This window comes from Nostoc sp. DedQUE09, from assembly GCF_034530915.1.
In the GTDB taxonomy this organism is placed as follows: domain Bacteria; phylum Cyanobacteriota; class Cyanobacteriia; order Cyanobacteriales; family Nostocaceae; genus Nostoc.
In genome coordinates, this window is the sequence record NZ_JAVRCE010000058.1 from 1 (window position 1) to 50,802 (window position 50,802).

Genomic DNA, 50,802 nt, shown 5'->3' on the forward strand with positions numbered 1-50,802 from the left:
ATGACTTTATTCTTGAAGCTCTTTTCTATGCAGCTTCAATGTAAATTGATATTAATCTAAATAAATTCTGGCACAAATGAGCGAAATACTTCTTGTAGTAGACATGCAAAACGGTTTTATGTCTGAGAAATGCAGACATATTATTCCTACTGTTATTAAACTAATTGAGCGATTTCTAGCAGATGGAAAACTCGTTAAGTTCACAAGATTTATCAATACGGCTGATAGTAATTATGTCAAACTAATTCATTGGTCAAGATTGATGCAAGAATCAGAAACAAGCATTATTGATGAACTTCAGCCATATATAAATAATGTTTTTGATAAACATTATTACTCTGCATTTACGGAAAGTTTTTCGAGTTTTATTTTTCTCAATCAAATCAGTAAAATATATCTTTGTGGGATTGCAACTGATAGCTGTATTTTGAAAACAGCAATTGATTCTTTTGAGCGTGGTATTGAACCAGTGATTATCGAGGATGCTTGCTCTAGTCACGGTGGTCAGCAAGCACATAATGCAGGTATTTTTTTGCTGAAGCGTAATATAGGAAAAAACCAAATTAAGATGACTGATGAGATTCTTCAGGAGATGTCATAAGCCTTGTCTTGCATGATCGCTAATATCCTGAAGCTGTTGCGATGCCTACGGTGTCACTGAGCGCAGCCGAAGTGCGGGCTGTGCCTACACAAGGGTTAGTCTTATAAACGTAGTCCGATGTTTGAAAGCTTAGTCATGAAGAGATTAATAAAATTGGAGCTTTTGTACAATTTAATCGAAAGTTATGCGAAGAACAAGGCTCTGGCTTAGGACTGGCTATTGTTTAGCATATAGTTAAATTATATGGTGGTGAATTGACAATTGCTAGCATTCCTGAAAAAGGAACTACTGTAAGTGTTAGTTTGCTTTGCTAGAGGATGCTGACAAATATCACTACAGTAAAATACAAATTTACAAAATAGTAATTCAAGCAGTAAAGGGAATCTATCTTAATCTATTAGGGGATTAGTTATATTCCGTAGTTTGAAGTACGCTTTTTCAACACCAGGTTTGGACAACATGACCCTGCAACTGTTGTCCAAACCAAGGTGTATTTTGCGAAAGTGTATAAAGATTTTTCCGTTCGACTTTCCAGGGTTGCTGGGGATCAAATAAAGTAAGTTCTGCTGGTTGATGAGGTACGATCGCACTTACTTTTTGCCCTAAACACTCCGCTGGATTGGTACTCAATGCCCGCCATAATTCTAAAGCTGTAAATTCCTCAGTTTCAACAAGATATTGCCACAGTAAAGGTAATGCTAGCTCTAAACCAATTGCCCCAGCGGGTGCTTCGGCAAAGGCTTGAACTTTTTCTTCGTAGCTGTAGGGTGTGTGATCGATAGCGATCGCATCAATTACACCCGCACGTACCCCTGCACGCAACGCCGCCATATCACTGGGAGTACCTAAAGGCGGGTCTAAATGCAAGCTGGTATGATAACTCTTAACTGCTTTGGTATCAAGTAAAAGGTGCATCCAGGTGGTGCTGGCGGTGATCGGTAAAGCAGCCGCCTTAGCTGAAGCAATTAATTCCACGCTGCGAGCTGTAGAGACACGCATGATATGGACTGGTGTGCCGATAGTTGCCACCAATTCAAGCATAGCAGCGATCGCAGTTGTTTCAGCGCTGGCGGGGATTGGGGGTAAACCAAAACGGAGAGCATCTTTTCCTTCTCTCATTACACCATTCGCTGCTAACTGGCGATCGCTAGGCCAAAATGCGACTGGTTTGCCCAAAGGCTGGAGATACTCTAACACTCGCCGCACCAGCGCCAAATTTTCTAAGGGCTTACCATCAGTAAAACCAATAACTCCAGCCGACGCTAAATCTGCCAATTCCGTCATCTGCTTCCCAGCAATATCTACAGTGATCGCACCCCAGATATGAAGCAGGGGAGCAGGGGAGCGGGGGAGCAGGGGAGACAAACTCTCCTCTGCTCCTCTGCCCCTCTGCCCATCTGCCTCTCGGTCACTGAGCGTAGCCGTTGGCGCAGCCTCTCGTAGAGAAGTGCTGCCCCTCTGCCTCTCTGCCCTCTTCTGCTGCAACTGTGCCACAAGCGCAGGGTTATCAATAACTGGAAATGTATCGGGTAAAATGCTAACTCTAGTAAAGCCGCCAGCAGCAGCAGCTTGTAAGAAAGACAAGAGGGTTTCTCGTTCTTCAAAGCCAGGTTCACCAGAGTGGCTGTACAAATCCACTAATCCAGGGCCGAGAACTAATCCTTGACAATCTCTGATTTGAGTATCGGAACTGATGTCAGAAATGTGCGAAGCCACTTCTCGGATATAACCATCAGCAATCAGCACATCAAAGAGTTCGTCGATTTCAGAAACAGGGTCAATCACTCGTACTTTTTGCAGCAGTTCAGTCATAAAAGTTTTTAGTTATGAGTTAGGAGTTAAGTAGGTAGGCATAATTAAACATCAAGTAAAATCCTAGTTCATAGCGAGCGATTCATCGCTCAAAGCAAGGATTCTTAGGACTAAAGTCCTGACTACAAACTTTAATTTATTTACGTCTAGCTACTTAATGAGTTATTTGTTCTTCAGTCATTGCTTCTAACTTTATTCCTCACTCCTAACTCCTAACTCCTTCTAACTCCTCACTCAGCACTCCTCACTCAGCACTCAGCACTCATTACTCAGCACTCAGCACTCACAACGCTCCCGCTGCTGTTTTATCTAGTACGCCTCCACCAAAGTGATAGGTGATATTCATCGCTTGCAGTACTGGTAAACCTTCGATGCCAGCAGGGTAGTCGATAACACTGACTGCACCATTACCCTGACGAAAACTCCAGAAGTTTTCCAGCGATAAACCCAGAACGTGACAAAGCAAGGTTTTGTTAGTAGCGTCATGAGCTACTACTAATACAGTTTTGGATTGATTATTTGATGCTGCTTGCAGAATTGACTGCCAAGCTGCAACGCTGCGTTCCCACACCTGTTGCAAGTTCTCGCCTTCAGGCATTTGCACTTGCGTTGGTATCAGCCGCCATCGCTGCAATTCTCCCGGAAACTCTTGTTCTATCTCTGTTTCTAATTTTCCTTCCCAGAGACCATGACTGATTTCTCTTAAACCATCTTGCAATTCTAACTTTACATTAGGATGTTGTTTTAAGATAATCTCTGCTGTTTCTTTCGGGCGCAGCATGGTGCTACTTACAGCAAAATCAATGTCTACGTTTTGAAGAAATTTAGCTGCTTTTTGCGACTGTTGTCTACCGTTGTCGTTGAGAGGGACATCAATTTGTCCTTGAAACCTGGTTTGGCGATTCCAGTCGGTTTCACCGTGACGCACTAGTAACAATCTTACTCCTTGATGATCCGGTCGCAATGAGGGTAAAGTTTCTCCGGTGTGTTGCGTCTGATTTAAGGATTCTAGCTGGACTGGTTCGCCCAATCCTCCAGCAAAGTTTAATACGGTGATACCACAGTTAGATTGCTGTATTGAATGGTAGCGACTGGGAGGAATTCCTAACGCTGTGCTAATTAGGGCGCGATTAATTCCGTTATGTCCCACAATCAGAATAGTTTCGCCTTGATGTTGAGACAAAATTTCTTGCCAAAACTGCCGTGCTTGTTCGTATAAAGCAAGAACGGGAAAATGTTCTCTTGTCCCTTGTGCATCATTAAGCAGCATCCGCAGTTCGTCGGGGTGTTGATGCCAAGTGCGGTAATCTTCGGCAAATTTTTCTTTTACTTGGGCAGTTAACAGCCCTTCCCATAAAGGCAGGTCGATTTCTAGCAGCAAATCAGAAACTTGGAGTACAGCAGATTGTTCAGTATGAGTAGCTAACTCACTATGGATAATATCTGCTGTATGTTTTGCCCGTTGTAAAGGGCTGCTGTAAATCGCATTAAATAAGATATTGCTGAGGGCTTTGCCTACAAGACTTGCATCATTACGACCTTTTTCGGTTAATGTTGACGCATCAGTGCGTCCTTGGATACGCCGCTCGGTGTTATAACCGCTTTGACCGTGGCGCACAATGATGACACGAGTCATCTCAAAGCCCTCCTCTTATCTTGACGATTAATTTTACTGCAAAACGATTGCATAATTATCGACTCAGGAGGGCGGATTGAGTCTAGTGCAAAATTTTATTCTGGTAGAGGAGGCAATAAAATCGGCTAAAACTGCGATTGTCTGAACGATATTTTCTAATAAAGCTGTTTTGATTTAAGTAAAAAAACAAGACTGAAAATGATGTGGAAATAATTTCGGAATTGTGCCTAGTACAATATCTAACCTAGTAATGAAAAGTTTGTAGTAAGCACTTTAGTGCTTAAAAAATTCAAGACTAAAGTCCTTACTACGAACTTGTTGACCTTACTAATTGAAACTTTACAGGTTATTAGCAAAGATTTTGGGCAACGCATAATTAATTAAAACTACAACGTCAGCCTTTATACTTGCTTATTCTCTCCCTATATCTAACTGTACTTGCAATCCATCATTATCATTGCCTGACTGAGCCGGCGCTAAGAAAACTGAAGTGTCTGGCTGTGATAATGATTCGTTAAAGCGGATTTGGGCTGGAGCTTTATTTTCTGTTCTATTATTGTTGGAAAGACTTGCTGGATTAGTTTGCTCAAAAAAAGTTCTAAAGTCATCTTGGGCTGTTTTGCGATCAATTCCAACTAGAGAATCACCAGTTAATCTGTATTGTCCGGGATTTGGGTTTGATGCTGGTGATTGGGCGTAGACTTGGCTGCCTAAGCTTGCAAAGGCTGCCGTAATCCCCAAGAAAGCAATAACTTTGGCGTTCATTTGTCTTACCCCAATTATTTTTAATATTGCTTGTCTATTATTCTCTGGGAAAATTATTTTGATTAACTCTATTGTTAGGTTCAACTATAATAATTTTATTGCGTATATACTTAGCGTGTCAATGATTTTTGCTGTTTTAGGGATTAACAAGTTATAACTTTGGCATCTCTTTGAAAGTCGGATTATCTGGTTCAGTTTTTTAGCGATCGCACCTAAGTTCGTTGAGCTAATACGTCAATATTAAATTAAGGATATTTAACAGTGGGACAAAAGCGATCGCTTGAGTGAAGCTGTTGAATAACCATCACGACAATTTTTGTTACAATCTGACAAATTTGTTACTAAAATAACAAGTTTAGTTACCATCACTACGATTTTTGTTATAAACATCATAATTTTCGTTACAATATTACAAATTTACTTACCATCACTACGATTTTTGTTACAAACATCATAGTTTTAGTTGATATTGCTGAGATTATTGTTACAAGCGACACCAATTTCTGTGGATTTTACGCAACCAAAATTACGCTTTGGTAAGGCAAGCTAGCTCTAGAACACCATAAAAAGAACATAATTATGCCTCGTCAGAAGCGTACATATCGCGTTCTAGAAAAAGCTGAATTGAGAATCGCCGGACTCAAAGCAATCGATCCCAGTATGGATTTTGGGGATGCTCGCAACTTGCAAAATGTCGCACAAGTCATTCAGCAATACCGCAGTAAAATAGATGCTTATAATACAACTTTGGCTGTGATTGACTCTTACAAAAACGAGATGAAAGAGTTGGAAAAAACTTTGAGCGATCTGAATGAAAAAATGCTCCTGGGAGTTGCCTTTAAGTACGGTAAAGACAGCCATGAGTATCAGATGGCGGGTGGTGTTCGCAAAAGCGATCGCATCCGTAAAAGCAGAGCAACCCGCTTGAAATCAACTTCAGAAGAAACAGCTATTAAGGATGTTAAAACTGCATAAAAAGCATCCTCAAATTAAAGCTTGTTGTTAGCAAGATTTTAGGCATGAGCAGGAGTGCAGCAAAGTAGAACAAGAACTGCTAATCGCTGTCATGCTTGAATTTTGCATCATTTTTTTTGTCTAGAACAGCAAAGAAAGCAAAACTTCAGTGATTGTTCTGGTGTGTATTTTACTTTAGTCATCAGAAGCTTTACGTAAATATATTGATGAACCTATAAGTAAATTCAGTAAAATCCGTGAGGTTTAACAGATAATGACTAATTAAAATTACCTTTAAATACAGTCAATATCTGTTCTAATAAACAACTTTGTAATAATACATAAATTGTTTATAAGTAATTATTGTTCAATACAATTTTATCCCCTGATGAGCGACTTAAATAACCAAAAACTAAACCTTAAATTCTATCAGTTGCGTTTACTTCCATATCTAGCAATTGGTTCTTTAATTTTTTATTTAAATTCTTATCTAGATTTAAACTACATAGTTAAAGGATATTTAGTCTTAATGGAATGTCAACTATGTATAATCGTTATTTACTTTTTGACAGCAAAAATCACTAGCAAAACAGATAAATAATCAAAAAAGGTCAAAAAGTTTGGTTGTATTGTATGCCAATAGATATTTATTAGAGTTAATTAAGGAATAAAATACTATGAAGACTAAATCTACAGCAATTATACTTTGCTTTTTTGGTGGCTGGCTAGGAATCCACAAATTTTATTTAGGACAAAATGTAGCAGGTATTTTGTACTTATTGTTTTTTTGGACTTGTATTCCATCTTTAATAGCCTTTGTTGAGTTCTTCATCCTAGTTTTAATGCCAGATCCCGAATTCAATACAAAGTATAATCAAGGCATAGCAAGCGCAGGTGGAGCCGTATCTGCAAAAGATGCAACTAGTGCGCTAGCTGATTTAAAAAATCTTTTTGATTCTGGAATAATTACCGCAGAAGAGTATGAAGAAAAGCGGCAAAAGCTTCTGAAATCTTTGTAAATTAAAATCATCAGTTGATTTACCGTGTCACAATCTAAATCTTGGTTTCAGCAAACTCCTGCTTGGGTATGGTTATCATTAATCCCGACATTGGGAGGATTTGCCATTGCCTATGCGGGTTATAAATCTAAGACTAAAACTTGGGTTGTCATCGGGATTAGCACCTCTGTTTTAGCTTTAGCTTTATCGGCAAATAGTTTAGCAGTTGCGATCTGGATGGCTCAAATTGGCGTTGCATTCTATCTCAAGAAGTCTTATTTAGTCAAAACCTATCCCAAGAATTTACCAATTCCGGAAGAACAAGAGCTAGCAAATTTAGTTGCAAAGACTCGTGATAAAATAGATATTAATGAATGCTCTAAACACGAATTAGTTACTTATTTAGGGCTACCGATAGTTTATGCAAATAATATTGAATCGTTACTGAATGAAGGATATGTTTTTACTCATGTAGAAGAGTTAATAGAAATAGCCGGAATTCCTGAAAAGCAGGTAACTCGAATTACACCGCTAATTACTTTTAGCTACAACTATAAAAAAGAAGCTGATTTTTCTTGGAAACGATTAAACACATATTCAACTGATGAATTAATTACCTGTGGATTAGATGGAGCGATCGCACAACAAATTGTTGCCGAAAGGCAGCAACGAGGTGAGTATAAATCATTGATTGATGTGAAGCAGCGCACTGGATTACCATTTAATACTTATCGTCATATCGCTTAGAGGCTGTTTGCAAAGTCATGATTAGACTTCTTGCAAAAGTCGGGGTAAAGGGGAAGGGAAAAAGGGTAAGTAAACTCAAAATCCTTACCCTTTATTTTTTTAGCTCTCTTGCAAAAATATATTTTTGCAAGAGGTATATTGATGTATCAAATATTTTTTACCCCACCCTAACCCTCCCCTTATAAAGGGGAGGGAACCGGATTTTCTTGTTTCCCCCCAATACATCGGGGGGATTAAGGGGGGTAATAATTCGATTAAAATTGCAATATACCATTAGACTTTTTTTACCCCACCCTAACCCTCCCCTTATAAAGGGGAGGGAACCGGATTTTCTTGTTTCCCCCCAATACATCGAGGGGATTAAGGGGGGTAATAATTCCATTAAAATCACAACATATCACTTTTCAAACAACCTCTTAGACTTTCCATTCCTCCGCCTTTTTCCAAGGAAGTTTGACAGTAAATCGACTACCTTTACCTAACTGACTTTCGGCGTGGACAGTTCCACCGTGCAACTCGACAATTTTTTGCACCATCACCAATCCTAAACCACTGCCTGGAGAACGATGGTTAGAGGCAGTTTCAACTTGCACAAATGGTTGAAATAATTTAAAAAGGTCATCAGAAAGCATCCCAATACCAGTATCTACCACACTGATAAAAATATATTCATTGGTAGAATTTGGCTGGACTTCAATCCAAACTTCGCCTCCTTCTTTAGTAAACTTGATCGCATTACTCAACAAGTTGATAAATACTTGGCGAATGCGGCGTTCATCGACTTGGATGGGTTCGAGTTCTTCAGGTATTTCTGCCCTCAAACGGATATTTTTCTGCAAGGCTAAATCTTTGACAGAACTCAAGCAGAAGTCACATATTCCCTGAATCGAAGTAGCAGCTAATTGCAGTTCTATCTTGCTGGATTCGGTGTCGGTAACGTCAAGGATTCGGTTAATTAATTCTAGTAGATCCTTACCGCTAGATTCGAGCATATCTAGCGATTGGCGCTGTTCTTCACTTACAGGGCCGTACACTTGATCTTTGAGTGCCTCTGTGATTCCCAAAATTGAGTTTAAAGGATTTCTCAGATCGTGGTTGATGTTTACTAAAAAGGTTCTTCTAGCACGATTTGCGACTTCGGCAATTTCTTTAGCCTCACGTAGCGCGGATTCTGCGCGTTTGCGATCGCCTACTTCTAAAGTTAGAGCGACAATTTCTGCGATTGCTCTAATAAAGTTTTGCTCGCTCTGTTCCCATTTCCGAGGAATATCAACCTGTTCAGACAATATTGTTCCCACCATTTTCCCCCCAACCCAAAGACTGGTATCAATTAAGGAGACAATATTATTTGGTTCGAGCAATTTATCCCATAATTCTTGTACCCGTGGATCGGTGCGAGTGTCGGAGGCGGCAATAGTACCAGAAGCTAATAGGGCTTTAAAGTAGATGAAATAATCTGTAAGGTTGCGTTCTAAACCTGCCGAATGTTTCTGATTGCTACGTTCATAGAGGCTTATGCATTGTAGCTTGGTGCGTTGGCGCAGCCCACCGTCGTCATCGCTATTGAATAACCATACACTCACTCGTTCTACTTCTAAGGCATTGGCTGCTTTTTCTGTGATAACTTTGAATGCTGTTTCCAGATTTCCTTCAAAAATCGCTTTGTGATTTGCCAGTTCTGTTAGTACTTGATGATGCTGGGCTAGTTTTTGCTCACTGTTAATGCGTTCTTCAACCTTGTGCTGTAATTCTTGAGTTCGCTGCTTAACTTGCAGTTCTAAATCTTCATTTTTGCTAATCAGTGTAGTAAAGGTTTTGCGTAAACTTTGCGCCATTTCATTAAAAGATCCACCCAGCACCTCTAATTCTTTAATGCCTTGTACTTTCACCACTGAGTCTTCGCTGTTGGTAAAATCAGTTAAATCTTTTGTCGCCCTGCTGAAGTGCAAAATTGGCACAGTAATCCACCGGGCGGTGACAATCCCCAATATAATCGCTAGTCCCAATGTTCCCAAACAGAGAAAAATTGTAGTTTGAATGTTGCGATTAATTTGCTCCATAAAGTCTGCTTCTGGGACAGCCACGATAATCAACCAGTTGACATTTTGTTCGCCCTCGAAGGGTCTAACTTCTAAAAATTGTCGTTTGCCGTCAAAGGAAAAATCTAGTTGCTGTAAAGTTTGAATTTGGTCAAAGTTATTAAATTTAGTTTTTAAGTATTTAGCGATTGCTTGAGTCAAAGAATTCCCGCTCTGGGAAGCTTTCAACCTAATAGGTTTACCATTTTGGAAGCGGAATGGTTCTTCAGTTGTAGAACTTGCAACTAATAGCCCCGATCGCTCGATAATAAAAATTTGCCCAGACTTGCCAACTTTGATGTTTTGTAGCAAATCCCCAATTTGGGATAGGTGAGTGAGAGTGCTGTTGACTCCGAGTAGTTCACCTTGGGAGTTATAGATGGGAAGAGAAGCACTAATTAAAAGTGTTGGTTCAGTGCGGGGTGTAAAAATCTGACTAAAGCTGAATTTTTTAGCGGTAACTGCTGTGAGATAATCAGGAAGCGATCGCGCATCATAGTTTTTGATTACCTCTGGTAGTTGAGTACGTTCACCTTGAGAGTCAATTCTGTAAGTGTAGAGATCGTATCCAGTTGACTTTCCGGCTTTTCTGAGTAAAGATTGGCGATCGTTGAGCTTCTCCACCGCTAGATACTCTTGCTGTTCATTGCTTGCAGCTATTGCCAAAGCATCTGGAAAAATCTTTAACTGCTCTATTAAGTATGACTCCCAGGTTGCCAGATTTTCTATGTTCAGCAACCCCATATTAATGAGATTTTGATTACTGCGTAATACCTGACGCGGCGTTGCCAAATAAGTTTGTAAATTCTGCTCGACTCGATTGGCAACTTCATGACGCAATTCGCTAGCTACCTCATTGACTGCCTTTTGCCCATTGTGGATTGATAAGTATGCAGTCAATCCTACAGCTAGCAGAATTTGCAGTACAAACAACGCTACCAAAATGCGATTTAGAGCTACGCCTTTAAACAGGGAAAAAACATTATCTTGCCCAGTATTTTTATTCATCTGCCCACTTCCCCTTCCTGTCCTGTAGTACTGAGTACAACACCTCTAGTTTGCTGTCCTGTGGGCCTATGTATGGTTTGTACTCGGTCGGATCAAGTGCCAATATACCATTTCTGGTAAAAGAACAAAACGTTACATAACTGCACCTGTAAATTTTACCAGCCAAAAATATGACTAACGTCTATCACAAAGACAAAGACGCGATAAATCGCGTCTGGCATTTTTGAATAAATCTAACTGTAGACAGATGAAATTTGAAACGCTACTGTTATCAATAGCGTGTTTTTTGGCGTTCAGGCTATCTTCTAGTTTAGGCGCTAAAGAAAAGGAGTTAATCATTTAAATATTGCTCCTAATTTTACTGCATCCTGCCCACAACCAGCCCAAGACATAGGTTTTATCACTCATGCTGAACGTATCCACTCACAATTCTCAACAAAATCAGCAATTAATTGACAATACTGACTGGAACGTTATTGAAACGGAGTTTAATCCGACGCAGTTACATCACAAAGAAACTGTTTTCACTCTTGGTAATGGGTTATTAGGAGTGCGGGGTACATTTGAGGAAGGATATCCCCAAGATTTTCCAGGCGTACTCATCCACGGTGTTTATGATGATGTGATAATTACTCATACCGAACTGGTAAACTGTCCCAACTGGCTGCCATTGGTGGTGAAAGTAGCAGGCGAACGCTTTAGTATGGACAGTGGTGAAATTCTCAACTACGAACGTCGGCTTGATTTACGCTTAGGTTTAGTTAGCCGTGATGTGCGGTGGCGTAGTCCTAATGGTCATACTCTAGATTTTCACTTCGAGCGTTTCGCCAGTTTAGCAGACCAACACGTTTTGGCGATTCGCGCTCAAATTACATCGGTAGACTTTGAGGGTGAAATTACCGTTGAAGCTGGATTTGACAGCAAACCACATACCCAAGGCGTCAAACATTGGCGAACTTTAAATCAAGGTGGCATAAATCAGATTATCTGGTTAAACAGTACAACTCTTCACTCAAATATTCAACTTGGGATGGCAGCTAAGTTAGTGGTAGATGGTGATGAGACTGCACCCGTGAGCGTCGAAAATACTTCTACTTCTCCCACTTTGACAACCACTTTAGAGTTATATCCCGGAAAAACGGTAACTGTAGAGAAAATTGTCACCCTGTTTACTTCACGAGAGACAGAAATCCCCATTGCTGCCGCCTTAGAAAGACTTGCTGAAGAACCGAGATATACTACGCTATTGGCAGCTCACATTACTGCATGGGAGCAAGTGTGGCAAGACAGTGACATTATTATAGAAGGCGATCGCTTGGCTCAATTGAGCGTCCGTTACAATCTCTTTCAATTACTAGCTGTAACGCCGCGTCACGACAGTCGGGTAAGCATTCCTGCCAAAGCTCTCTCTGGTTTTGCTTATAGCGGACATATCTTTTGGGATACAGAGATATTCATCCTACCTTTCCTCACCTTAACTCAACCAGCTCTAGCACGTAACTTGCTCACCTACCGCTACCACACCCTACCAGGAGCCAGACGCAAAGCTCAAGAAGCCGATTATCAAGGAGCGATGTATGCTTGGGAAAGTGCTACTACTGGCGATGAAGTAACTCCGCGTTGGGTTCCAGCTCCCAATGGTGAATTAATCCGCATCTGGTGCGGTGACATTGAAGTGCATATCACCGCAGATATCGCTTATGCAATTTTGCACTACTGGCAGACTACCAACGATGATGACTGGATGCGCGATTATGGCGCAGAAATTATTCTTGATACGGCTGTTTTCTGGGAAAGTCGGGTGCAGTGGAACCAAGAGCGCCACAGCTATGACATCCTAGATGTAATTGGCCCCGATGAATATCACGATCGCGTCGATAATAATGCCTTCACTAATCTCATGGTACAGTGGCATTTGCAGTCAGCTTTGGCGCTGTGGGATTGGCTCAAACAAGCTTACCCTGAAACCTCAGCACAATTGGTGCAAAAACTCAACTTAACCACAGAGCGTCTGCACCACTGGGCAGAAATTCAAGAGCGTCTATTTGTCAATGAAGATGCTCAAACTGGTTTAATTGAGCAATTTGAAGGCTTTTTCCAGCTAGAAGACGTTAACCTAGCTGATTACGAACCGCGCAGCAAATCTCTGCAAGGTTTGTTGGGAATTGAAGCTACCAGCCAAAAGCAGATTCTCAAACAGCCAGATGTATTGATGCTCTTGTATTTACTGCGCGAACGTTATGACCATCAAACTCTCGCCACCAACTGGGACTATTACACCCAACGCACCGACCACAGTTATGGTTCTTCATTAGGCCCAGCCATTAACGCTATCTTAGCTTGCGACCTCAATCAACCAACTGAAGCTTATACACACTTTCTGCGATCGGCCTTGGTAGACTTAGAAGATGTGAGACTGAACGCTGCCGAAGGAATTCACGCCGCCAGTGCTGGAGGAGTATGGCAAGCAGTAGTTTTTGGGTTTGGCGGCATTCGCATGACTCAATTTGGCCCCATTGCCTGCCCCAATCTACCACCCAACTGGACGCGTTTGAAGTTTCGCCTGCAATGGCGTAACGAGTGGTATGACTTTGACTTAGGAGCTGAGACAGAAGTTAAAGTTCCCACCTTGGCAGATACAGGCTCGAAAATTGTCTAATATCATGTCCGTATAATTAGTTATGATTTACCACAGTCATTGCACCCCACCCCCAGCCCCTCCCCGCAGGCGGGGAGGGGAGACAAAGCATAGCTTTGGCGGGGTGGGGTTATTCAGGTTTAATAAGTAATCAAGCGGACATGATATGACTGGGCTATATCGAAATAGTAGTCCACGCAGGTGGACTTTGGTTTGTCTAGCTGGCGACTTCCAGTCGCCCAATACTTTTAAAACTCCACTTCTAAAGGAAAAATTGCGGTGAAAGTAGAGCCAACACCTACTTGCGAGGCTAGGTTAATTTGACCTTGCAATAGTTTTACCAACCGTGAAACGATCGCTAATCCCAATCCCGTACTATCAGGAAGATAGGGGCGATCGCTAGAACTGACGCGAAAGTAAGGTTCAAATATCTGGGCTTGGTTTTCGGGAGCAATGCCAACTCCAGTATCAGAAACTGCGATCGCCCATCTTTGATTCTCCAACACCTGACACATGATAATAATAGTCCCCAACTCTGTATAACGAATCGCATTACTAAGAAGATTTGTAATAATCTGTTGTAATTGAAAAGAGTCTGTAATTAGCTTTTCGGGAGCGCGATCGCAATCGACAACGATTTGTAAATTTTTTCCCGCAGCTAAAGGTTCCAACATTTGACAGACATTATCGATTAATTCCCGCACATTGGTAGGCGCTAATTGGATTTTTATCTGTCCTGCTTCATAGCGGGAAAGTTCTAGTACATCATTGATTAAATGGAGTAACTGTCTACCATTGCGTAGTACCCGCTCAATATGTTCTAAATTAGAATAGTTCTCTTTTATATCAGCCTTTCGTCGTTGTTGGCGTAAAAACAGATCGGAATAACCAATAATAGAAGTTAAAGGATGTTTTAATTCGTGGGCTAATTGGGAAAGATACTCTTGATTGGCGCTAATTAATCGCGTAAGTTCCTCATTATGGAGCGTTAGTGATGCTTGCAACTGCTGTAATTCCCGCAAGCGTTCCTCAACATAACTCTTAAAACATCGAGCGATCGCTTCGTCTATAATAGCGTCAATCAAACGCATGGAACGAATTATCTCTGACGGGATTCCCTCTAATAAATCTGGTTGTAGAGCATCAAATATTACTGTTCGTAGCAGATGATATTCTCTGGCAATTTCTGCTGGATCAAAGCCCTGTTCGGCTCGAATAGCTCCATGTTGAAAACTGGCAGTAACTATTGACTGAATATCATTATCCTGATGTTTTGAAAGCACTGTCACCATTGCTTTCAAAACATCAGGGATGTGATCCTTTACCGCTGTGTAAGATAGGTCATCAGCACTTTCAATCCGTCTATCCTTACGAACTGCTAGAATCCATTTATCGAGGATGGTATCCGTTTTTTCAGCCAGTACTTGACTAAAATCCATTATGTTAAATATCAGCTAGGAGATAGATGAGTAAACTTCCATATCCAATTAGTTTAGCGAGTGCAGTGGGCTTTTACCAAATTTAACAATTTAGTTCACCTACCAAAAGGAATAAATTATACATATTATTTTTTTACTAATTAAATAGTTGTGCATAAAATTTTACCAGTATATTCGTTTTCTATTAAAAAATATTAATTAAGCACGTAACATTTTTAATACTTGGCTTCACTATCTTGTTTAGCTGTCTGTTCGAGGAGTTAACTCACACCACAACTAAACACGTAGATTATATTTGTTACTAGTGACCAGTTAAAAATGCTTAATTAAAGTATTAAAATAAACAATACTTCTCAGATGATAGATGGCTTTTACTGAGCATCGATGTTATATTGTGCATAATTTAGTATCCATTAGAGTAAGTCAGCCTAATTCAGCGTGTCACAGTGCATAACGCTGGAGCGGAGGAACCAAATTGTGGGGCGTATCTCATAGAAAGTGAGGAGTTAAAAGTGAGAAGTGAAGAGTTAACTCAGCACTCAGCACTCGGTACTCAGCACTCTAAAAAGAAGGGCATCTCTCAGCCCTAGCCCGTCAGCTAACTTCGTAGGCATTGAGAAAAGACTGAAGAGACGGCATTTTTTTATAATGTTCCGATCTCATCGGTGTCCAAGGCTGGTACTGCTCGGATTCTTTGTACCTGCACTTAAATCTGTTGAGGTTGTAAATGATATTCCAATTAAATTTAGCAGCGATCGCTGCGATCGCTGGACAAGCTGCTTGGAAAAAGACAAAACCTGTCGTCGTTAGAGATGTCTTCTTTCTACCTGTATTGGGGTTCTTGGGAATAATTGTGCTGTGGTGGATTGTTGCACTTGCCAACCATGAATTGATGCCCACCCCACCAGAAGCGTTAATTGCTAATTTAGACTACATCTTAAATCCCTTCTACCAGCGAGGCCCAGGGAACTTGGGAATTGGTTGGTTGTTAATAGCAAGTCTGCGACGGGTATTAGTAGGCTTTTTGTTGGGTGCGGTAGTAGCGATTCCTCTGGGGTTTCTAATTGGGATGTCCAGACCGGCAATGCTAGCGCTCAATCCGATCATTCAAATTTTTAAACCTGTATCGCCCCTAGCTTGGCTACCCATCGCCTTAGCAATTTTCAATTTAGCAGATCCTTCAGCCATTTTTGTCATCTTTATTACTTCCCTATGGCCAACAATTATTAATACCGCTTTAGGAGTTTCTAGCGTTCCCAAAGATTATTTAGATGTGGCACGAGTGTTGGAAATGCCACGTTGGCGGCGGATTACAAAAATCATTTGGCCTGCAAGTTTGCCGTATATTTTTACAGGTTTACGAATTAGTTTAGGCATAGCTTGGCTGGTAATCGTCGCCGTGGAAATGCTCACAGGTGGTATTGGTATCGGCTTCTTTGTCTGGGATGAATGGAGTCGCTTAAACTTGAGTTCAGTCTTTTTAGCTGTGTTGGTAATTGGTGTAACTGGGTTAATCTTAGATTTTGCCGTGGACAAAATCCAAGAATTAGTAACCCATCGCCCTAAAACTTCCAACTAACAAAATTCGGCTGCTATCAAAACAGCAAGATGAACCAGACTCTGTGCCTGGAACGTGATAATTCATCACCAATGGAGCTACAAGAATGGGTGATATTAATTGGACTCGACGAGATATTATTAAAGGAATAGGAGCAACAACGGCGGGAATGGCGCTGTCCTCCTGTGGGATTTCAGGAGATAGATCAGCTAAAGGATTGACAGAAGAAGCCTTAGCTGTGCAACCAGTAGTTAAAAGCGGCGACTTAGAAAAAGCCGATCTGACAGTTGGTTACGTTCCCGTTAATGATTGTGCGCCATTTGCGATCGCCTGGAAAAAAGGCTTCTTCCGCAAGTATGGTTTGAACGTTACACTCAACCGCGAAGCCAGTTGGGCCACCTCCCGCGATGGTGTAATTTTTGGTCGCCTGGATGCTTCACCCGTAGTATCTGGTGCAGTTACTAATGCCAGAATTGGTGCTGAAGGCGCACGCCATGCCCCCTTGTGTGCAGCCATGACCATCCACCGCCACGGTAACGCCATGACCATGAACAAAGCCATGTGGGATTTTGGGCTACGTCCGTGGTACGAGTATCAAGAAAAATATGGCGATGGTGCTTTAGAAGCCTTTGGGCGCGATTTCCGAGGTTACTTTGACAAGCAACCGGCAGAAAACAGAGTTTGGGCAGTAGTATTAAGTTCCTCCATTTACGAATACTTTATCCGTTACTTATCCGCTGCCGCAGGTGTTGATCCCCTTAAAGAGTTTCGCGTCATCATCGTTCCACCCCCCCAAATGGTGACAAATGTGCGGATTGGTGCAATGCAAGCTTACATGGTTGCAGAACCTTGGAATACGCGAGCAATAACAGGTAACGAAAATATCGGCTTTACCTTCGCACAAGGTAAAGAAGTCTGGTTAGGACACCCAGATCGGCTTTTAGGCGTGATGGAATCTTTTATCGACAAATATCCCAAAACCTATCGTTCCCTAGTCAAGGCGATGATTGAAGCCTGTCAGTATTGCAGCAAAGCAGAAAACCGCCAAGAAGTAGCCGAACTGATAACAGACCGTTCCTTTACAGGTGCTAGACCTAAAAAGAAAGATGCCCCAATTGCGAAATTTACAGGTCCGGCAATTCTCGGCGATTACAACTATGGCGGCTTTGACGGTAAAGACCGCACCATCAAAGCTGCTGACACCACAATTTTCTTCGATATTCCTGACAACATTCCCAAACAGCCAGGAGAACACTCCACATTCTTATGGAGATCCAGAAGTATGTGGTTGATGACACAAGCAGCGCGGTGGGGACAAATAAAGGAATTCCCCAAAAATGCCGATAAACTAGCAGAACTTGGCTGGAGAGCAGATTTATATCGGGAGATAGCATCTGAAATGGGCATTCAGTGTCCCAAGGATGATTACAAGGTCGAACCACCAGAAGTATTTATAGATAAGAAAAGCTTCGACCCCAGCGATCCGGTGGGCTATCTGAATAGTTTTGCCATCAGGGCTAATGCTCCCACTCAGTTTTTCATGTCTTAAATTCCAAGTTCAAATATTGACTGATGACTAAATTATTTCTGGAGCATTTTGATGATGGAATATACCTCATTACCTATTAATACTCAGACCAAAGTTATGCCCCGCCGCGGATTTTTAGAAATTGAAAATTTAGTCAAGTCTTATCCGACACCTGATAAAGATAACTTTGTCGTTTTAGATGGCGTTAATCTAACGATTGATGAAGATGAATATATTTCTGTAATTGGTCACTCTGGTTGTGGGAAATCAACTCTACTAAAGATAGTAGCGGGTTTAGAGAAAGCGACTTCCGGCTCAGTGCGGCTAGATGGAAAAGAAATCCGTGAGCCAGGAGCCGAACGGATGATGGTATTTCAGAATTATTCGCTGTTACCTTGGTTAACAGTGCGAGAAAATATCCGTTTAGCTGTCGATGAAGTGTTAAAAAATGCTAATCGATCTGAGAAAATTAGCATTGTAAATGAACACTTGGCAATGGTAAACTTGACGGCGGCGGCTGACAAATATCCCGATGAAATTTCTGGAGGTATGAAACAACGAGTAGGTATTGCCAGAGCTTTAGCAATTCGTCCCAAAATGTTGCTAATGGATGAACCTTTTGGGGCACTAGATGCACTAACTCGTGGTAAATTGCAGCGGCAGGTATTGGATATTTGGGAAAATAATCGTCAGGCAGTGATGATGATTACCCACGATGTAGATGAAGCAATTTATATGTCCGATCGCATCGTCTTAATGACCAATGGCCCAGCTGCTAGTATAGGAGAGATATTAGAAGTTCCTTTTGAGCATCCACGCGATCGCGCCGCCATGCGAAACTCAAAAGAGTATTTTGAACTCCGCAACCACGCCCTAAATTTCCTCGATCGATATTTTGCCCAAGACGAGTAAATTAGATTATCATTTTTTTAGTGGGTAGCCTAATTCAAATTCATGAAAGCTGAATTTGGAACGGAGGAACCAATGTTTGGGGCTAATCTTGCAGAGAGCGGCAATTTAAGAGTAAAAAGTTTTAACTCAGCACTCACCACTCAGCACTCAGCACTCTTAAGAGAGAGACACCTTCCAGTCTTAGCCCGTCAGCTAACTCCGTAGGCAATGGAAGGAACCCCCAAGACTTTGGCTGTAATACAGTTATTATTGGGGTTTCCTTGACTGATTTAAGATTTGAAATTTTGGTTCTCGTCACTCAATCTAAAATCCAAAATCCTTCGACTGAGTGTAGCCGAAGCCCAAAATCTAAAATTGGTCGCCCTGCTTCTCATTACTAATTCATTTCATTGGGAGAAGTAAAGCTGTGCAAATTAAGCCAATGTTAGCGCGTCTGCAAAGTGCCACAGGTCGAGATGACTTAATTGAACAAATGGTACTGTTGCCAGAACCAAAAAAACCTTTTTCTCAAAAACCTCAAAGCTCAAAAGCAATTAACTTAATTGTTGCTTATGACGCATCTCCTAAAAGTCATACAGCATTAGATATTGCTTTTTGGATTGCCCATCAAACGCGTTTAGCCACTAATGCAGAAGTTACGGTTCAAGCCGTTTATGTAATAGAAGATAATCAAAGTAGTCAGTATCCAAATATCTTGACTTTTCCACAACAACAGCCTTCATTGGAATGTGAAGTTAGTCTGGTATCAAAGTCTGTCACACAGGTATTAACTCAACCCAAGTTACAGACAGCTATCACTCCCCTACAACAAGCGGATATAATTCTCTGGCAAGCACGGAGTTTGGCTGAAGAATGGCAAGGTTCCTTTAAATCTCACCTGCGGTTTGGCTCTATTGCTATAGAACTTAACAAAGTTGTTGAATCAGAAGCTGCTGATATTCTATTTCTAGGTTGCAACTCTGTTAATCATCCCATGATTGAGGCTTTAGGTTCTAATTTCCCCTGTGCTGTTCTGGGTATTCCCAGTTGTATTGAGGAATAATTGCTGTTTGAAATTTAAGTAATTTTTATTATAGATAAGCCACCTAAAACTAGGTGGCTTTTTCACTACTATGCAATAGACCTCTTGCAAAAATCTTTGAATCACCCCTCCCCAACCCTCCCCTTGTGAAGGCTACGGTGTACACAAAAATCGAATTACCCCCCTTAATCCCCCCTTATAAATGGGGGAAATCAGATATTTTGTTCCCTCCCTTTTATAAGGCTACGGTGTACACACAAGTCTAAAATAGTTTACTCACTTGGTTTTTCATGTCAGTTTTACCCCACCCTAACCCTCCCCTTAGAAAGGCTACGGTACAAGTCGAATTACCCCCCTTAGTCCCCCCGATGTATTGGGGGGAAACAAGAAAAATCCGGTTCCCTCCCCAATACATACGGGGAGGGTTAGGGTGGGGTAATTCGAGAACTGGTAGTAATTCGATAACTTGTGTGTACACGGTAGCCCTTTTATAAGGGGAAGGTTAGGGTGGGGTAAAACCTTGGTTAATCAACTATTTCAGACTTATGTATATACAAGGGGGGTCGATTCGACTTATGCAAGAGGTCTAATTAATTAAACTCAGGAAGGTAAGTGTAGAAGACTAACACTCTTATATTCTGTTGTAACATCTGGTAAATCAGTACAAGAGCAAGTTGCTCCATATTTTGGTAAGTTCGTAATCAGAACTTAAGTCCTGACTACGAACTTAATTAACATGTCATAATCCGTGTGGCATACTAGTAGCCAATCAGATGTAAAACGTCGCGCAGGACGCTATAACCAGCTAAATCCCAAAGTAAATAAGCAAGGAATCCAATTGCCGCCAAGCGACCATTCCAAATTTCCGCTTGAGGAGTCCAACCAAACAAAAATGCATTGCGGTCTATACCGTTGTATTCAGGTGCTACAACTGGTAAATCGGTAGAAGGACGAGTTTCTTGAGTTGCCATTTTTTTCTCCAAATTTTACTAACTTTTTAAGTCTTTAGTTTCTAGTAGCCAATCAGATGTAAAACGTCGCGTAGAACGCTATAACCAGCTAAGTCCCAAAGTAAATAGGCAAGAAAGCCAATGGCTGCCAAGCGACCATTCCAAATTTCAGCTTGGGGAGTAAAACCAAACAGAAATTCATTGCGATCGCGGCCATTGTAAGCTTTAGCAATAGGTGGTAAATCAGTAGATGAACGAGTTTCCATTGTTTGTCCCTTCTAAATCAAGTTGGTTTTCTATTCTTTGAATGCTTTTCTAACTAAGTCAAGCGCAAAATTTCATGCACAACGCTATAGTCAACTAAGTCCGAAAGTAAATACGCAATAAAGCGAATTATTGCCAAACGACGTTTCCCTATCTCGGCTTGAAGAGTTTGGGCAAACAGAAAATCATTGCGATCGCAACCATTGTATTCTGTTCAAATTATTGGCAAATGTCTGGAAAACCAAGTTGCCATTTTTTGACCTCAACGATTCGTTTGTTAACTTTAATGTAGCTATTCAGAACTAGAATTATTTCTGCCTATAGGTAGAAACCACAAGCATTTCTTATGGACGACGAACACAAAGGTATTGTTAAAAATAAATCCACCTAGAGAGGGTGATAAAAAATAGATATTTAAATAAGTTTCAATTATTATCTGGAAGCAAACTAGTATTTCAATAGAATCACTCGCTATAAAGTAAACAGTTAAAATTAAAAATTAGCGTTACATAATAAATAATGGTTGCTAATTTTATTGATTATTAATACTGAGAGAAATTAAAAGTTATATCTTTCGCTGGATACGGTTTTCAGCCCTTGGAGAGATGCTTTAAGGAGCTAAATTCTACGATTCTGATCTAAAGAGTTAGGTATTGCCATAGGTAGAAACATAAATACTAAGAGTTGCTTCTCAAGAAATTCTTAATTCCCCCAAATTTAAACTTAGTAGGTAGAAGGAAATACAATGTTCCAAAGTACGGAAATCATGGTGGGACTCTATAAACCACTATTATGGTTAGCACAGGTTCCAGTAGAACCCTCAAACGTCACGCCAGCACAAGCCTCGGCTCTCATTTCTGGGCCGCGCTTTTTTGTGGCTTTAATCTCCGGTGTGATTCTAGCCTTTGCTTTCCAATTAGTTCTAACTAATCTCTCCCTTGCAGCCGGTATTTCCTACCTGGGGCACTCATCTGATTCGGATTCAGATAATGGGGAAAGTGGAAGTTTGGGCGGCAGCATTCGCAAAATTGGCACGGCAGTAGGTATTTGGACATTAGTTACTGTAACGATCGCCTTATTAATCGCTTCTTATCTAGCAGTAAAATTGAGCCTTGTCATCTCAGACCGAGGATTGGGAGCGACTCTTGGTTTGGTGATTTGGGGTGCTTACTTTTTGCTTTTAGTTTGGGTAAGTTCCACCACAGTCGGCTCCTTAGTTGGCTCGGTCGTAAATACGGCAACATCTGGGTTTCAGGCGATTATGGGGACTGCTACCGCCGCACTAGGCGCTAAAGCTGTGAATAACCAAGTGGTAGCCACAGCCGAAGCCGCCGCCGCCGCTGTTCGTCGAGAACTAGGAAGTGCCATCGACCCCGTGAGTATCCGGGAAAACATTGAAGATTACTTAGAAAAGATCCGTCCTCCAGAACTCGATGTGTCAAAGATTCGGAGTGATTTTGAAAATTTACTCAACGATCCACAATTAAAAGCGATCGCCGGGACTCCAGATATCCGCAACATCGACCGCCAAAAGTTTATCGAGTTAGTCAGCAGCCGCACCGATCTTTCCAAAAAAGATGTTAGCCGCATTGCTGATACCTTGTATAAAGTTTGGCAACAAGTGGTAAGTCAGCAACCACCCACAGAAGATCGGCTGGGTGAGTTAATGGATTATCTGAAATCACTCCCACCAGGACAAACCAAAACAGATGAACTCAACGCCAAACTGGATCGGTTATTAGCAGAAAAAGGTGGTTCCAAAGAAGCTGACCAAAACCAAAAGGCAGCCCCTGGCCCAATGCAAAGTACAATCCAGCAAGGACTATCCGCCTTAACCGCCACTGTGCTGGGACGGACAGATTTGCCTGATTTGGATGTAGAAAAAATCTTGGGTAGTCTCACTAGTGCTAAAGATAAAGTCACTCAACAAGCAGATAAGTTAGGCTTGCCAACCCCATCACAACCCTATAGCCCAATTCGGGCTGATGTCGAAAACTACCTGTACAATACTTATGCTTGGCAACTGAGTCCAGAAAGAATTGCCCAAGAATTTCATGATGTCATCTACGACCCAGCAGCTGATCCTGGAATCGTCCGCCGGGAACTAGAACGACTATCGCGCAATGATTTCGTCAAAATGTTGCAACAACGGGGATTGCTTACTCAAAGTCAAATTCAACGCATTGCAAATCAACTAGAAACTGTCCGCCAAGAAGTGCTAATAACAGTCAGAGCTATTGAAGAAAGAGAAATAGTCCAAGACTTGCAACGCGCAGTAGAAAGTTATCTGCTTGTTACTCCCAAGGCAGATTTGACAGCCGAGGGCATTGAGCGGAATTTTAAACCACTGTTGGAAGACTCAGAGGCAGATTACGAAACCCTGACATTGCGGCTGGCGCACATTGAACGCCAAGAAATTCGGGAGATATTGCTACAGCGTAATGATGTCCAGCTATATGAAGTAGATAGCATTCTCGATGAGTTAGAAAAACAACGCGATCGCGTCTTGGTAGAATCCAAAGGATTAGCAGAACAAGCACAATATCAAGCAGAAACCCTGTGGCTGAATGTAGAATCATATCTGCGTAACACAGGCAAATCAGAACTGAATCCTGATGCTATCCGTGCCGACTTCAAAAAGCTACTGGAAGATCCGCAAGCTGGAATTAGCTCAATTCGGGCGCGCTTGTCTCGCTTTGACCGCGATACCTTAGTACAATTGTTGAGTCAGCGGCAAGATTTGAGTGAAGATCAAGTTAATCAAATCATCAATGCTACTGAAGAGTCATGGCATAATATTCGCCACACACCCCAAGCTGTAGTAGATAAAGCTAAAGAGCAATACGACTCTGTGACAACAACGATCGCAGATTATCTCCGCAATACTGGGAAACAAGAACTGAATCCAGAAGGTATTCAGCGAGATTTGACCAAATTGTTTGAAAATCCCAAAGAGGGAGCTGTCGCACTGCGCCGTCGATTGTCGCGGGTAGACCGAGATACACTGGTGAAATTGCTCAGTCAACGCCAAGACTTGAGTGAAGAACAAGTCAATGAAATCATTGATTCTACCCAAACTTCGATTCGTAACTTTGTACGTGCGCCTCGTCGCCTAGCTAGCCGCACACAACAAAAAGCAGAATCATTCAAAGCTTATCTGGAAGAGTATCTCCGCCAAACTGGCAAAGAAGAACTCAATCCTGAAGGTATCAAACGCGACTTGCAATTATTGTTACACGATCCGCGAGTTGGGGTGGAAAGTTTTGGCGATCGCCTTTCTCAGTTTGACCGTGATACCATCATTGCCCTACTGAAAATTCGGGAAGATATTTCTGATGAAGAAGCAGCGCGGATTGCCGATAATATAGTGTCCGTAAGGGAGCAATTTGTCGAACAAGTACGGAGCATTCAACGGGGCATTCAAGATGCAATTGATGGGGTTTTTGCCCGCATTCGCAACTATCTTAACTCCCTGGATCGCCCAGAACTTAACTATGATAATATTAAGCGCGATATTCGCACAGTTTTTGACGATCCCCAAGCAGGTTTCGATGCCCTGCGCGATCGCTTGTCCTCCTTTGACCGTGATACCCTAGTGGCAATTATGAGTTCTCGTGAGGACATCTCCGAAGAAGATGCCAACCGGATCATCGACCAAATTGAACGGGCACGCAACACAGTATTGCAACGTGCAGAACGCATACAGCATGAAGCCCAACGCCGTCTAGAACAGGTTAAGCATCAAGCACAGCGGCAAGCAGAAGAAACCCGCAAAGCCGCAGCTTCAGCAGCGTGGTGGCTATTTGCCACAGCATTCGTCTCCGCCATTTTCTCTGCATTAGGAGGAGCGATTGGTGTAGTAGCACCGTAGTTTAACAAGTTTTCTCCGCTAACTTTTCAGCCTCCCACAATGGGAGGCTTTTCTATTTTTGTGTTGCAATCATTAATTGAAATGTTAAAAGTATGTCTTTCAATATAGTCATATATGAATATCCTTTACTGCTTTAATCTCAGCAATTAGATAGGTGGAAATAGAATTGTTTTAATGTTTTAATTTTATTAAATAACTTGCAATCAAACCTCCTTCAGCCTATTATCAAAACATCACTCAGGAATTTTTGCAAGTTAATAACTATTACCTAAGTAGCAATCTCAAACAATGGAAAATACCTTAGTTGATAAAACCTTTCGTGATAGCAATGGTAAAATTGTTTTGGCTCAAATGCCAAACCCACCACTGATTCTTTGGATAGTAGCTAGTTTACTAACCCTAGTTTTTACAAGTGGCAAAATCAATACAGCGTTAGACTTTGTGGCATATGGCTCCTTGTTTACTTGGGCATGGATGGAGCTATTTCAAGGCGTTAATTATTTTCGCAGAGCGCTAGGTCTTGCCGTATTAATTGCTATGATTGTATATAAAATCCAGTAAAACTAAATATTTAAGTAATAAATAATACTAATTAAAAAGGAGTTCCTAAACTCCCTTTTTTTGTCCAAAGTTCCAAATGTGAATAAAGTCATAATTTCAGTATGACTTTATTCAACTGTATTTTCTGATTTAGTATCTTAAACTCCGAGCAATACAGCAAATCAATTAAATCGTGCAACAAACAAAGCTTACTGTAATTTTTCTGAAGATAAGGGACTTGCAAAAAATAAATTATCCCAAATTATATCATGTCCGCTTGGTTACTTATTAAACTGCAAGAACCCCACCCCGCCAAAGCTACGCTTTGTCTCCCCTCCCCGCCTGCGGGGAGGGGTTGGGGGTGGGGTGAAATGACAGTGGGAATCATAACTAATTACCCGGACTTGATATTATTTATAAATTTGTAGGGGTGCAAAGCCTTGCGCCCCTACGACGGGATATTTTTTAACTGGAAGTCCCTTTCTTGGAATAATTTATTCTTTGGAAGTCCCTAAACAAATTTAGTGCCAAGCTGGGGCTGAAGGCCAGTGAAAGAATTTGGGACTTTTTTCAGCGTTACAGTTCATGAGTAGTTAATTTTTTAAACACCATTTTCCTTAAACCATGCCAAGAGGCGTTTCCAACCATCCTGAGCTTCTTTCTCACGGTAGGAGGGGCGATAATCGGCAAAAAATGCGTGGGGTGCATTGGGATAGACGAAAATTTCAGATTTGCTGCTGCTGGATTGTAAGCGATCGCGCATCTGCTCTATTGTATCAAGAGGAATACCTGTATCCTTCCCACCATAGAGTCCGAGAATCGGGACTGTCAGTTTTGATGCAACATCGACGGGATACTGGGGCTGAAGTTTGGTAGCATCGCCCACAAGTCGCCCGTACCAAGCTACACCTGCCTTCACCTGGGGATTATGCGCAGCATATAACCAGGTAATACGACCGCCCCAACAGAAACCTGTAATTCCCAACTTCTCGCCATTACCCTTAGCTGACTTCTTTGCCCACTCAACTGTGGAATCAAGATCGGATAACACTTGGGCATCTGGTACTTTGGCAACAATTGGACGAATTTCGTCTATATTGCTTAACTTCGAGACATCGCCTTGACGCACAAATAATTCTGGTGCGATCGCTAAATATCCCAACCGAGCAAAGCGACGAGTGATATCCTGGATATGCTCGTGTACGCCAAAAATTTCCTGGATTACCAGAATAATGGGGAAATTTTCACCAGTAGCTGGTGCTGCTCTATAGGCAGGAATTTCGCCATCTTTGACGGGAATTTTCACTGCACCAGCTACTAACCCCTTGGCATCAGTAGTGATGACTCCGGCAGAAATGGGTTGTACTGCAAGGGCAAAACCTGTCGCCACCGTAGCTGTTGCAATAAATTTGCGGCGCGTTATTTCTTTCATCATCTCTACGTTGAATTACTAAGTTCCCTTATATTTAGGTTACTGTATGGTCAAATGCGCGCAAGGGTAGGTGTACAAATTTCACACCCGAAAAAAAGTGCTTCTATCTCAACACCAGCAAGCGTTTCACCCCACTAATTGTCTAAATTCATCCGCGCAATCTCTGAAATGCTTACAATAATTGAGTTTTAGCCTTCAACCTTTCCCGACACTCTTCCCAAAGAAATTCTCTAATGCTATGATTGCTCTAGAATCGCGCAACTGCACCTTGAAAACTAAATATAGCTTGGCTTTCAGGCTCCCGCTATTGCAATTAATCAAAATCCCTATTAGGGATTGAAACCTTGAAGCATTCTTCTTTATCTTAAATCTGTAATATTGCAATTAATCAAAATCCCTATTAGGGATTGAAACATTCCAAATACTGCATTTTGTGAAAGCGTAGAATCATTGCAATTAATCAAAATCCCTATTAGGGATTGAAACCCGGAAAATTACGATATCTGGGTTAGCAATCCATTGCAATTAATCAAAATCCCTATTAGGGATTGAAACCGGGCAAGATGGCGTACTCTCAGAAACCTTACCAAATTGCAATTAATCAAAATCCCTATTAGGGATTGAAACCTAAATTTTACACTTGGGCATTTACAAAATTACCATTGCAATTAATCAAAATCCCTATTAGGGATTGAAACACGAATTTTACGAGCCTCAACAACAGAAACAGCTTGATTGCAATTAATCAAAATCCCTATTAGGGATTGAAACTTCTAATTTGAGTTAAATCCTTATGAAATTTACTTATTGCAATTAATCAAAATCCCTATTAGGGATTGAAACTTGCTACTTCTTATTTATCACCAACTCAAACAGATTGCAATTAATCAAAATCCCTATTAGGGATTGAAACAAGGCAGTGGTAATGTCGATTTTAGTCCTTATCCTCCTGATTGCAATTAATCAAAATCCCTATTAGGGATTGAAACCAAACTATTATCAAGCATCCTGAGACTTTGCGTGATTGCAATTAATCAAAATCCCTATTAGGGATTGAAACCAACATCCTCTTTAAGTAAGTGTTTAATTGTTTCATAAAATTGCAATTAATCAAAATCCCTATTAGGGATTGAAACACTAAGTTGACTTGGCTCATCCAATCCGAGCAAAATTGCAATTAATCAAAATCCCTATTAGGGATTGAAACCTTAGTAAGTGGAGTAAGAGTAGAGTAGACCAGAATTGATTGCAATTAATCAAAATCCCTATTAGGGATTGAAACATAAATAGAGATGCCAGAACAGTGAATAATTTCATCAATTGCAATTAATCAAAATCCCTATTAGGGATTGAAACATGAACTATCCCAAAACTGGGATAAACCTTGAATAAATCATTGCAATTAATCAAAATCCCTATTAGGGATTGAAACATCGACCAGAGAGAACTATAATCAAAACCCAGGTTAATTGCAATTAATCAAAATCCCTATTAGGGATTGAAACGCAACATTGCTCACTTCTCAGCCATATTTCAAGCTTATTGCAATTAATCAAAATCCCTATTAGGGATTGAAACTGGGCATTGATTCCTAGCCCCACACTGGTAGAGCTATTGCAATTAATCAAAATCCCTATTAGGGATTGAAACAAACAATGAAAGGAAGTTTAGATACTTCTTCCTCTAATTGCAATTAATCAAAATCCCTATTAGGGATTGAAACTGCCACGAAAGCGAGAATACGTTTCATCTCGAAAATTGCAATTAATCAAAATCCCTATTAGGGATTGAAACTTTACGTTGACCGCACCACTACCACGCGCAGGAACATAAATTGCAATTAATCAAAATCCCTATTAGGGATTGAAACTAATGTTCCTTGGGATTGCAGATGTGATTGCAAGATTGCAATTAATCAAAATCCCTATTAGGGATTGAAACCGGGGTGTGGATGCTATCGATTGGGAAGTGCAATTTAATTGCAATTAATCAAAATCCCTATTAGGGATTGAAACTTATGCAGAGGTGGGCGATCCACCTACTCCTAAGCATTGCAATTAATCAAAATCCCTATTAGGGATTGAAACAAACACCGGGGTGGTTGCCGGACAGACTGTAGAATTGCAATTAATCAAAATCCCTATTAGGGATTGAAACTCGTAGAGAGGAAATCGACTCTTGGAGCGATGTCATTGCAATTAATCAAAATCCCTATTAGGGATTGAAACAAAATTTTTGTTGCCTCAACGCTTTTTGAAGGTTATTGCAATTAATCAAAATCCCTATTAGGGATTAACAAATTTTACCGCCTACCCGCTTTCCAATCTTCTCCACCAGATAACTGAGTTAAATTTTCAGCCAAAACTGCCGGTAACTCCTTAGCTGAATAGGAATAGGTTAGTGCCAAAAATTTCAATGCAGTCTGAATAATTTGGTTTCTATCTACTATTTCAGACAGTTGGAATTGATTATATACTCCATTCATTACTTCATCACTAGCATCAGCGATCGCATCTTCAATCACTTCCTCTTCTATCAAGTTCTCCCACTCACCTAAATTAATATAGTAAGATTTTTTATTATCTTTGATATTAAGAATTTTAATTTCTCGGATTGAATTACGAATAGAATTTGCCCAAGAACCAGTTAATCGTTGTTCTACTTGGTTTTTAATCAAATGAATCAGTAGAATCCTTAAATAAGCTTGGATATTCCGCAGAATAGCTTGTTTACTCATGCCTTCTAATTCGTCTACAATTGCTAAGGCATCTGCATAACGTCCTTCCAAAATACTCTTTTTGAGGTCTATTAGTTCTTGCGTCATTTTTTCACAGCCTACTTGCTTAAGTACTATATAAAAACAACCTATACTCTATTAATAGCAGAGTCTCCTCACTGCCATTAATAAAGTAGTATTGTTCATTTATTCGCCTGTATCACTTGCAAACTCCCACCTGCATATAAAGTAGACTTATTCACTTTAAAGCCAGTCTTAGCTAACAACTCAGCTAAATCAGTTTTCAGTAATTCCCAAGCTGTTTCCGTCTCAAACAGCAATAAAAACACCGATATCCCAGGCCAAAATATTGGATTTGTTGGAGCGTGAAAATCTACCAGCGTAAACACTCCTCCTGGCTTCAGCACCCGATAAACTTCATTAATAATTTTTCGTAATTGCTGAGGCTGCATCTCGTGTAGTGCAACGCTGGTATGTACCACATCAAACAAATTATCTGCAAATGGCATCTCTTCAGCAAAAGCTTCTATGTATGAAGCTTCCGGGACATTTAGCCGCGCCCGTTGCAAAGACTTGGGTGAAGCGTCTAATCCTGTTACATTTTGTGAAGTTTTTACTAAAAACTCCGTCGTTTGGCCACTACCGCAACATAAATCTAAAACCTGAGTATCTGAGTGAATTGTTAAGCCTTGCAAAGCAAGTTGCCGAAAACGCGCTTCACCACCTACACTTAAGGCTGCTAAACGAGAGATACCATCATATAACCACTGATAGCGGTAACTCCAATCTCTTAAAATTGTTGCCATTGCATATTTCCTTGCTATTAAGCTTTATATTTAATAAAGATATATTGTTAACATTAGTAAAAAACCTGAAAAGATTGGGGGAAAGTAACTGCTATGGGTCGTGTAGGCGTCTTATTACTCAATCTCGGTGGCCCTGATAAGCTAGAAGATGTCGGGCCGTTTTTGTACAATCTATTTTCCGATCCGGAAATTATTCGCCTACCATTTCGCTGGTTGCAAAAGCCCCTAGCCTGGTTTATTGCCACACGGCGAACCAGAACATCTCAAGAAAATTATAAGCAAATCGGTGGTGGTTCCCCATTGCGGCAGATTACAGAAGCCCAAGGTGAAGCTCTAAAAGAACAGTTAGGTTCTTTGGGGCAAGAAGTTGATATCTACGTGGGAATGCGTTATTGGCATCCCTATACAGAAGAGGCGATCGCACAAATTACCCAAGATAAGGTAGAACACCTGGTAATATTACCACTATATCCCCAGTTTTCTATCAGCACCAGTGGTTCCAGCTTCCGGCTTTTAGATAAACTTTGGCAAGAAGATCCAAAACTTCAACCGATTGATTACACCGTCATTCCTTCTTGGTATAAACAACCAGGCTATCTTCAAGCGATGGCGCAACTCATAGCCCAGGAACTTGAGCAATTCCCTAACCCGGATGACGTTCATATATTCTTCAGCGCTCATGGCGTTCCGAAAAGCTACGTTGAAGAAGCAGGCGACCCTTACCAGATAGAAATTGAAGAATGTACTGCGTTGATTATGCAGACTCTCAATCGACCCAATGCCCACACCCTAGCTTACCAAAGTCGTGTCGGCCCAGTAGAATGGCTTCAACCCTATACTGAAGATGCCCTCAAAGAACTAGGCGCACAAGGCGTGAAAGATTTGGTTGTCGTGCCAATCAGTTTTGTCTCAGAGCATATCGAGACACTACAAGAAATTGATATTGAGTATCGGGAAGTAGCCGAAGAATCAGGAATTCACAACTTCCGCCGCGTACCGGCTCCCAATACCCATCCAGTGTTTATTAATGCACTAGCCGAATTAGTGATTGATGCACTGAAAAACCCCAGCTTCAAGCTTTCGCAAGCTGCCCAAATGAAAAAAATGGTAAAGATGTACCCCCAAGAGCGTTGGGAATGGGGTCTGACAACTAGTGCTGAAGTATGGAATGGTCGGATTGCGATGCTGGGTTTTATTGCCTTAATCGTAGAGCTGATTACCGGTCACGGCTTCTTGCACATGATTGGGCTTTTGCAGTAAATGAAAAAAGTTAGGAGTTAGGAGTTAGAAGTTTTAAATTTTTCTCGCTAACTTTTCACTCTTAATTTCTATCTTTATTGCTAACCCTTCTCTACAAGATGCTCCGCGTAGCTTGCTTCCCCGGAGGGCTACGGCAGGCTCAGAGCATTGCTTCTCACTTTTAACTCCTAACTTTTCTGTCGATACCAGTTATACCACTGCTTCGCACTACGAACTGCGAACCAAAGCAGTATTAAAGCAATTACTCCTCCTTGCCAAGGAGCATCAAAGGCAAATAGTACTAGAGCAATGCACAAGGTATCTTGAAGGAAGACTGCCCACAACGGTAAGCCACGTAAACGATAGAACCAACCAATTTGGACGAGCTGAAGTACCAAAGCTAATAAACCTCCAATTATGGCAATCAGCCAGTTTGGAGTTGCTGTTGCTGTAGCTACTCCTAACCCCATAATTGCGCCTACAAGGGGAGACATGAATAACTGAATCACTTGGAGTAATCTTTGCCCCCAGAGCTTTTTTGAGCCTAATAATTCAATTAATGACCAACTGGTGAGGCAACATAATAATATTGGTGGAGAAATGTGAGATAAAATTGGAACTTGTGACCACAAGTTGCTACCCTGCAATAAGCCAATAATTAGCAAAGGTGTGCCTATTCTCATTCCTGCTGCCGCAGAGGCAGAAAGTGTGGCTAGGATTTCAATCATCAAAGCACTCGTAATATTAATAAATAACTAAGTATTTGTTATGTATACTACCCAGTGCTGGCAATAATTCGAGCATCAAACAGATTGCAATATTAAATGTTGTTGGGATCTTTACACAGCAGAATTTAGAATTCAGGAGCGATGCCCTGAGCCTGCCAAAGGGTCAGAATGGGCTGTGCTAACAGAAGCAAGACAGGCTTTATACCTGACTTTGAGACTTACAGCTATTTTCAGGTAAATAGACCACGCGGTAGGAGCGTAAGGCCTTGCGCCCCTACGATGGGTGTGCTTCAAATATAGCCGTAGTCACACAGATTAGGACAGTGTTGATTGCTCAAAGTCTTGAAAAAACTGGATTTTTACTCAGCACTCAGCACTCAGCACTTAGCACTCAGAACTCAGCACTCAGCACGAAGCACTCAGCACTTAGCTATACATGAAAACTGCTGTAACTTCGATACCTCACTAACTTGAAATTCACTGTATATCTTTTTTGTGATATCTGCGTATTTTTGGGGTAACAGGTTTGTAGTAAGCGCTTAAACGCTTACTACAAGCAAATTAATCCTAAATACCTAATCGTTGGTAAACTTCTTCTAAATGCCGCAGATGTTGCTGGGGGTCGAAACAAACCTCTAGTTCTGCTGAAGACAACTTTTGGGTAACACGTGGGTCTTTGCTAATCAAGTCTTGGAAGTCTCCTTCTGGCTGATTCCAAGCAGCGTGAGCGCTTTCTTGAACGATCGCATAAGCCTCTTCTCGGCTGCTTCCCTTGTCTATCAAAGCCAGTAACACTTTTTGGCTGAACACAACGCCGCCGTAACAGTTGAGATTGCGTTTCATGTTCTCAGGATAAACCAACAGGTTTTTGACCAAATCGGTTATTTCTGACAACATAAAATGCGTCAAAGTACAAGCATCTGGCAAAATTACCCGTTCTACAGAACTGTGGGAAATGTCTCGCTCATGCCATAAAGCAACGTTTTCTAAAGCTGCACCAGCATGACTTCTGACGAGTCGTGCCATTCCCGTCAATCGTTCCGACCGGATGGGATTACGCTTGTGTGGCATGGCTGAGGAGCCTTTTTGACCTTTGGCGAAAAATTCTTCAACTTCTAAAACGTCTGTTTTTTGAAGATTGCGAATTTCTACAGCAAAGCGTTCAATGGTTGCGGCTACCAAAGCTAATTGTTGCACGTAGTCAGCATGGCGATCGCGGGAAATAACTTGGGTTGAGGCTGCATCGGGTTCGAGTCCGAGTTTTTGACAAGCGATCGCTTCTACGCGCGGTTCAATATTGGCATAGGTTCCGACTGCACCGGAAATTTTACCGACGGCGATCGTTTTGCGAAGTATTCTCAGACGTTCTTGGTGTCGCAACACTTCTGCTAACCAACCAGCTAGTTTAAAACCAAAAGTAATCGGTTCAGCATGAATACCGTGCGATCGGCCAGCCATCACTGTATGACGATGTTCCCGTGCTTTTTGGCGAATTACCTGAATCAAATCTTCCAAACGTTGCAATAATATATCCAGGCTAGCAACTAATTGCAGTGCTAAAGCTGTATCCAAAACATCCGAACTAGTCAAACCAAGGTGAATGTAGCGTCCGGCATCACCAACATATTCATTGACGTTTGTCAAAAAAGCAATGACATCGTGCCGGACTACAGCCTCAATTTCTAGCACCCGCTTTGGATCAAAATCTGCCTTGGCCTTAATTTCCTCAACCGCCTCAGATGGAATGTAACCAAGTTCAGCTTGAGCCTCACAAACAGCAATTTCGACTTGCAGCCAAGTTTTTAGTTTATAGGTTTCACTCCACAGATTAGCCATTTCGGGCAAAGTATAACGCTCAATCACAGTTCGGCACAGAATACAACCGTCATATTTTACAGTCTAATTAATGTACATCGCTTTTTAACGGTACTTTTTGCTCAGGGGCGGAACTCGTTTTGGAGTCGAAGGTGATGATACTAATCCTGCCGTCAGCCTCCATGTATGCAAACTTCACATCTGCTAAAAATTCCACACCTTGCTGACGTAACTTGCTCATCAACTCATCGTCTGTAATTAACTCTCGTTGCAGATGGCGTTCAATCATCCGACCGTTTTTTACCAGTAGCAATGGTGGCGGATTCAAGAAACGTTGAAACTGGGGAAGTTTGTAGCCTAACCAGTTTAGCAAGTAACTCCAAAAAATTACTGTTCCGACCAGAATCGCCCCTTCAGTAATTGATGTGTAATTACTTGCCATAGCATTTTGAGCAGCTTCCGCAAATAGCACAACTACAAGTAAATCAGTAATTCCTAGTGTTCCTAATTGCCGACTAGGAAGTAGGCGTAGTACTGAGAATAGCGCTAAGTATACCAGCGATCCGCGGATAATCAATTCAAAGATGCTGATGCTAGGAATAAAAATTGCTTGCCAATTGATAAAAAACCATTTTTCCATTAGCACTAATTTTCTTCCTTTTTCAATACAATTCTGGAAAAATTCAGTATAAAAATAATTCAGAATTGCTGAATTATTTACTCATCAGCTGTGGCAATAAGAACTAATTCACTGGGCTGGATATTAGATATAGCCGTAGTCACATAGATTAGGACAGTGTTGATTGCTCAAAGGCTTGAAACGACTGGGTTTTTACTCAGCACTCAGCACTCAGCACTCAGCACTTTGCTATACTTCAATATCTATTAGATTTACAAATATAAATCTCCAAGAATGAAGGATTAAAATCGCTGATTTTTTCTTCTCTGCTTTAAGCGTTTGGGCTTTCTAAAATACTGAAAAAAGCGATTAATAAAGCGAGAGGATGGCTTTTTATTAGTTGATGCTTGTCTTGTTGGAGCCTTGCCATTATAGTTTGTATTATCAGATACATGCACAGCATTTTTAGTTGGAACTATGCCTCTTCCATGCCTTCGGGAATAAACTTGAGTAAATTCTGCACCGAAGAAAAGAATCTGTGCGGCATAATTAACCCAAGCTAAAATTACCACTAGTGAACCAGCAGCACCATAGGTCGATCCAAAACTGCCATTACCTAAATATTGTCCTAATAAGAATCTGCCAATAGAGAACAAACCTGAAGTAAGAGCAGCTCCAACTAAAACATCACTCCATGCAATTTTGACATCTGGTAGAACTTTAAAAATTAGTCCGAACAGCAGTGTCGTGATTGCAAAAGAAATGATTAAATTAGCAATTTGCCAGATGAAATCGAAACCTGGTAATAAGTTACTAAAGTATGTTACTAAGGTTGCTAGTATCGTACTAATTACTAGAGAAACTAAAAGTAAAAAGCCAATTCCGATCACCATTGCAAAAGACAAAACGCGGAGGCGAATCATATTATTTATGCCACGTCCAGGTTTGGGTTTCACTTCCCAAATCGTGTTCATGGCATCTTGCAACTCAGTAAATAAGCCTGTAGCACCTAATAGGAGAACTACAACACTAATAATCGAAGCGATCGCTCCTGTCTTGGGTTGGTTAGCATTTTGGATGGCTGTTTCGAGAAACTTTGCGCCATCTACCCCGACTAAACCTTGAATTTGTCCGACAATTTGACCTCTTGCCGCTTCCTCTCCAAATACTGCCCCGGCGATCGCAATTACAATAATTAGCAATGGTGCAATGGAAAAAATCGTGTAATAAGCTAGCGCCGCCGCTAACCGTGAGGCTTTATCCTCACTCCATTCTTTGAATGTCTCTTGTAATAACTTCCAAACTTCTTGCAAATTCATCCAATCAGTCTCCTTGTAGGGAATGTCGCTTAGTCCCTGATATATTGGATACTGATCTCCTGAGTTGCGACATCCTCCCAAGGGTATTTGTGAAGCGTTCTTGGGGAGGAATTTAGCAGAGTCGGTAATTTCTATAACGGGAATATCTATAAAGAATTTGCTTTTTGCTAGAAAATAGGTAGTGCGATCGCTTCAGCATATAAAATGCAGTGGCAGCGATCGCATAATCCCTTGATTGATTCTCCTAATACCTTTTCGCTTAAATTCGGGGTTTTTCCATCGATTAGCTATCTAAAGCATCGGACTGAAAATTTATACTTACTTGTATAACGCTTCCGATTCAGTAACCGATTCTCCTGCCTGTTCTAAATTATGTAGGGTGTTTAACGATAGAAAACCAAAGCCGACTTTAGAAGCGATATCTAGTAGCGTATAACCCATTGTTTCCTCACCTTGACCAAAAACGTTAAACCATTCTGGACTAAGAATCCATACAATTGGATAGAGTGTCCACAGCACCAGATGCACAGTTACCAGCTTGCGGAATGCTTGCTTGGATCTGGGGTGTTTGCGTTCTGCCTCGATCCGGTAGGGCTTGACTAATAAGTAGAAAACCGCCGCGTAAGCACCACAACTAACAATATACCAGATGTAGCTAATCGGCTTAGGTGTAATTGTGGCAAGGAAGCCAGTGGCAAGCATATAGGCGTTTGCTCCTAACAAGCTACCTGTAATCAGTAAGCTCGTTCTTCCCAAGAAAGTTAGATCCAACAACAACAGTGGCGTTGAGCAAAACCAAGTGACAAATCGCACCCAATAAGTTGGACGCTCGTTGATGATGCTAACTCCTTGACCGAATGCCATTGCTAAGTACAACCCACTAGCAATCAAGCAGATGAAAAAATTAAGTGTATACAGTATCTTCCAGCGTTCGTTTTTACCATTGTGTGCGCCTACGCCGAAAAAAGCAGAACCCAGCGCCATACTGATGACACCAATCCACAGCCAAGTTTGAACCATAAATATTTTCCAGCTTTTTGGTAAGTACAAGGGCTTAAATCAAAGCTCGTAGTGAGCGGCTTTAGTCCTTGATAACCTTATATGGAGCGATAAATCGCTCACTACGAACAGAAGTTTTATTTTACATTTAATTACGTTTGCTTACTTGACTATTGAAGTTTGAGATTTTGATTTTTCGCTGTGTCTAGAGCGTGACGCTAATTCCTAGTCTCATTCAGCAACGCCAAAAACTTTTATTGCATTCTATCAATTGTGCGATACTGAATTGCTTCCGCGACATGATTGCTTTTTAGCTCATCTTCTCCTGCTAAATCTGCAATAGTCCGTGCTACTTTGAGAATGCGATCGCTTGCTCTTGCCGATAAGCCTAATTTTCTAATTGCTGCTTCTAATAAATTGCGGCTAGCATCATCTAACTTACACCATTTCTGAAGATGACTACTTTGCAAATGGGCATTGCAACGCAGATTTGCTTCTCCTTGGAAACGGGTAATTGCGCGATCGCTTGCTTGTTGGACTCGTTCGCGTACTGATATTGATGTTTCTCCCGTCGGTTGTTGGGTAATTTCTTCTGGTTTCAAGCGATTCACTGCAACTTGTAAATCAATTCGATCCATCAATGGCCCAGAAAGTTTTGCCCAATATTGCTCGCGTTGGCGGGGAGAACAAGTACATTGTTGGATAGTATCGCCATAGTAACCGCAAGGACAGGGATTAGTACTCGCCACCAAAGTAAACTGCGCGGGAAACATTACCGATAATTTGGTGCGAGAAATTGTCACATAGCCATCTTCTAGAGGTTGGCGCAGAAATTCCAACACATCTCGTTTAAATTCTGTCAGTTCATCAAGAAACAGCACACCTCTATGAGATAATGAGATTTCTCCAGGACGAGGGAAGCTACCACCGCCAACTAGAGAAGGCCCAGATGCCGAGTGGTGGGGACTGCGAAAAGGGCGATCGCGTACCAATGAACCACGATTTTTCAATAAACCAGCTACCGAATGAATGCGAGTTACTTCCAAAGATTCGGCAAAACTCAACGGCGGTAAAATTCCTGGTAAGCGCCGTGCTAACATAGTTTTCCCACTACCAGGCGGCCCGACAAAAATCAAATTATGCCCACCAGCCGCAGCAATTTCTAAAGCACGACGCGCATGAGCTTGTCCTTTGACATCATGTAAATCTGCGCCAGGGTACGATACTGTTGTTGCTTGTATTGTACTATCTATCTGTACAGGTTTGTAACGCCCCGGATTATTTAAAAAATCCACCACCTCAGACAAATGCTTGCAGCCGTAAACAGCCAAATCTTCAACCACTGCCGCTTCTTGGGCATTATCAGCAGGGAGAACTAAACCTGCAATTCCCATCTTTTGGGCTGCTGCTGCGATGGGTAATACACCAGCCACGGGACGTAAACTGCCGTCTAGAGAAACTTCGCCCAAAAATAGATAATCCCCCAACAAATCAGCACTAACTTGCTCAGAAGCCGCCAAAATTCCCACACTAATAGGCAAATCGAAACAGGGGCCTTCTTTGCGTAAATCTGCCGGAGTTAAATTAATTACTATCTTTCGCATCGGAAAGGCAAAGCCAGTATTTTTCAAAGTTGCTTTGACTCTTTCTCTTGACTCTTGAATCGCTGAATCTGGCAGTCCCAAGACAACAATTCCCGGTAATCCCCCTGACACATCGACTTCTACGCCGACTTTGACGGCATCGATGCCGACAATTGATGCACTCCAGACTCTAGCAAGCATTGCTTATATAACAGTAAACTTTTAAAATCTCTAGCAGATGAGTTGGTAAATTGGCATTAGTGAAACCACATAGACAATTTTTCTAAATTACAGCAGTTTTTATCCACATCTGTCGTCAGGTAGCACAGCTGTGCTAGCCTACAACTATCTTTTGTGGAGTGCAGAGAAGTCCTTTACAGCAATTTAAGAGGTAAGATAACTATTGGAAAAATTGATTAATAATATCAAATATTATATCAAGTCCGGCTAACTATACCATTTTGGATTTTGGATTTTGGATTGGGAATTGCCTTGGTGCGTCTGGCTTGGTGTGAATCCATCTGTCGCAATCATTTTTCAAATTGCTATTAGTTTTAATTCCCAAATCTATGCAGAAAGCCCAAAAGCTCTGCTCCTCTGCACCCCTACTGCCTTAATGATAAGTTTTTAACCGGACACGATATAACAAATCGCTGAACCGGAACCGCGCACAGAATGTTATAAACTAGCTCTATACATTTGGGATATAACATTTGTGGTTGCATCTAACCAACCAACAAAATCTAAGACAGCAGAGACAGCAGTTGGTGGCTGAGAAATGAGTGTATCTTGCTCGATCAAACGTTTAAAGTCAATTTGAATATCTTCTTTGCGTTCATTAACTCCATCAGGCTGGTAAAATTTTACGCCAGCTAGTTGCATGATTTTGATGATTTCCTGTGCCATAATTCCATAACCAATAGTGGTAGGATGAATCCCATCCAGGGAAAATAAACCACCTTGTAAGCGACCCTGTGAGTTGGACTTAAAAAACTGTGAGTCTGGTTTGGGCCGGAGTGCATCAATTGCTGGGGGTAAAGTATATTCAGTCCACCAATTGGGGCGTGCTTGTTTATCCTCAATATAACGTCTTACAGCTAAACGATCTAGCAAGGCAACAGTTTCAAATAAGTACCAGTCTTTCCCTTGCTCTCGACCTTCACGTACCGCATCTACAATCAAGTTGTTGTACTGATCAATAACGCTATCGATCGCTCTAGCCTGATTTGCAGTTAAGTGGGGATGCCGGTTTGAGTCGAAAGTTTCCTCATTAAACCAAAATGGGGCGTAGTAAGGGAAATAGCGAGAACCGACCTTTACTTTTTGACCATTTTTATCTTTGTTAATACCACGAGCAAAAGGAGCGATTGTCACATGGGGAACTGTTCCCCAAATTACGTGGCGGGCTTTAATTTGTTTAACTTTCTCCACAATCATGTCAAGTTCAGCTTTAAAATGACTGGGAAGCCATACAGTATATTTGTCATTCGTTGCCATGTCTTGAAAATCTTTACCAGACCACTCAATGTGAAAAGTCAAAATACTTCCCAGGGCATTGTTGGCACCGATCAAAATAATTAGCGTTTCAATGCCATCACCTTGGCCTGTCTCTATATTTCCTTCATGGCTTAACTTGATTGCAGCTTCTAGAGGAGTTAAAGCCTTTCCCAAAGAATCGCGTGCATTATTTAAAACCCTCAATGTTGCTATTTCATTAGCATTTTCTGGAGTTTGTTGAAGAAAATTAGTATTATCTTTAGGAGGAGTTGTTTGGATAACTTTTTTGGCGATATCTGCGGTGCGAGATAAAGTATTCCTCAGATCCCATCCATATACAGCTAGATTATGGTTGAATAACCCTGTTACTGGGGGCTGTTTTCCTTGACCACGTTCCCAATAATTCTCTATTTCATTAAGATAACGCGATAACCACGGTACAACAAAAGCTATATCTAAGGCATTAATGCCATCTGCGACCTGAAATCGATTACTTAGTTCTCTTACTAGCCTTTCCAAGTTCATTGGTAAACCATCTCCTGGACTGGCATAGGTTGGATAGCGAAAATTTTTATCCCATCCCATTTCACGGGCTATGAGCATGGGATAAGACAATTTGGTGTTAAAAATAGCTCCACTTTGAAATCCATGAGTTAAGGAGTCCCCAATTGTTACTAGTCGATGCCGAGGGCTACCTTCTCGATTGACAGAGACTGGAATTCCTAAAGTTGGATCTTTTTCTGGTTGACGCGGTTCTGTACTCAAGACACTTTTTACTTCCTCTGGGGCGTTTTCTAGACCCACCAGCATGTCAGGCGTTACTGGATTGTTCATAATTATTCCTTAAAGTTCAAAAAATTGTTTTGAGTTTAAGCAGAAAAGTGTAAATATACGTTGATTATGCGCTTTTACAGGTTTTAGTGTAATATTCCTCTTGTAGAAGTAAACAATCTCAACAATTAGCATTTAGTAAGCAGTTTCGATAAAAATAGCACCTCAACCCGGATTTCTCACCACATCTCTCAAAACCTTGGGCAGGGGAGCAGGGAAGCAGAGGAGAGTTCAATGTGCCAAGTTCAATCCCCTCTGCCCCTCTGCCCCTCTGCATTTCAAACTTGTGAGAAATGCGGGCTCAAGCATTACTGATGCAGTATACATCTGGTGAAATTTTCTGCAACTCGCCGGGAAACTGTTTGAGCGCCGATAAAAGTACTCAAAGATTTGGGACAGCTAGTTGCCATTCGCCAATCCTGCTTGCACGCTAGGGGATTTACCAGCTTGGCTACAGGAAACTAGACTAGCAGCAGTTGCAGTGGCGATCGCAGCTGCAATACGGTTCGGATAAGCATTTTGAACTCAGAATTACCTTTGGGGAAAAGGTTAAAGGTTAAGGGTTAAAAGTTTTTTCCCCCTTTCCCTTTCCCCTTTAACCGAACCGTATTGATCGCAGCTGTGTTCAAAACCTCTCGGTGTTTCATAATTGTTCGTGATTTAAATTGCGTCAAATTTAGACTGATAGAGAATATCTATCAGGTTTTTGGCAATTTTTTAGTTTTGAGTACTAAATTAAACACGATAGGGACGCACATTTGTGCGTCCCTATCGTGTAATCAAGTTTTAGATGTTGAAACTTTAGGTTTTTATTACCGCCAATGTTGAGGTATTTTCAGATTTTCCGGTAGGATAGTTGTGCGATCGCCAATTGCCTGTTCAATCTGCTGTGATTCTACATTTTCCGAGCCGCTCAAGTTTGCTCCACAGAGGTTAGCTTCTTGGAAATTAGCTTCTTGAAGGTTAGCTGTACTCAGTAATGCACTTTCTAGATTAGCGCCAGCCAGTTTTGCCCTTTGCAAGTTACTACCAATCAGGTTTGTATCTTGGAGATTACTACCTTCAAAGTTGGCTTCTTCCAAGTTGGCATCACAAAGGATTGCTCCTTCCAAGTTGGCATCGCACAGAACTGCTCCTGTTAAGTTGGCATCACAAAGAACTGTCCCTTCCAAGTTGGCATCAAAAAGAATTGCTTGGGAAAGGTTCGCTTTTCTAAGAACTGCCCCTTGGAGATTGGCTTCTGGAAGGATTGCTTTTTGCAGGTTGGCTTCATAAAAAATTGAGCCACAAAGGCAGGTAACAGATAAGTCTGCTTCAGAAAGGTTTACTTTGGTAAAATTGACCCATTGCAAGTTAGCTCCGACAAAAATTGCTCTAGAGAGGTTAGCTTCGGTTAAGTCTGCGTTACACAGGTCTGTATTGCGTAAATCGAGTTTTTGATTGACTGGATCTTTAGATGAATCGCGTCTGCCAATGACAGTTAAGGCTGTTTGAATATCTGTAGGAAGTTTTGATGATTGCAGTGGCTCATCCTCATATTCTCTATTCACTGGGGCATTCTCGCGGATAAAAGCAGCAAGAATTTCCATGATTGTCCAATGATCTTTCGGAGAATCTTTGGCAATTCGTTCTAAAGCATAAATTGCCGCAAATCGCGTTTCAATCTTGTCATTTCCCAATTGTTCAATCGCTTTAGAAAAGCGTTCGGAAACAATTTCTTGGGGAGTTAGTTGTGTCTGGTTGATGCAATTTATGATATTGTTATCCCAAGGTAGTGTTCCAGCTAGGAGTTGTGTTAACAAGCTGTGATTCTCATCCAGAGAGAGTCTAGAGGTATAGTAACCATTAAGAATTAATGCCAATCCTCCAATGATTATGGCAATCGTGGTTAATGCTTGAGTGATGTATTCAATTTTTTCTTGATTTGAAAACCCTTGAATATTTTCAAAAAATAATATAATTAAAGTAAATGATAAAATAAATATAACTGAGACAAATACCAACAAAGTTGTGAGTCCATTGGTCTTTATGAAAGACATGTCATAAGTCTTCATATCCGACTCCTTACGGAAGTAAATTTAGGTTGATTCTAAGAGTATCTGTAAAGTTATGATAGAGTACAAACACGGATAAAATTGGCGAACTATTAAATCTACTATATAAAAATTATCTATATAACAATCCTGAATCATTTGTGATCAACAAGATTATCGACTTTCTAGAGAAGTCAGGGATTCTGATTATTAGACTTCTTGCAAAAGTCGGGGTAAAGGGGAAGGGGAAAAGGGTAAAGAAACTCAAAATCCTTTCCCTTTAACCTTTTTCCTTTTCCCTCTCTTGCAAAAATATATTTTTGCAAGAGGTCTATTCATGAATGATTAAACATTTAATGAAATTAAATATGCGTTAAAGGCTTGCAAAAAATCAATTATCCCAAATTATTTGTAGATTAAGTAGATTGGACTAAGTTAGAAATTGCCATAAGCAATTCCTCTGGTGCTACAGGTTTAACAATGTGCTGTTGAAACCCTGCTTTTAGTGCGTACTGCTGATTTATTTCACCAGCATAAGCAGTCAGAGCGATCGCAGGTATCTTTTTTTTGCCCAGTTCTGCTTCTAGAGTCCGCACCTGTTGCATCAGCATATAGCCGTTCATTTCTGGCATTCCAATATCGCTGAGTAAGATATCTGGCTTTGACTGGGTTAGCGCTTGTAATGCTTCATATCCAGATGCTACTGCGGTAACGATCGCACCAAACTGTTCCAGCACAAAGCTGAAAAAGTTGCGGCTATCATCATTGTCATCTACAACCAGCACTTGTAAACCCATGAGTGAAGAGTAGGGAAAAGCGGCAGTTGAGGAATCAGTATTTGTATCATTCTTGATTGTTGCATTGTCCTTGATAAGCGGCAACCTAACTGTGAAGATCGCTCCCTTTTCCTCACCAGGGCTTTCCGCCCAAACTGTTCCCCCGTGCATCTCAATCAAGTGACGAGCGATCGCTAAACCTAACCCTAATCCCCCAAACTTTCTAGTTGTTGTGCTATCACCCTGACGGAAATAATCAAATACATAAGGTAGAAAATTCGGGTGAATACCTTTACCTGTATCGCTGACAGTAATCTGCGCCTGAGCCTCGATACGCTCCAATCGCACACTTACTTTTCCCTCAGTCTCAGTAAACTTGACGGCATTCGAGAGAAGGTTCCAGAAAACTTGCTGTAAGCGGGCTGGATCACCCAAAACTTTCCCTACAGTTGGATCGAGCATTGTCTCAATCTGAATGGTTTTAGCCTCTGCTGCCAAATGCACTGTTTCCATTGCGGCTTCAATGGTAGATACCAGATCGACTGGAATCATGTTGAGGCTGAGTTTGCCTTGGAGGATGCGAGAAACATCTAGTAAGTCTTCAATTAGTTGAGCTTGTAATTTGGCATTGCGTTCAATAGTTTTCAGTGCTTTGTTGAGCGATGCCTCATCAAATTTCCGGCTCTGCAACAGTTTTGCCCAACCAAGAATTGGATTCAAGGGCGATCGCAATTCGTGGGAAAGTACCGCCAAAAACTCATCTTTGATGCGGTTAGCAGCTTCAGCTTCCGCCCTGGCTTTTTGCTCAAGTTGCAAAAGGCGATCGCGTTCTTCTTCAGTGCGTTTGCGATCGGTGATATCAGTGAGCATGGCGATCGCACCCAAGCACTCACCCTGTTGATTCAAAATCGCCCTTGCAGAAATCAGTGTCCAGATGTACGAACCATCCTGGCAGCGCAATCGCCCTTCTTTAAGATCGCTCTCTTCTCCTTTGAACCACTCCAGTTTCTCTTTATCTGCAATATCATCAGCCAGATCCATAAAATCAAATATAGAACGACCGAGTATCTCTTCTGCTGGATAACCCAACATCTGCGATATCCGCTGATTCACAAACTCTGTTCGAGTTTGAGAGTCAATCATCCAGATTCCCTCATAAGAGGTATCTACAATTCGGCGATACTTAGCTTCACTCTTTTGTAAAGACTCCTCTGCTTGCTTGCGCTTGCGCCGCTCCTTAGCTTCCCGCAACGCTCGTTGCACCGAGGGAACTAACCGCCCTAGTCGTTGCTTTAATACATAATCGGTTGCACCGTTCTTCAAAGCTTCGATCGCTAATTCTTCGCCCAGTACAGCCGAAACAAAAATAAAAGGAACCTCTGGAGTGCGATTTCGGGCAATTTCCAAAGCCAAAATTCCATTAAAAGATGGTAAGGCATAATCGGCAAGAATTAAATCGAAAGTCTCTGTTTCTAAAGCGGCTACGAAATCAGCATCAGTTTCGACTCGGATCAGTTCGTAATTAATTCCTCCTTCAGTTAATATCGCTTGGGCTAGCTCTGCATCTAACACGCTGTCTTCCAAAAGAAGAAAACGGAGGACATTCATCAGTTGCTCTCCTTTTGAAGATGAGGTGCCGGAGGTAAAGCACCAACCGGAGGCTGATTGATCACCGCCCAAAACAATCCCACACCTTTAATAGAATCAACAAAATCATGGTAGTCTACTGGCTTGACAACATAAGCATTGACCCCTAGCTCGTAGCATCGAACTAAATCCGGTTCTTCGCGGGAAGAAGTCAGCACCACCACTGGAATCACTCGCATTACTGGGTCAGATTTGAGTTGTGCCAATACTTCTAATCCATCAACTTTAGGCAGTTTCAAATCGAGCAACACTACCACAGGATATCCTTCCATTCGCAACCGGAACAATCCGCGGCGATAAAGATAATCTAATGCTTCTTCGCCATCACGTACCACCACTACTTCATTGGCGAGATGGTTTTCTGACAAGGCAGCTAATATTAACTCTGCATCGTTGGCACTGTCTTCAATTAGCAGAATTCGCTTGAGTTCTTTCATCACCCTCCTTCTTGGACAATTTAGGCAGCGAGAAATAAAAGGTGGAGCCACTGTCAACTACAGCTTCTGCCCAAACTCGACCATTATGCCGATGAATAATGCGTTGCACGTTTGCCAATCCAACACCAGTACCTTCAAATTGTGGGTCGCTATGTAGACGTTGAAATACTCCGAATAGCTTGTGTACATATTGCATATTAAAGCCTACGCCGTTATCTTGTACAAAAAAGATAACTTCGTTTTCATTGTCAATACTTCCAACAGTAATTTCTGCTGGGTTTCGAGTCTGGCTATATTTTACGGCATTGCCCATCAGGTTGCGAAGCACGAGCCGCAGCATGGAGGGATCGCCTTGCGCTTCTAACAGTGATTCGATGTGCCAATGGATTGTGCGTCCTGGAGTTTCTGCAATCAAATCGCGTTTTACCTCATGTACCAATTCCTCCATATTGAGGTTGATGTAGCGCATTTCGGTGCGCCCCATGCGAGAAAATGTCAGCAATTCATCGATCAGTATTCCTGCTTGTTTGGCAGTGTCGGCAATTATTTTTAAATAGCGCTGACTCGTTTCATCTAAGGTTGTTGAGTTATGCCGTTTCTGAAGCAATTCTACAAATCCGGCGATGTGGCGCAGCGGTGCCCGCAAGTCGTGAGAAACTGAATAGGAGAAGGATTCGAGTTCTTTATTGGCGGCTTCGAGTTGGACAGTGCGTTCTCGAATCCGTTGCTCTAGCATTTCATTGAGTTGTTGCAGGGCGGCTTCAGCAACTTTGCGAGCGTGAATGTCGCTGGCGATGCCCACCCATTTGATAATCTGTCCGCTTGGATCTCGAAATGGTAAACCCCGGACAATATGCCAACGATAGCTACCATCAGAAACTCGACGAAAGCGAATTTCTATTTCATAGTTGGTCGCGTTAGCAACCGCCTGCATCGAAGTTTTCAAGACGCGATCGCGATCATCGGGGTGAATGACATAAATCCAGCCATAGCCAGCTGTCTGCTCCATTGTCAGTCCGGTATAGTCTAACCAGTATTGATTGCAATAGGTAATACCAGCATCGCTACTGCCCATCCAAATAGCCTGTGGTGAGACTTCCGTTAAAATTCGGTATCGCTCCTCGCTGTCACGTAGCGCTGCTTCTGTCAAGTTGCGTTCGCGTAGCGCAGCTTGCTGTTCGCTGATGTCGGTGACTAACGCCGCATACCCTTCAACGATTCCCTGTCTATTAAACTGGGGAACGTAAATGGCATTAATGTAACGTGTGCCACCGTCTTTATAAGGAACTTGACTTTCAAATGTTACCTGCTCTCCTGCCAGTACTTGTTCCACATAAGGACGAAGCACTTCATAAGCGGATTTACCCAAAACTTCCCAAAGATGCTTTCCATAAACTTCTGCCGTCGAATGCCCAAACCACTCTTGATACGCTCGGTTGTTGAAGCGGTAGCGTTGTTCTGAATCTACAAAAGTAATCAGAACTGGCAGCGTATCTGTAATTAAACGAAGTTCTGTTTCTCGTTGCCGCAGTGCTTCCTCCATCAGCTTACGGTTGGTGATATCGCGCCAGCAATCTATTGCACCGATAATCTCACCTTGGGAATCGCGAATCGGTACGACATTGGCGATCGCTGTAATTGTAGTACCATCTGGACGTTCAATGATGCATTCTTCGTCGCGGATCGTTTCACCATAGCGCGTAGCCCGGTATAAAGGTAGTTCCTCTAAAGTGAGGGGCGTGACACCATCAGCCAAGAACAGATTGTAGAACTGAACATAAGATTCACAAGATATACCAACGAGAGATGCATTCGGTTTGCCCAAAAGCTCTTGCGTAAGTTTGCTGTTAGCGATGATTGGGAAATCAGGGGGGCCGCCAGCGATCATAATTCCCTCTGGGACGTGTTCTAAAAGCATTTGCAAAATGCTCTGGGCTTCTTCTGCTTGGCGGGAGCGATGCTGGGCTTCTGCTTGAGCTTGTTTGCGTTCGCTTAAGTCAAGAACAAACCCAATGATTGTCCGATCTCCCTGTTTAGCAAAGCCAAGTAGAACGGGAATTAGAGAGCCATCTTTGCGGATGTATTTCTGCTCAAAGGGCTTACAACTCCCAGTCATTGTCAGTTCTTGAATCGCTCGTTCGCTCACCTCAATATATTCGAGTGGAACGATCCCGCCCCAGCGGATTCGACCAGAGTGCAAATCCTCGCGGGTATAATTGAGCATTTTTAGAAAGGCATCATTGGCTTCAACGAGCAAGCCGTTGAGATTGGCTACAATTACCCCGATAATATTGGACTCTGTTAAGCGACCAAACCGGGCCTCGCTTTCGCGTAGTGACTTCAGGTTTGCCTCAGCTTGCCGTTGAGCGTTGCGGCGTGATGCGTTAAGCCAGCTGATTAACCCTGCTGTCACCATGAACACTATTAAGGGAACTACAATATTCGGATTTGTAATGTTCTGCGGATGGAGTGGCTTAAAAAAGAAGTAATTGACTGCAAAAGTAGACAAAAGGGTTGCAAGTAAACCTGGTACTAAGCCTCCGTACCAGGCACTCACCATCACTGCACCAAAGAATAGTGCCGCAGGCGTGGAAGTGAGATATGGATTGAGCAGCAAAGTTGCCCACAGTGCTAAGGCAACGGATAGGAAAGCAACACCATAGTGGAGCAGTTTCTCCCGGATGAATGCGCCCTTGTCTCTATTGCCAAAAAAGATATTTTGGGATTCCGATGCCCTTGCCTTACGACTCATAACCCTACTCTGCTTCTGGAAAATACTGATTTAGCAGTCTTTTCCCAGGTTCACCCATCTTCCGTAACATTTCTTCTATTAGTTTTAGTGCTATATGTGAAGGGACTGTATGCCCATTCTCCCAACGGTTGACTGTTTTGAAAGAAACTCCTACTTTAGCAGCAAACTGTTTCTGAGAAAGATTGAGCTGTTGACGAAGTTCCCGAATTAAATCTAAAATTTCCACTTGCTTAGTTACAGACATATCTGTATTTTTTTTCCATAGAATAATCACATTAGGACAGATGTCCTAACATTTATCTCCTACTTAGGGAATATCTTCTTTGTTTTTGTCTCTAACTGAACTGTTTGAGTTAAAAGGTTCAATAGACCTCTTGCAAAAAGCACTTTTGCAAGAGGGAGAAAAAGGGGTTCATGTTAAAGGGGAAAGGGACAATACAGAACCTTTCCCCCTTTCCCCTTACCCTTTTCCCGACAAATGCCCAGAAGTCTAATGATGAACTTCGTTGATGAATTGACTGCGATCGCTTACCTTTTAGTATTTAAGCATTTGCGCCCAGAATAGAAGAGTCATAGTGTTGTAGCAAATCTTTTGGGTCATCGTAAATTGCCAGATTACCTAATCTCCAATAAAGAGTCCCTTTTACTTCATCATCCCATGAGAGGAGAAGAGATGGCGATCGCTTATAATTCAATACGCTTAGGTTAAGCATTTCTTCCTTTTTTATCTTTGCATCCTTCTCTAACGAGACGCTACGCGATGGCGAAAGCCTCTTGTAGAGAAGGCGGTTCGTTAAAAAAAAGAGTTTTAGCCTTAACCCAAGCGTATTGGCTTATAATTATCCGCAATTGCGATCGCGTTCGAGACGCTTAGGCGATCGCATCTAAGCTTTGGGAGTAGATGAGACTGCCAGTAAACCCCGATCGCACAATTGGGGAAGCAGTTAAAATCGAGTTACTCTGGCTACTAGAAAAAGCGATCGCTCTTTTACTTGGTGTGATAGGTTTAAATTGCACCTCTAGATCGGATCTGTTTGTTGTGGCTAAGGATCGTTTTCATCAAGTTGTTAAGACGGCTCTTCACAATGGAAGAACTGACGGATAAATTAAAGAACTATCAGCAAATCGTGCAGCAATTGTTGATGAGTTACGCAGAAGTTAAGCCAGCTTATGGTGATATTGAGGTTGAGACTATCTTTGATACGCTGCGAGATCGCTATCAAATTGTGCATCTGGGTTGGCAGCATAAGCGCTGGGTACATCATTGTGTAATGCATCTGGATATTCGGAATGAGAAAATCTGGATTTTTTACAATTCAACCGAGCATGATATTGCGGCAGATTTAGTCGATTTGGGCGTGCCAAAACAAGATATTGTGCTAGGTTTTTATCCTCCTTTCATGCGTGAAATGAGTGACTATGCAGTGGGCTAAAAGCCAATACAGTTCAGATAAGACTAAACACTTGTAGAGACGGCGATTTATCGCGTCTCAAAACCCAATATTTTGTACCAATAACCCTTAACCCAACCGTATTGGGCTATAAAAGCAGAAGGATTAAAGAAGCGATCGCCTAATGGACAAGTACAAGTAGTGCCATCGCGCTTTGGTTAAAATCGCTTTGATTCACTATGAAAGGGCGATCGCAAAATATTGCTTGAGCTACATCGAATAGATAGAGGCGATCGCCTGTCCTACAATGGGAATCTGTTTTCTAGCGATCGCATTGCTACCGGATGGAGCTTGTGATTGCTTCTCTTTCCTTCGGAACGCTACGCGAACGAGACGCTTTGCGATCGTTGCACTCGCAATGACGTTTTATCTGGCTAGCTGATATTAATCCGGCGATGCATAATTTTTCACTTGGCTTTCACTTGATATCATCGCAGAGACGCTTGTCGCTCTCACCCAAATTCGGGTTATTCTGCAAATAATCATGCAGCCAATTGCAACCCCGCACCAGCAATTGATCTAAATTCTCCACAGTCCACAACCGCGCTGTGTTGTCATCTGATGCCGTGGCGATGGTTTTGCCGTCCGGGCTGAAACTCACACTGTTGATTTCGCCTTGATGCCCTTTGAATTCTTGTAGCAGTTGCCCGTTGAGCGTCCACAACCGCGCTGTCTTGTCAGATGATGCCGTGGCGATGGTTTTGCCGTCCGGGCTGAAACTCACACCCCAGACTAAGCCTTGATGCCCTTTGAATTCTTGTAGCAGTTGCCCGTTGAGCGT

At 41.7% G+C, this 50,802-nt stretch carries 40 protein-coding genes, 1 CRISPR repeat array and 2 riboswitches; of the genes, 14 read left to right on the forward strand and 26 right to left on the reverse strand.

What is annotated here, in order from left to right; all coding sequences use genetic code 11:
- Positions 1 to 76: 76 nt before the first annotated feature.
- Positions 77 to 601 carry an isochorismatase family cysteine hydrolase gene (locus RMY27_RS27320; protein WP_322667996.1) on the forward strand — a complete coding sequence of 175 codons (525 nt, stop codon included), beginning with the start codon at positions 77 to 79 and terminating at the stop codon, positions 599 to 601.
- A 438-nt stretch (positions 602 to 1,039) separates the two neighbouring features.
- On the opposite strand, the gene RMY27_RS27325 is transcribed toward RMY27_RS27320, so the two are convergent.
- The 3 genes from RMY27_RS27325 to RMY27_RS27335 form a co-directional block, all read right to left on the reverse strand.
- On the reverse strand, positions 1,040 to 2,413 hold the full coding sequence (locus RMY27_RS27325; RefSeq protein WP_322667997.1) for a dihydroorotase: 1,374 nt from the start codon (positions 2,411 to 2,413) through the stop codon (positions 1,040 to 1,042).
- 283 nt (positions 2,414 to 2,696) lie between these two features.
- Positions 2,697 to 4,049 (reverse strand): histidine phosphatase family protein, encoded by a 1,353-nt coding sequence (locus RMY27_RS27330; RefSeq protein ID WP_322667998.1) that lies wholly within the window; start codon positions 4,047 to 4,049, stop codon positions 2,697 to 2,699.
- Between the two features lie 411 nt (positions 4,050 to 4,460).
- Positions 4,461 to 4,814 carry a hypothetical protein gene (locus RMY27_RS27335; RefSeq protein WP_322667999.1) on the reverse strand — a complete coding sequence of 118 codons (354 nt, stop codon included), beginning with the start codon at positions 4,812 to 4,814 and terminating at the stop codon, positions 4,461 to 4,463.
- A gap of 579 nt (positions 4,815 to 5,393) precedes the next feature.
- Here RMY27_RS27335 and RMY27_RS27340 point away from each other — a divergent pair.
- From RMY27_RS27340 to RMY27_RS27350, 3 genes are all read left to right on the forward strand, one after another.
- Positions 5,394 to 5,789, forward strand: coding sequence for a hypothetical protein (locus RMY27_RS27340; protein ID WP_322668000.1), 396 nt, complete (start codon positions 5,394 to 5,396; stop codon positions 5,787 to 5,789).
- A gap of 656 nt (positions 5,790 to 6,445) precedes the next feature.
- Positions 6,446 to 6,787, forward strand: a complete 342-nt coding sequence (locus RMY27_RS27345) for an NINE protein (protein ID WP_322668001.1) — start codon at positions 6,446 to 6,448, stop codon at positions 6,785 to 6,787.
- A 24-nt stretch (positions 6,788 to 6,811) separates the two neighbouring features.
- Positions 6,812 to 7,513, forward strand: coding sequence for a helix-hairpin-helix domain-containing protein (locus RMY27_RS27350; RefSeq protein ID WP_322668002.1), 702 nt, complete (start codon positions 6,812 to 6,814; stop codon positions 7,511 to 7,513).
- A gap of 416 nt (positions 7,514 to 7,929) precedes the next feature.
- Here the strand turns inward: RMY27_RS27350 and RMY27_RS27355 are convergent, their stop codons facing one another.
- Positions 7,930 to 10,599 carry an ATP-binding protein gene (locus tag RMY27_RS27355; RefSeq protein ID WP_322668003.1) on the reverse strand — a complete coding sequence of 890 codons (2,670 nt, stop codon included), beginning with the start codon at positions 10,597 to 10,599 and terminating at the stop codon, positions 7,930 to 7,932.
- Between the two features lie 174 nt (positions 10,600 to 10,773).
- Positions 10,774 to 10,938 carry a hypothetical protein gene (locus tag RMY27_RS27360; RefSeq protein ID WP_322668004.1) on the reverse strand — a complete coding sequence of 55 codons (165 nt, stop codon included), beginning with the start codon at positions 10,936 to 10,938 and terminating at the stop codon, positions 10,774 to 10,776.
- 67 nt (positions 10,939 to 11,005) lie between these two features.
- On the opposite strand from RMY27_RS27360, the gene RMY27_RS27365 reads away from it, so the two are divergent.
- The gene (locus RMY27_RS27365) at positions 11,006 to 13,258 is read left to right on the forward strand and encodes a glycoside hydrolase family 65 protein (protein WP_322668005.1); all 2,253 of its coding nucleotides are present in this window, start codon (positions 11,006 to 11,008) and stop codon (positions 13,256 to 13,258) included.
- Positions 13,259 to 13,485: 227 nt separating this feature from the next.
- Here the strand turns inward: RMY27_RS27365 and RMY27_RS27370 are convergent, their stop codons facing one another.
- Positions 13,486 to 14,676 carry a sensor histidine kinase gene (locus RMY27_RS27370; protein WP_322668006.1) on the reverse strand — a complete coding sequence of 397 codons (1,191 nt, stop codon included), beginning with the start codon at positions 14,674 to 14,676 and terminating at the stop codon, positions 13,486 to 13,488.
- A 415-nt stretch (positions 14,677 to 15,091) separates the two neighbouring features.
- Positions 15,092 to 15,304, forward strand: a riboswitch (cyclic di-AMP (ydaO/yuaA leader).
- A gap of 99 nt (positions 15,305 to 15,403) precedes the next feature.
- Here RMY27_RS27370 and ntrB point away from each other — a divergent pair.
- The 4 genes from ntrB to RMY27_RS27390 all read left to right on the forward strand — a co-directional run bounded on the left by ntrB (position 15,404) and on the right by RMY27_RS27390 (position 19,716).
- The gene (gene ntrB, locus RMY27_RS27375) at positions 15,404 to 16,255 is read left to right on the forward strand and encodes a nitrate ABC transporter permease (protein ID WP_322668007.1); all 852 of its coding nucleotides are present in this window, start codon (positions 15,404 to 15,406) and stop codon (positions 16,253 to 16,255) included.
- Between the two features lie 85 nt (positions 16,256 to 16,340).
- On the forward strand, positions 16,341 to 17,783 hold the full coding sequence (locus tag RMY27_RS27380; RefSeq protein ID WP_322668008.1) for an ABC transporter substrate-binding protein: 1,443 nt from the start codon (positions 16,341 to 16,343) through the stop codon (positions 17,781 to 17,783).
- Positions 17,784 to 17,837: 54 nt separating this feature from the next.
- The gene (locus tag RMY27_RS27385) at positions 17,838 to 18,674 is read left to right on the forward strand and encodes an ABC transporter ATP-binding protein (protein WP_322668030.1); all 837 of its coding nucleotides are present in this window, start codon (positions 17,838 to 17,840) and stop codon (positions 18,672 to 18,674) included.
- Between the two features lie 37 nt (positions 18,675 to 18,711).
- Positions 18,712 to 18,893, forward strand: a riboswitch (cyclic di-AMP (ydaO/yuaA leader).
- Between the two features lie 202 nt (positions 18,894 to 19,095).
- A complete protein-coding gene (locus tag RMY27_RS27390) occupies positions 19,096 to 19,716 on the forward strand; it encodes a universal stress protein (RefSeq protein ID WP_322668031.1) in 621 nt (206 codons plus the stop codon).
- 737 nt (positions 19,717 to 20,453) lie between these two features.
- On the opposite strand, the gene RMY27_RS27395 is transcribed toward RMY27_RS27390, so the two are convergent.
- A complete protein-coding gene (locus RMY27_RS27395) occupies positions 20,454 to 20,666 on the reverse strand; it encodes a high light inducible protein (protein ID WP_094350426.1) in 213 nt (70 codons plus the stop codon).
- 41 nt (positions 20,667 to 20,707) lie between these two features.
- On the reverse strand, positions 20,708 to 20,911 hold the full coding sequence (locus RMY27_RS27400) for a high light inducible protein (protein ID WP_322668009.1): 204 nt from the start codon (positions 20,909 to 20,911) through the stop codon (positions 20,708 to 20,710).
- A 130-nt stretch (positions 20,912 to 21,041) separates the two neighbouring features.
- Here RMY27_RS27400 and RMY27_RS35630 point away from each other — a divergent pair, with 130 nt between their 5' ends.
- From RMY27_RS35630 to RMY27_RS27415, 3 genes are all read left to right on the forward strand, one after another.
- Positions 21,042 to 21,215 carry a hypothetical protein gene (locus RMY27_RS35630; protein WP_416212370.1) on the forward strand — a complete coding sequence of 58 codons (174 nt, stop codon included), beginning with the start codon at positions 21,042 to 21,044 and terminating at the stop codon, positions 21,213 to 21,215.
- 439 nt (positions 21,216 to 21,654) lie between these two features.
- Positions 21,655 to 24,780, forward strand: a complete 3,126-nt coding sequence (locus tag RMY27_RS27410; RefSeq protein WP_322668010.1) for an MFS transporter — start codon at positions 21,655 to 21,657, stop codon at positions 24,778 to 24,780.
- Between the two features lie 288 nt (positions 24,781 to 25,068).
- On the forward strand, positions 25,069 to 25,341 hold the full coding sequence (locus tag RMY27_RS27415; RefSeq protein WP_322668011.1) for a hypothetical protein: 273 nt from the start codon (positions 25,069 to 25,071) through the stop codon (positions 25,339 to 25,341).
- Positions 25,342 to 25,921: 580 nt separating this feature from the next.
- Here the strand turns inward: RMY27_RS27415 and RMY27_RS27420 are convergent.
- The 3 genes from RMY27_RS27420 to RMY27_RS27430 form a co-directional block, all read right to left on the reverse strand.
- The gene (locus RMY27_RS27420) at positions 25,922 to 26,752 is read right to left on the reverse strand and encodes a dienelactone hydrolase family protein (protein ID WP_322668032.1); all 831 of its coding nucleotides are present in this window, start codon (positions 26,750 to 26,752) and stop codon (positions 25,922 to 25,924) included.
- A 306-nt stretch (positions 26,753 to 27,058) separates the two neighbouring features.
- Positions 27,059 to 29,051: a CRISPR direct-repeat array (repeat unit 37 nt; unit sequence ATTGCAATTAATCAAAATCCCTATTAGGGATTGAAAC).
- A 3-nt stretch (positions 29,052 to 29,054) separates the two neighbouring features.
- Positions 29,055 to 29,576: a hypothetical protein gene (locus RMY27_RS27425; RefSeq protein ID WP_322668012.1), complete on the reverse strand. Its 522-nt coding sequence runs from the start codon at positions 29,574 to 29,576 to the stop codon at positions 29,055 to 29,057.
- Between the two features lie 95 nt (positions 29,577 to 29,671).
- Positions 29,672 to 30,295, reverse strand: coding sequence for a class I SAM-dependent methyltransferase (locus RMY27_RS27430; RefSeq protein WP_322668013.1), 624 nt, complete (start codon positions 30,293 to 30,295; stop codon positions 29,672 to 29,674).
- A gap of 93 nt (positions 30,296 to 30,388) precedes the next feature.
- Between RMY27_RS27430 and hemH the strand changes: the two genes are divergently transcribed.
- Positions 30,389 to 31,555: a ferrochelatase gene (gene hemH, locus RMY27_RS27435; protein ID WP_322668014.1), complete on the forward strand. Its 1,167-nt coding sequence runs from the start codon at positions 30,389 to 30,391 to the stop codon at positions 31,553 to 31,555.
- Between the two features lie 167 nt (positions 31,556 to 31,722).
- On the opposite strand, the gene RMY27_RS27440 is transcribed toward hemH, so the two are convergent.
- The 14 genes from RMY27_RS27440 to RMY27_RS27505 form a co-directional block, all read right to left on the reverse strand.
- Positions 31,723 to 32,262, reverse strand: a complete 540-nt coding sequence (locus RMY27_RS27440) for a DUF4126 domain-containing protein (RefSeq protein ID WP_322668015.1) — start codon at positions 32,260 to 32,262, stop codon at positions 31,723 to 31,725.
- 567 nt (positions 32,263 to 32,829) lie between these two features.
- Complete coding sequence (gene purB / locus RMY27_RS27445; protein ID WP_322668016.1) at positions 32,830 to 34,125, reverse strand: adenylosuccinate lyase; 1,296 nt, start codon at positions 34,123 to 34,125, stop codon at positions 32,830 to 32,832.
- A gap of 40 nt (positions 34,126 to 34,165) precedes the next feature.
- Entirely contained in the window at positions 34,166 to 34,717 is a 552-nt protein-coding gene (locus RMY27_RS27450) for a DUF421 domain-containing protein (protein ID WP_322668017.1), read from the reverse strand.
- A gap of 281 nt (positions 34,718 to 34,998) precedes the next feature.
- On the reverse strand, positions 34,999 to 36,015 hold the full coding sequence (locus RMY27_RS27455) for a YihY/virulence factor BrkB family protein (RefSeq protein ID WP_322668018.1): 1,017 nt from the start codon (positions 36,013 to 36,015) through the stop codon (positions 34,999 to 35,001).
- A gap of 318 nt (positions 36,016 to 36,333) precedes the next feature.
- Positions 36,334 to 37,035, reverse strand: coding sequence for a microbial rhodopsin family protein (locus RMY27_RS27460; protein ID WP_322668019.1), 702 nt, complete (start codon positions 37,033 to 37,035; stop codon positions 36,334 to 36,336).
- Between the two features lie 233 nt (positions 37,036 to 37,268).
- Complete coding sequence (locus RMY27_RS27465) at positions 37,269 to 38,798, reverse strand: YifB family Mg chelatase-like AAA ATPase (protein WP_322668020.1); 1,530 nt, start codon at positions 38,796 to 38,798, stop codon at positions 37,269 to 37,271.
- Between the two features lie 477 nt (positions 38,799 to 39,275).
- On the reverse strand, positions 39,276 to 40,928 hold the full coding sequence (locus RMY27_RS27470) for a hypothetical protein (protein ID WP_322668021.1): 1,653 nt from the start codon (positions 40,926 to 40,928) through the stop codon (positions 39,276 to 39,278).
- Positions 40,929 to 41,737: 809 nt separating this feature from the next.
- A complete protein-coding gene (locus RMY27_RS27475) occupies positions 41,738 to 42,964 on the reverse strand; it encodes a pentapeptide repeat-containing protein (RefSeq protein WP_322668022.1) in 1,227 nt (408 codons plus the stop codon).
- A gap of 410 nt (positions 42,965 to 43,374) precedes the next feature.
- Positions 43,375 to 45,342 carry a response regulator gene (locus RMY27_RS27480; protein WP_322668023.1) on the reverse strand — a complete coding sequence of 656 codons (1,968 nt, stop codon included), beginning with the start codon at positions 45,340 to 45,342 and terminating at the stop codon, positions 43,375 to 43,377.
- A complete protein-coding gene (locus RMY27_RS27485) occupies positions 45,342 to 45,818 on the reverse strand; it encodes a response regulator (RefSeq protein WP_322668024.1) in 477 nt (158 codons plus the stop codon). Before RMY27_RS27485 ends, RMY27_RS27480 begins: the two co-directional genes overlap by 1 nt.
- The gene (locus RMY27_RS27490; protein ID WP_322668025.1) at positions 45,787 to 48,570 is read right to left on the reverse strand and encodes a PAS domain S-box protein; all 2,784 of its coding nucleotides are present in this window, start codon (positions 48,568 to 48,570) and stop codon (positions 45,787 to 45,789) included. Before RMY27_RS27490 ends, RMY27_RS27485 begins: the two co-directional genes overlap by 32 nt.
- A 4-nt stretch (positions 48,571 to 48,574) precedes the next feature.
- The gene (locus RMY27_RS27495) at positions 48,575 to 48,814 is read right to left on the reverse strand and encodes a helix-turn-helix transcriptional regulator (protein ID WP_322668026.1); all 240 of its coding nucleotides are present in this window, start codon (positions 48,812 to 48,814) and stop codon (positions 48,575 to 48,577) included.
- Between the two features lie 298 nt (positions 48,815 to 49,112).
- On the reverse strand, positions 49,113 to 49,283 hold the full coding sequence (locus tag RMY27_RS27500; protein WP_322668027.1) for a hypothetical protein: 171 nt from the start codon (positions 49,281 to 49,283) through the stop codon (positions 49,113 to 49,115).
- 157 nt (positions 49,284 to 49,440) lie between these two features.
- The gene (locus tag RMY27_RS27505; RefSeq protein WP_322668028.1) at positions 49,441 to 49,587 is read right to left on the reverse strand and encodes a hypothetical protein; all 147 of its coding nucleotides are present in this window, start codon (positions 49,585 to 49,587) and stop codon (positions 49,441 to 49,443) included.
- 68 nt (positions 49,588 to 49,655) lie between these two features.
- Here RMY27_RS27505 and RMY27_RS27510 point away from each other — a divergent pair, with 68 nt between their 5' ends.
- Positions 49,656 to 50,003 carry a XisI protein gene (locus tag RMY27_RS27510; protein WP_322668029.1) on the forward strand — a complete coding sequence of 116 codons (348 nt, stop codon included), beginning with the start codon at positions 49,656 to 49,658 and terminating at the stop codon, positions 50,001 to 50,003.
- A 436-nt stretch (positions 50,004 to 50,439) separates the two neighbouring features.
- On the opposite strand, the gene RMY27_RS27515 is transcribed toward RMY27_RS27510, so the two are convergent.
- Positions 50,440 to 50,802 (reverse strand): WD40 repeat domain-containing protein (locus RMY27_RS27515; RefSeq protein WP_416212371.1); only part of this gene is annotated, 363 nt, incomplete at its 5' end.

What these genes read in the sequence shown, in the direction of transcription:
- RMY27_RS27450 (WP_322668017.1), bottom strand. Translation starts at nt 34,717, where the DNA reads ATGGAAAAATGGTTTTTTATCAATTGGCAAGCAATTTTTATTCCTAGC.
- RMY27_RS27370 (WP_322668006.1), bottom strand. Translation starts at nt 14,676, where the DNA reads ATGGATTTTAGTCAAGTACTGGCTGAAAAAACGGATACCATCCTCGAT.
- RMY27_RS27365 (WP_322668005.1), top strand. Translation starts at nt 11,006, where the DNA reads ATGCTGAACGTATCCACTCACAATTCTCAACAAAATCAGCAATTAATT.
- RMY27_RS27465 (WP_322668020.1), bottom strand. Translation starts at nt 38,798, where the DNA reads ATGCTTGCTAGAGTCTGGAGTGCATCAATTGTCGGCATCGATGCCGTC.
- RMY27_RS27335 (WP_322667999.1), bottom strand. Translation starts at nt 4,814, where the DNA reads ATGAACGCCAAAGTTATTGCTTTCTTGGGGATTACGGCAGCCTTTGCA.
- RMY27_RS27360 (WP_322668004.1), bottom strand. Translation starts at nt 10,938, where the DNA reads ATGATTAACTCCTTTTCTTTAGCGCCTAAACTAGAAGATAGCCTGAAC.
- RMY27_RS27500 (WP_322668027.1), bottom strand. Translation starts at nt 49,283, where the DNA reads ATGCTTAACCTAAGCGTATTGAATTATAAGCGATCGCCATCTCTTCTC.
- RMY27_RS27390 (WP_322668031.1), top strand. Translation starts at nt 19,096, where the DNA reads ATGTTAGCGCGTCTGCAAAGTGCCACAGGTCGAGATGACTTAATTGAA.
- RMY27_RS27425 (WP_322668012.1), bottom strand. Translation starts at nt 29,576, where the DNA reads ATGACGCAAGAACTAATAGACCTCAAAAAGAGTATTTTGGAAGGACGT.
- RMY27_RS27420 (WP_322668032.1), bottom strand. Translation starts at nt 26,752, where the DNA reads ATGAAAGAAATAACGCGCCGCAAATTTATTGCAACAGCTACGGTGGCG.
- RMY27_RS27395 (WP_094350426.1), bottom strand. Translation starts at nt 20,666, where the DNA reads ATGGCAACTCAAGAAACTCGTCCTTCTACCGATTTACCAGTTGTAGCA.
- RMY27_RS27320 (WP_322667996.1), top strand. Translation starts at nt 77, where the DNA reads ATGAGCGAAATACTTCTTGTAGTAGACATGCAAAACGGTTTTATGTCT.
- RMY27_RS27470 (WP_322668021.1), bottom strand. Translation starts at nt 40,928, where the DNA reads ATGAACAATCCAGTAACGCCTGACATGCTGGTGGGTCTAGAAAACGCC.
- RMY27_RS27460 (WP_322668019.1), bottom strand. Translation starts at nt 37,035, where the DNA reads ATGGTTCAAACTTGGCTGTGGATTGGTGTCATCAGTATGGCGCTGGGT.
- hemH (WP_322668014.1), top strand. Translation starts at nt 30,389, where the DNA reads ATGGGTCGTGTAGGCGTCTTATTACTCAATCTCGGTGGCCCTGATAAG.
- RMY27_RS27490 (WP_322668025.1), bottom strand. Translation starts at nt 48,570, where the DNA reads ATGAGTCGTAAGGCAAGGGCATCGGAATCCCAAAATATCTTTTTTGGC.
- ntrB (WP_322668007.1), top strand. Translation starts at nt 15,404, where the DNA reads ATGATATTCCAATTAAATTTAGCAGCGATCGCTGCGATCGCTGGACAA.
- RMY27_RS27415 (WP_322668011.1), top strand. Translation starts at nt 25,069, where the DNA reads ATGGAAAATACCTTAGTTGATAAAACCTTTCGTGATAGCAATGGTAAA.
- RMY27_RS27430 (WP_322668013.1), bottom strand. Translation starts at nt 30,295, where the DNA reads ATGGCAACAATTTTAAGAGATTGGAGTTACCGCTATCAGTGGTTATAT.
- RMY27_RS27345 (WP_322668001.1), top strand. Translation starts at nt 6,446, where the DNA reads ATGAAGACTAAATCTACAGCAATTATACTTTGCTTTTTTGGTGGCTGG.
- RMY27_RS27325 (WP_322667997.1), bottom strand. Translation starts at nt 2,413, where the DNA reads ATGACTGAACTGCTGCAAAAAGTACGAGTGATTGACCCTGTTTCTGAA.
- RMY27_RS27410 (WP_322668010.1), top strand. Translation starts at nt 21,655, where the DNA reads ATGTTCCAAAGTACGGAAATCATGGTGGGACTCTATAAACCACTATTA.
- RMY27_RS27440 (WP_322668015.1), bottom strand. Translation starts at nt 32,262, where the DNA reads ATGATTGAAATCCTAGCCACACTTTCTGCCTCTGCGGCAGCAGGAATG.
- RMY27_RS27355 (WP_322668003.1), bottom strand. Translation starts at nt 10,599, where the DNA reads ATGAATAAAAATACTGGGCAAGATAATGTTTTTTCCCTGTTTAAAGGC.
- RMY27_RS27340 (WP_322668000.1), top strand. Translation starts at nt 5,394, where the DNA reads ATGCCTCGTCAGAAGCGTACATATCGCGTTCTAGAAAAAGCTGAATTG.
- RMY27_RS27495 (WP_322668026.1), bottom strand. Translation starts at nt 48,814, where the DNA reads ATGTCTGTAACTAAGCAAGTGGAAATTTTAGATTTAATTCGGGAACTT.
- RMY27_RS27330 (WP_322667998.1), bottom strand. Translation starts at nt 4,049, where the DNA reads ATGACTCGTGTCATCATTGTGCGCCACGGTCAAAGCGGTTATAACACC.
- RMY27_RS27385 (WP_322668030.1), top strand. Translation starts at nt 17,838, where the DNA reads ATGGAATATACCTCATTACCTATTAATACTCAGACCAAAGTTATGCCC.
- RMY27_RS27480 (WP_322668023.1), bottom strand. Translation starts at nt 45,342, where the DNA reads ATGAATGTCCTCCGTTTTCTTCTTTTGGAAGACAGCGTGTTAGATGCA.
- RMY27_RS27485 (WP_322668024.1), bottom strand. Translation starts at nt 45,818, where the DNA reads ATGAAAGAACTCAAGCGAATTCTGCTAATTGAAGACAGTGCCAACGAT.
- RMY27_RS27380 (WP_322668008.1), top strand. Translation starts at nt 16,341, where the DNA reads ATGGGTGATATTAATTGGACTCGACGAGATATTATTAAAGGAATAGGA.
- RMY27_RS27510 (WP_322668029.1), top strand. Translation starts at nt 49,656, where the DNA reads ATGGAAGAACTGACGGATAAATTAAAGAACTATCAGCAAATCGTGCAG.
- RMY27_RS27400 (WP_322668009.1), bottom strand. Translation starts at nt 20,911, where the DNA reads ATGGAAACTCGTTCATCTACTGATTTACCACCTATTGCTAAAGCTTAC.
- RMY27_RS27455 (WP_322668018.1), bottom strand. Translation starts at nt 36,015, where the DNA reads ATGAATTTGCAAGAAGTTTGGAAGTTATTACAAGAGACATTCAAAGAA.
- RMY27_RS27475 (WP_322668022.1), bottom strand. Translation starts at nt 42,964, where the DNA reads ATGTCTTTCATAAAGACCAATGGACTCACAACTTTGTTGGTATTTGTC.